The organism is Pseudomonas sp. A6 (genome assembly GCF_052367875.1).
GTDB classification, from domain to species: Bacteria; Pseudomonadota; Gammaproteobacteria; order Pseudomonadales; family Pseudomonadaceae; genus Pseudomonas; species Pseudomonas citronellolis.
The window spans coordinates 2,687,233-2,741,736 of the sequence record NZ_CP198970.1; the positions used below are offsets into that span (position 1 = coordinate 2,687,233).

The window sequence follows — 54,504 nt, forward strand, 5'->3', positions numbered from 1 at the left end:
GGGGCAGTTGGCGGCTCATCGGCGCACGCTCGCGGGTAGTTCCGCGAGCAGGTCGCGGTACAGCCGGGTGTAGGGACGGGCCGCCTCGCTCCAGTAGGGCGGGGCCTCCATGGCCTTGCAGCGCATGGCGTTGAGCAGCTCGGGGTAGCGGTAGATGTTCAGCGCGCGCTGCACCGCTTCGAAGTAGCTGTCCGCGTCGCCTTCGCGGAACAGCAGGCCGGTGACGCCGTCGACGATGGTGTCGGCCAGGCCGCCGGTGCAGCGGGCGATGGGCAGCGAGCCGAAGCGCTGGGCGTACATCTGGCTCAGCCCGCAGGGTTCGTAGCGCGAGGGCATCAGCAGGAAGTCGCTGGCGGCGTAGATGCGCCGCGCCTGGGTTTCGTCGAAGCCGATGCGCACGCCCACGCGGCCGGGGTAGCGCTCGGCCAGCCGGGCCATGGCCTGCTCCAGCGGCGGCTCGCCGCGGCCGATCGCCACCAGGCGGCCGCCGGCCTCGATCATGCGGTCGGCGATGGCCAGGGTCAGGTCGATGCCTTTCTGCTGCACCAGGCGCGAGACCACGGCGAACAGCGGGCCGCGCCCGGGCAGCAGGCCGAAGCTGCGCTCGACGTACTCGGCGTTGCGCCGCTTGCCCTGCAGGTGGCGGGCGTCGAAGCGTGCGACGAGATGCGGGTCGCTGCGCGCGTCCCAGCTGGCGTCGATGCCGTGGGTGATGCCGCTGAGGCGGCCCTCGCGGTGGCGCTGGGCGAGCACGCCCTGCAGGCCGCAGCCGAAGGTTTCGCCGGTGATCTCGCGGGCGTAGGTTTCGCTGACGGTGGTGATGTGGCTGGCATGGTTGAGGCCGGCCTTGAGGAACGACAGCCGGCCGTAGAATTCCATGCTCTCCGGCAGCCCGGCGTGCTCGGGCAGGCCCAGTTCGGCGCAGCAGCCCAGCGGGCAGGCGCCCTGGTAGCCGAGGTTGTGGATGGTCAGCAGGCTGGGCGTGGCCTGGCCGCGCCAGGCCATGTAGGCCGGGGCCAGGGCGCTGGGCCAGTCGTTGACGTGGAGCAGCTCGGGGCACCAGCCGGGGGTGGCCAGCCCTGCGGCCAGGTCGGCGGCGGCCAGGCTCAGGCGGGCGAAGCGGATGTGGTTGTCCGGCCATTCGTTGCCGGCGTCGTCGCCGTAGGGGGTGCCGTCGCGGTCGTAGAGTTCGGGGCAGATCACCACGTAGACGCGCAGGCCGTCGTCCAGCTGCAGCTCGCCGATGTCGCAGGGCGGCAGCGCGGCCAGCCCCGGCAGGTGGCCGACCACCTTGCAGGCCACCGCGCCCTTGAGCACCTGGCGGTAGCCGGGCACCAGCACGCGGATGTCGTGCTCGGCCAGCAGCGCCCGCGGCAGGGCCGCGGAAACGTCGCCCAGGCCGCCGGCCTTGACGAAGTCGGTGAGCTCCGATGTGACGAAGAGGATCCGCCTGCGGCGCCTGGGCGCGACTTCCTCCGTGAGGGAAAACGGTGGCAGCTCGGGTGGGCAGGGGTCTTCCAGGCGCGCATCGGCCAGCAGGTTTTGCATCTTCCGCTTCCTCTTTGCAGTGGGCCGGGTAGTCCTGCCGGCCGCATGGGGTGGTCGCCTTCGCGGGCGGCCTCTTCCGGGGGACCGGAACGCACGGCGCGAAGTTTCGATTTTCTGCCGGGGCAGGCCGGCGGGGCATGGGGTAGCCATTCTTTCGGTCTATCTATTGCGCAAGAGCGGAAAGCAGGCTCCGTACCAGGCGGTGCGCCTGTGCTAGGTCGTTGATTCGAAAGGATAAAGCGAGGGTTTGATGGCGTTGTGATGCGGGCGTGTTGCACGACCCAGGTGGAGGTGCCGCGCATTTTGCAGGGGGGATGGAGGGGCTTGTGGTCCGTGGGAGCCGGTTGCTTCGACCTGGGTGTTTCTGCGCCGCTCCGGGTTTGCCCGACCGTCTTGTTTCGCCCCCTCGGGCTAGTCACTTTTTTGTCAATGTTGCATGACCTCCTGAGCGCCGGTTTCGCTCGGCCTGCTGAAGGGGCGTTTCGGTGCGCTCGGCTATTTCTCTGGAAGTCCGAATCGCGGACAAGGTCCTACGGTTCCAGGAAGCACGGGCGTAGGCGGACCTTGTCCGCGATTGGACTCAACGCCCCCGCCGGACACTCCGGTGGCGCGGACGGCCCCCTCTCCCGCTTGCGGGAGAGGGCTGGGGTGAGGGTGCTCTTGATCCCCGGCACCTATCTCCGCGGCAAACACACCCGTAGGATGGGTTGAGCGAAGCGATACCCATCACCATGACCGCATGGGTTTCGCAAGCTCAACCCATCCTACGAAAAGCACCTCGGCGCGGCCTGCAAGACATCTGGCGTATCTGCGCTTCGCGGTCCGGGTCCATCGTCCTGTTCTCGCTTCATCGGGCGTGTAGAACCACTGACTGCGGGCACAGTCGAGTGTTCATGTGCCACGCACGAAGGGAGCGGCCGCATGATCCACGCCGAGAACCGCCGTATCGTCATTGCCACCTCGCCGCAGGCCGAACCGGCGCCCGAGGATGCCTGCAGCAATCGCGAACTGGCTCGCTGGCTGGCGGAAATCCAGGGGCTGGAGTTCTTCGACGGCCCGCCCGCGGAACGCGACCCGCAGCGCCACTACTACTGGGTGCCCAGCGAGACCCTGGTGGGCCGCGAGCAGGCCCGTCAACTGGGCGTGCAGGGGCCGCTGGACCTGTTCGGCGGCTACGTCGAGCAGGCCCACCAGGCCGGCAAGGCCATCGTCCATCCGCTGATCGAGCAGGCCGCGCTGACGCCCAAGGGCTGGGCGGCCGGTTTCGCCGAGCGGGTGGCGCCGGTGGTGCTGGACGGCCACAGCGCGTTCTGCCGCCAGGACGCCTGGCGCTGCGCCAGCGCGCGCCTGCCGCGGGGGCCGCAGCGGCTCAAGCCGGCCGGCGGGCGCGGCGGCCTGGGGCAGCGGGTGGTGGCCGATGCGGACGAGCTGGAAGCGGCGCTGGCGGGCTACGACGAGGCGGACTACCTGGCCGGCCTGGCCATCGAGGACGACCTCGGCGAGGTGCGCACCTACAGCGTCGGCCAGGCCCAGGTCAGCGGCGTGCTGCTGTCCTACCACGGCTTCCAGCAGCAGAACCGCAACGCCCGCGGCGAGCTGGTCTACGGCGGCTCCGACCTGCTGGTGGTGCGCGGCGGCTTCGACGCCCTGCTGGGGCTGGACCTGGCCGCCGAGGTGCGCCTGGCCATCCAGCAGGGCCGGGCCTTCGACCGGGCCGCCAGCCAGTGCCTGCCGCATTTCTTCGCCTCGCGGCGCAACTACGACGTCGCCCAGGACATCGATGCCGCCGGCCGCGCGCGCAGCGGCGTGCTGGAGCAGTCCTGGCGCGTCGGCGGCGCCAGCGGCGCAGAGCTGGCCGCGTTGCAGGCCTTCGTAGCCGATCCGGCGTTGCAGGCGGTGCGTGCTTCGTCCTTCGAGATATTCGAGGACAAGGCGCTGCCGGCCAATGCCCGGGTGATCTACCGCGGCCCCGACCGGCGTGGCGACTTCCTGTTGAAATACGCCATGGTGGAGGACCTATGACGCCTTATGACGAGCGCGTCGACATCGATGTCGACTCCCTGCGTCTGCAGGGCAACTTCCTCAGCCCTCGCACCCACGTGCCCGGCGTGCTCTTCGTGCACGGCTGGGGCGGCAGCCAGCAGCGCGACCTCAAGCGCGCCCGCGGCATCGCCGGCCTGGGCTGCGTGTGCCTGACCTTCGACCTGCGCGGGCACGGCGCCGAGGAGCGCCAGCGCGAGTGGATCACCCGCGAGCACAACCTGCGCGACCTGCTGGCCGCCTACGACCGCCTGGCCGCACACCCGCAGATCGACCCCGAGGCCATCGCCGTGGTCGGCACCAGCTATGGCGGCTACCTCGCCTGCATCCTCACCGAGCTGCGCCGCATCCGCTGGCTGGCCCTGCGGGTGCCGGCGCTGTACCGCGACGAGGACTGGGACCGGCCCAAGCGCGAGCTGCCCCGCGACGACCTGATGGCGTACCGCTCCAGCCGCGTGCCGGCGGCGAGCAACCGCGCCCTGCGCGCCTGCGCCGCCTTCACCGGCGACGTGCTGCTGGTGCAGTCGGAGCACGACGACTTCATCCCCCGCGCCACCATCCTCAGCTACCGGGCCGCCTTCCAGCAGACCCACTCGCTGACCCACCGGATCATCGACCAGGCCGATCACGCCCTGAGCACCGAGCTGGCCCAGGACGCCTATACCGACATCCTGGTGCGCTGGATCACCGAGATGGTGGTGGGCGAGCGCGCCAACCGCCTGGTGCTGGGCTGACGCACGCCGGGGTGCTCCTTTGGGCGGCCAGGGAGGTGCGCCCGGCGAAGCTGTGCTTTGCTGAAGCGATTCGGTGGAGGAACGCCATGTCAGGAACGATCGCCAGCAACGCGCAACTGGTGGAGGACGCCCGCTATCGGTTGCTGATGGAGGCAGTGACGGACTACGCCATCTACATGCTCGACCCCAACGGCCTGGTCGGCAGCTGGAGTTCCGGGGCGCAGCGGCTCAAGGGCTACGAGGCGCGCGAGATCATCGGCCGGCATTTCTCCTGTTTCTACCTGCCCGCCGACCGCGAGGCGGGGCTGCCCGAGCGGGCGCTGGCCACCGCGGCGCGCGAGGGCCGCTATGAAAGCGAGGGCTGGCGGCTGCATCGCGACGGCTCGACCTTCTGGGCCCACGTGGTGATGGATGCGGTGCGCGACGACAGCGGCGAGCTGCTGGGCTACGTGAAGATCACCCGCGACCGCACCGCCCAGCACGAGACCGAGCAGGCGCTGCGGCGCAGCGAGGAGCAGTTCCGCCTGCTGGTCAACGGCGTGTCCGACTACGCGCTGTACATGCTCGAACCCGACGGCCGCGTGGCCAGCTGGAACTCCGGGGCGCAGCGGATCAAGGGCTACCGTCCGGAGGAGATCGTCGGCCGGCACTTCTCCTGCTTCTACACCGTCGAGGATTGCAACGACGGCGTGCCCGAACGCAGCCTGAACATCGCCCTGGCCGAGGGGCGCTACGAGGAGGAGAGGCTGCAGGTGCGCAAGGACGGCAGCCGCTTCTGGGCCAACCTGGTGATCGACCCGGTCCACGACGAGGCCGGCACCCTGCTGGGCTTCGCCAAGATCACCCGCGACATCACCGACAAGCGCTACGCCCAGGAGGAACTGGAGCGGGCCCGCAACGAGCTGGTCCAGTCGCAGAAGATGGAGTCCCTAGGCCAGCTCACCGGCGGCGTCGCCCACGACTTCAACAACCTGCTCACGGTGATCATCGGCGGCCTGCAGTTGCTGCACCGGCACCTGCCGGCCGACGCCGAGCGCGTCCAGGACATCTGGCGCAACGCCCTGGAGGCCACCCGCCGCGGCGCCCAGCTGACCCAGCGGATGCTCGCCTTCGCGCGCAAGCAGCGGCTGTTCCCGCAGCCGATCGAGCTGCCGACGCTGCTGCAGGACATGAGCGAGCTGCTGCTCAGCTCGCTGGGGCCGACCATCACTATCGAAACGCGCTTCCCGCTGCGCCTGAACCGGGTGATGAGCGACCAGAACCAGCTGGAACTGTCGATCATCAACCTGGCGACCAACGCCCGCGACGCCATGCCCCAGGGCGGCGCCATCACCATCTCGGCGCGCAACGAGACGCTGCTGGACGGCCAGCGCACCAACCTGGCCGGCGGCGACTACGTGTGCCTGGCGGTCTCCGACACCGGCCAGGGCATGGACGCCGAGACCCTGCGCCGGGCGGCGGAGCCTTTCTACACCACCAAGGCCACCGGCAAGGGCACCGGCCTCGGGCTGTCCATCGTCCACGGCCTTGCCCAGCAGCAGGGCGGCGCACTGATATTGCACAGCGCGCCTGGGCAGGGCACCACCGTGGAAATCTGGCTGCCGGCGGTGCTCCCGGCGGCGGACGGCGAAGCGGACGACGCCGAGGACACGGCGGCCCAGGCGGCGCTGCCGGAAACGGTGGAACTGCGTGTGCTCATCGTCGACGACGACCCGCTGGTGCTGACCGGCACCGCGGCCATGCTGCTGGAGCTGGGCTGCGAAGTGCGCCGCGCCGACTCCTCGCAGCACGCCCTGGAGCTGCTGGAGAAGGAAGGCGATGCGTTCGACCTGCTGCTGACCGACTACGCCATGCCCGACCTGGACGGCATGCAGTTGATCCAGCGCGCCCGGCAGACGCACCCGGCGCTGTGCTGCGTGTTGATGAGCGGCTACTCGGCGCGTCTGGAGGGCTGCCCGGCGTCGCTGCGGCGCCTGGCCAAGCCCTTCGACCGCGAGCAGTTGCTGGCGCTGCTGGTGGAGGTGCAGGCCGAGGCCGGAAAAACCGAACCAAACTGAGGCGCCGCTTCCAAAGCAAGGGTGACAGCCACCCTTGCCCAGGAGGTACGCCATGGCCCCGTTCACCGAACTCCAGCGGCCCCAGCCCGAGCAGCCGCCGACGCTGCCCGAGCGGGAAAGCCAGGTGCCCGAGGACTTCCCCGAGGAGGTGCCCATGCAGCAGCCCCCGGAGGAGCCGCTGCCGCCTCCGGGCTCACTGCTCCAGGTATTCGCCGCTGCCGGCCATGCTCTGCCCCCAGAGTTCGAGGAAGGCGAAGGCCGTGGTCAGTAGCGCCAGGAAGCCGAAGCCGAGGATGCAGCCGGCATAGAACACCGCCTTGCGCTGGCGCAGGTGCATGAACACCGGCAGCCCGCTGAACAGCAGGAAGGCCGAGCAGGCCGTGGCCAGCGCGGCGGCGAGCAGCATCAGCCAGCGCGAGGGCACCAGCGCCACCACCCCGGCCAGCATCAGCGGCACGGCGATGGTGGTGGTGAAGGCCATGCTGCGGCCGATGTCCGGCCGGCTCTCGGTGCGGAACAGCACCCAGCGCACCAGGTAGGCCATGATCACCACCCCGCAGAGAAAGCCCAGGTAGCACCACAGCGCCAGCAGCGCGCCGCTGCTGGCGCTCAGGTACTGCGTCTGGTCGTTGCCCGGCAGTCGCCAGCCCACCTGGGTGGTGCCGATGAACAGGCAGATCGCCGGGATCAGCGGGAGGGCCAGCCACAGCGGCACGAAGGCCCGCGGGTGACGGTCGACGCTGGCGCTGAGGTCGCCCCAGGCGTGTTTCGGTTGGGTCAGCAGGGTCGTGAACGGGATCATCGATGAGCCTCCTTCCGTTGCGGCGGGCTGTCAGCGGGAATGCTTGCTCTTGCTACCGGCGTCCGGCAGTTCGCTTTCCAGCAGCGAGCCGGGGTCTTCGTTGCCCGGGTCGTTGATGCCCGGATCGCTGATGCCGCCGTTGGGCGGCGGGGTGGTTTCCTGCAGGGGGATGTCCATCGGCAGGACGGCGGTGCCGGAGACCTCCCTGAGCCGCGGCAGCAGTTCGTCGCGGAAGCGTTGCTGCTGCTCCTCGGACAGCGCGGCGAAACCGTGCTCGAGGATGTAGCGGGCGAGGATCTCCTCGCGGCTGTCCGGTTCCAGGCTGCCCTGGGCGAACAACTGCCGCAGCGCGGCGGTGAATGCGGCGTCCCGATGGTCGTTCCAACCCATGTGCCGGTCCTCCTGTAGGTCGATGGCTGGCCGCCGGCATGACCCCGGCGGTCTCTCGGAGGACTGGAGGGCGGCGGCCATGTTCAGCCACCGGGACGAACGGTACGCCGCCGCGGCGCCGGTCCAGGCGATGGAACCTTGGCCGCGCGGGCCGGCCCACCGCAGACATCGACTGTGCCGAGGAGGTGCGCCATGACCCCGTTCGTCTCCCTGATGCTGATCGCCGTGGCGGTGATCATCGTGCTGCTGGACCTGTGGGCCATCGTCAGCGTGTTCCGCAGCGACAAGGGCGTGAACGCCAAGGCCCTGTGGGCGCTGCTGATCGCCATCTTCCCGGTGGTTGGCCTGGCCATCTGGGGCATCGCCGGGCCCCGCGGCATGGCGCAGCCGCCGGGCTCGGCGGAGCACGGCGAGTGAGCGGCCCGGGCAGGGCCGGCTCAGTCGGGCAGCAGCGGGTTGCGCGTGTTCTTCAACCGCTCGACCTGTTCGGCCGGGGTGCCGATCAGCAGGTGGGCGAACAGCCAGGGCTCGACGCCCATGGCGCGGGCGTGGATGCACAGCTCGGCCCAGCCCTTGCGCAGGCGGTAGGCCTGTGCGTCTTCGTTTTCCTCGAGGCGGGACAGTTCGATCTCCCGGGCCAGGGCAGGAACGCGGCGAAGAAACTCCACCACGGCAGCCTGCCGCTGCGCGGAGTTCAATAGGATTTGCATGAGGAGGGGAAGAAAAGCCTGGTGAAGGGAAAGGCCCCGAGAACATCCAGGGAAACATGTAGCAGAAGACTTGGAAAAGTACGCCTGTAAGTGCAGTGGCTCAAGCGAAAAAGGCCATCAGTTGAAATTATGGATATGACGTTGCGCGCAAATTTCGAGCAATTCGCTGTATGCCGCGGACTCACTGGACGCGAAGAAGCGGTAGTATCATTTGGATATCAGCATGATGCGGTCATGGGCCGTCAACCGTTCATGCAATATGCGGGAATCGGCTTTATCGGTTTGATTTTTCAATGTCGATTGCGCCACCTGCCAGGCTCTGCCTGAATAGTTATTGCGAACTCCCCTTGATATGCACGCCCCAGGGACGGGGTGCTTTTTTCAAGCATCCATTCACGCCCTTGCCGATGCATTTCGGCGCATTGGTGAGGTCGGTGTCTGACTGGCCACCTCCGGGCCCGGCGCCATCCACCTGCTCAACGGGCTGTACGACGCGCGCAGGAGCTCCAGCCGGTGCTGGCCATCGTCGGCCAGCAGGCGGTGATCTCCCTGGGCAGCGATTACCAGCAGCAGGTTGAACAGGTTTCTTCGGGACCGGAGAAGCGGCTTCAGCGGAAGGTCATATGTCTGCGCAACGCCTTGAGTCTTTCCAATTCTTCGCTCGGCGTGCCGAGCAACATATGGGCGAACAACCAGGGCTCCAGCCCCGAATGCTTGGCTTGCGCGCAAAGTTCACCCCAGCCCTTCCTGAGTCGATAGGAGCCCAGGTCCTCGTCGCTTGCGAGTTGTGAAAGTTCTATCTCTCTGGCCAGGGTGGGCACCAGGCGCAGAAAGACGTTGACCGCCTCTTGTTGCTGTTGCGGGGAGAGCAATCTTTCCATCGGGCGACTTCACGATATGGGGTTGGCTTCTGCAAGACGCCGACAGGTTGCGGAAGGGAAAACTAAGGTAAGCCCCGGGCTGTTTCAAGGCGGAAAAGTGGCGTGAAGAAATTTTGAATATAACCTTGGTGAGGTTTTTTAAAGTTGCCGGTTATAAGCAGAAAAGTTGCCGATGGCAGCGCCGCGATAGCCAGTGGATATCAGGCGAATTACACGGATTACATGGCAAAATGCACGCCTTATCAGGAGCTTGTGAAGGATTTCAACAGTATTTTCAATGAATGTGGAAGCGCCCTGGGCTTGTGCCTAGAATCACTTCGGTTCCTTTGTTCAGATGCCTCGCTTCAGGGATGAAGCTTCTTTTCCCCCACTCTGATTGCACCCGGCGCAGCCGTTCGACCGCGCCGGGACGCCGTTCATTTGCGCCCCCCTTCAGGGCGAGATGGGGTCGCTGGCCGGAAAGGTTTCCTCCAAGGCGTTGTCCACGCGCTTTTCCTGGCTTTCGCGAGCCGGCCCAGGGATGACGCCAGGCGCTGCCTCGGCATGCCCGTACCCGTGGCCGAGCAGCGCCGCCTTGACCCGACAATGGCCGCTGAGGCCGCGCCTGACCATCAACGCCGAGGCGCCCACTTCCAGCCAGCCCTGCAGGCCGCCGCGACGAAAACCGTTGCGCATCCCGGCTAGGCCCAGGGCCACCGAGAACAGCCGCTCCCAGCGGCCCAGATTCTGTGCACTCATCTATTGTCCCTCTGTCTGGATGGATGGACCTCAGGCCGCCAGGGCCTGGCCGATGGCCTCGTTGAAGGCCGGCAGGTCGTTGGGGTTGCGTGAGGTGATCAGCGTCCAGCCCTGGGCCGGGCAGACCTTGACCTGCGCGTCCACCCACTCGGCCCCGGCATTGGCCAGGTCGGTGCGCACGCTGGAATAGGAGGTCAGTGTCTTGCCGGAGACCACGCCGGCATCGATCAGCAGCCAGGGGCCATGGCAGATCGCCGCGACCGTCTTGCCGGCCTCGGCGAACTCGCGGACCAGGCGCTGCGCATCGGCATCCTGGCGCAGGGTGTCGGCATTGACCGTGCCGCCGGGTATCACCAGGGCGTCGTAGTCCGCGGCGCTCAGGCCCTGGAGCCGGGCATTGGACTCCACCTTCAGGTCCTTCTCGCTGTCCTTGAGCCAGGTCTGGGCCTCGCCGCCCTTGACGCTGCCGTGGGTGACGCTGGCGCCCTGGTCCTTCAGGGCCTGCAGCGGGCGCAGCAGTTCGTCGCGCTCGATGCCGGCGTTGGCGGTGATGATCAGGACTTTCTTGCCTTGCAGGTTCGCACTCATGATCGGGCTCCTTCGCTGAAGCGCCACGCGGGCGCAGTGGCTGGCCACGCCTCGCGGCGCGGCACTCACCAGGATTTGGAAGCCGTGGCGGCGGCGAGTTCGAAAGAATTGCCCAACGGAACAGCGCGCCGCTGCTCGGTGCGTTCGAACCCATGGCTGGCTGGGCAGTCGCAACAGGCAGGGCCGGCGGAACCGCCGGCAAAGCCATCGAACAGCGCGGGAGACATGACATGAGCTACGACTGGGACCTGATAGAACAACTGCTGCTACACGCCCAGCAATGCGCCGACGAACCCTACAAGGCCCGCGAGTACGGCGAGGAGGTGGCCGAGGAACGCCTGGCCCAGGGCGAGCCGCTGGGCGGCAGTATCGACCACATCAAGCGTGTGGCCGGCGACCTGGAGGGCGTGCTGTTCGACGGCGGCTTCATCCAGGACCGGCCGCGAGACCATGGCGGCACCGGCAACAACTTTGAGCTGACCGAGCGTGGCGTGCGCCTGCTGACGCTGATCGGCCGCAGCTTCCCGGAACACCTGGTGTTCCGCCGGCTGCTCGACGAGCAGGACGAGCAGGCGCTGAGCGCGGAAACCTTCGACGCCCTGGCCGCAAGTGCCGCGCGGGACCGAATCGACGACAAGCCGATGATCTGAGGCGAGGTGCAGCGATAGACATTGATCGATATGGTTGGTCTCGGTTCCTGTTTAGCTCCTCTGTAAATTCGATATGAAGGTGTAGGGCAGTTACCTCGTTGAAGCCAAGGCCGATGGCTTCGTGATTGTCGTCGACAACGTCAGGCCTCGCTGCAAGGTGAGCGTTGGCATGCTATCTGAGTGAAGACGGCAACCAGTTACTGTCAGCGCGGGCCTGTCCTGCAGGAGGCTTGGCGAGGGGCTTGCGACAGTGGTCGCTGCGGCAGGTATGGTCTTGCCTTCGGTGAAAGGGAGCGGCACCACCCACAGGGCAGTAGCTGTCTCGAGAAGGATGGAGTGATGCGAACTATTCCGGCTCGAATTGCTGGGTGTGGGGGTTGAGGCGAAGCGCCTTGGCCCCCTCGTAGATCGGCGTGAATCCCTCCAAGTAGAGGTTGTTGAGGTACCGGTCGCGATAGGTCAGTGCCTGCCGTGCTTGTTGCTCGATGAGGCCGCTATCGATGATAGTGTTCCAACATCTCCTCGCCGGAGGACACCTCGTCGTTGGACAACCGCTCTTCAGTGAATGCCAGCAACGAGGGTGGGAGTGCCGCCAGGATCGGGTCCATGTCGGTTCCCCTGGCTCAGGCTGTCAGCGCCGAGGTGGCAGTTGGGGATGTGCATCGCCTAGCGTGGTAGGCGCGAACGCCTTCACGCCATTCGGAAGATTGCACTGGCGCCATGTCGAGGTAACTCAACGGGCATGTGTAGTAGTAACGATGTATCGACTCGTCCAAGGGCTTGTTGTCATGTCGCTGCAGCAGGTCGCAGCGGATGTAGCGCAGCGATTGCCCAAGTGCGAGATCCGAGGACACACCTTCCTCCTTGGGGGCACTTTGATGACGAACCACAGGACGTTGCCACGCAATGTGTGAGCAATGACTTTGGCACTTGCTCGTTCGGTTTCCTGCGCTTCCGCCATTTGTAGCAAATAAGCCCCTGATTCTAGGGGCTTATTTGTGGGTGATCTATTTAGTGCCCATGTTGTGTTGATGTCATTCTGTGCTGCGCGAAATTTGTAAGCGTCCGGCTAACACACCTCCCCGGTTCTTCCAGCTAGCGGCATGGTGTCCACCTGTTTTGGGTGGGCACCATTTCAAGCCCCTAGTGGAGGATCTCCCGTGCCAGGCCAACGCCGCTCCTATCCAAAATCCTTCAAGGCCCAGGTCGTCGATGAGTGTATCCAGCCTGGCGCCTCGGTTGCCGGTGTGGCCTTGAGTCATGGCCTCAACGCCAATCTCGTGCACAAGTGGATTCGCCGCCAGCAGGCGCAGTTGCCCGCTGCATCTTCAAGTTTTATTCCGATTCCTTTCGTCCCGAGCCTGCCGGCTACTCCGAATGCGGCCGACATGGCCATCCAGATCGCCATCCCCCATCGGGCCGGCAAGCTGTCGGTGCAGTGGCCGGGCAACGACCCTGAAGGCTGCGCCCGCTTCCTGCGTGAGCTGCTGAGGTGATCCGCATCGAGCGCATCTGGCTCGCCACCGAGCCGCTGGACATGCGCGCCGGCACCGAAACAGCGTTGGCCCGGGTGGTGCAGGTGTTCGGTGCGGCGCAGCCGCACTGTGCCTACCTCTTCACCAACAAGCGCGCCAACCGGGTAAAGGTGCTGGTGCACGATGGCTTCGGCATCTGGCTGGCCGCTCGGAGGCTGAATAGGGGGCGCTTCGTCTGGTCGGGGAATTGGCAGGGACAGCAGTTGGAGCTCAGCCCCGAGCAGTTGCAGGCCCTGGTGGTCGGCCTGCCTTGGCAGCGTCTTGGGTCTGATGCCGAGATCAGGCTCCTGTAGCCGGGGTGCAATTAGGCCAATGGCCTATCGCCGAGGGGGCCAGAAATCCTCACACTCGGCGCCATGGATTCTGCCGCTTTCGATCATCTGACGCCTGAGCAACTGTGCCAACTGGCCGCGCAGTTGAGTCAGCGCGTCGATCATCTGGAAACGCTCAACCAGCGCTTGAACCACGAACTCGCCGTGCTGCGACGCCACCGCTTCGCCCGTCGTAGCGAGCAGCTCAATGCCGACCAGCTCAACCTGCTGGAAGAGATGATCGATGCCGACATCGCCGCCATCGAGGCAGAGCTTGAAGCGGCACGCCCGGTCCCTGCCAAGCGCGAGCTACGGCAGCAGCCCAAGCGGGCGCCTCTGCCGGCCGAGCTGCCGCGCACACTGATACTTCACGAGCCGGACAGCACCCAATGTGCCTGCGGCTGCCAACTCAAGCGCATCGGCGAAGACGTCAGCGAGAAGCTCGACTACACCCCAGGCTCCTTCACCGTCGAGCGGCATATCCGTGGCAAGTGGGTCTGCGCCAAGTGTGAAATATTGATCCAGGCCCCAGTGCCTGCGCAGGTGATCGACAAGGGCATCCCGACTGCCGGGCTACTGGCTCAGGTCATGGTGGCCAAGTTCGCCGATCACCTGCCGCTGTACCGCCAGGAAAAGATCTTCGCCCGTGCCGGGCTGGCCATCGCGCGCTCCACGCTGGCGCAATGGGTCGGCGCTTGCGGTGTCCAGCTGCAACCCCTGGTCGATGCCCTGCGCGACTGCCTGCTTCGGCAGGACGTCATCCTCGCGGACGAAACCCCAGTGCAGATGCTTGCCCCAGGCACGAAAAAGACCCATCGGGCTTACGTCTGGGCCTATGCACCCAGCCCCTTCGCCGACCTCAAGGCCGTGGTCTATGACTTCAGGCCGAGCCGGGCCGGTGAGCACGTGCGCAGCTTCCTGGGCGACTGGCAAGGCAAGCTGGTCTGCGACGACTTCGCTGGCTACAAGGCCAGTTTCGAGCAAGGCATCACCGAAATCGGTTGCATGGCCCACGCCCGCCGCAAGTTCTTCGACCTGCATGTCGCCAACCAGAGCCAACTAGCCGAGCAAGCCCTCCAGTACATCGGCCAGTTGTACGAGGTGGAGCGCGAAGGGCGAGAGCTGCTCGCCGAACATCGACGGCAACTGCGCCAGGACAAAGCCAGGCCGATCATCGATGGCCTGCATGGCTGGATGCTTGGGCAGCGGCAGAAGGTGCCGGAAGGTAGCGCGATCGCCAAGGCACTCGACTACAGCCTCAAGCGCTGGGCAGCGTTGGTGCCTTACCTGGATGACGGCAACTTACCCATCGACAACAACTGGATCGAGAACCAGATCCATCCCTGGGCCTTAGGGCGCTCTTATGTCCGGTCGGCGATTATGTTGAGTACCCGACAAGAGGCCGCCCCGTGTATGGCGGCCTAACCCTGTCAGCTGCGGATAATCAAAGGGTCTGAAGGAACGCCAACAACGCGTCTGTCGGGCGATAGCGCGTACTCCGAACGTCGGGCGGCGCGATCGCGGCCAGGGCGTGTTCCTTCATGGCGAGATCAGCTTCGACGTAGCCGTGCGTCGTCACCGGGCTTTCGTGACCAAGCCACAAGGCGATGACTGAGAGGTCGACGCCGGCCTGCAGCAGATGCATGGCGGTCGTGTGGCGCAGCGTGTGCGGAGAGATGTGCCGTCCCACCAGGGACGGACATTGCGATGTCGCCATTCCCACCGCTCGCGTGATCCGCTCGGCGACATTGGAACGGGTCATCGGTCGCCCCCACCGGTTGGGCAGCAGGGGTTGGTCCGGCTGTAGGCTGGTGGCTGCGAGCCAGTGGCGAATCTCTGCAGCGGTTTCCCTCCATAGCGGCACAGTGCGCTGCTTTCGCCCCTTGCCGTGCAGGCGCACCGATGGCGTCACGTCGAGCGCGAGATCGCGAACGCGGATGCCGATCAGTTCGGAGACCCGGGCGCCGGTGTTGTAGAGCAGCTTGAGCAACACCCGATCGCGGCGACCGCACCAGGTAGAGGAGTCGGGGGCGGCCAGCAGCTCTCGCACCTCGTCTCGACCGAGGAAGCCGAGGAGAGGCTTGTCGAAGCGTTTCATCGGAATGGCCAGGATCTGTTGGGCGAGGAGCAGCGCCGGTGGGCATTGAACGGCTACATACCGGGCGAAGGCCCGTATCGCGGCAAGCCGTGCATTTCGGCTACGCACGGTGTTGTGACGCTCCCTTTCGAGATGCGCAAGGAAGCCGAGGATCAGCTCCGCACCGAAGTCGCACAAGGTCAGCTTGGCCGGCGGCCTGTTTGTCCTCGGCATACATCAGGAACAGGCGGAAGGCGTCCCGGTACGCGGCTACGGTTCGGGGGCTGACGGCCCGCTGCTGGAGTAGGCGTTCGGTAAAGAAGCGCTGGAGCAAGGCGGCGAACTCGGCCGGATCGTCAAGAAGCGAGGTCATGTTGGCACCCCTTGAACGTAGCGGTGAAAGCGCTCGGCGGCTAGGGCCATCAGGTCAGGAATGCCGGTGAGGTACCAATAGGTGTCGATCACCTTGGCATGGCCCACGTAGATCGACAGCGTCGGTAGGCTCGACCCGACGTCCCCGCCCTGCTCGTAGAGGCGCAGCGCGCTGCGCACAATAAAGGTGTGGCGCAGGTCGTGAAGCCGGTGGTGGGCATGGTCTCCGCGCACCTGCCAGCCGAGTTCGCCACAGAGCGCCTGAAGCGCTTTCCGCATGGCGCGCGGATCAACGGCACGGCCGTCATCGCGCAGGAAGAATCGATCGCAACACGCTTCTGGCACGAGCCGGTCCCGCAGCTGTGCATACGCCTGTAGGTGACGCGGGACGCTTGCATGCAGGGGCACGAAACGATTCTGGTGGCACTTGGTGTCCCGGATATTGAGCACGCCCACCACCAGATCCACATCGGCTCGGGTCAGCGCGAGAGCTTCGGAGATACGCAGTCCGGTGGCCGCCAGCATGCCAAAAACAGTGCGGCAGGTGGCCGGGTGCAAGCTTTCCGGCTCTCCTAGGCGATCGGTCGCTGCCAAGAGGGTTCGCAGTTCCTCATCGGTGTAGATGTGCGGCACGAGGCGCCGGTGGGCCGGTCCGAAAAGATGCCGCGGGGGCACGACCGTCTCCGGATCGGTGCGCAGGCAAAAAGCTGCAAAGCCACGCAGCACCTCGATCCGGCGCGCCCAGCTGATCGGACGGGGATGGAGTGAGGCACGTGCCCAGTCCGCCGCCAGTTCCAGCGTGAGGTGTGCGGCGCCACGCTGGTCGGCAAAGTGTGCGAACGATGCGAGCTGACCTCCCTCGATGGTCAGCGCGAAACCGAAGCTGCGACGATAGGCCAGGTACGCTTCCACGCGCACCGCCCAAGTCGTGGCGGTGTTCATGATTTGCTCCCCGGCCAAGGCAGGGCGACGTCCCGCAGGCGTTCCAGGTCGACGCGTGCATACACCCTCGCCGTGTTGAGATCACGGTGCCGAAGCACATCGGCGATCTCCTTGATCGACACACCTTTCTTCTGCAGCCGGGTGGCCATCGAGCGCCGCAGTACATGGGTGTTGCAGAACCGATCCCTCAGACCACCGCGGACGAATGCACGGTTCATCGCATTGCGGATGGCCGCCACACTGAGGGGGACACCAAAGGGCGCTCGGTGGCGCACGAACACTGCGCGGTTTTCGGTTAGCGGTCGTCCATCTCGAAGGTAACGGGCGAGCGCCTCGCCGGTCTGTGCCGGCAACGGCAGCAGCTGCGTGCGCTGGCTCTTGGTGCGGTGGAGCGTCACCATTCCGTGACGCCAATCGATAGACTCCAGCGTCAACTGGGCGGCTTCATCGCCCCGCAGTCCGAGATCGAGCAGGCAGCGGGCGATAGCATAGTCGCGCAGGCCGACCGGATCACCGAGATCGAACGCGTGCAAGAAGTGCTCGAGCTGAATGTCCGAGAGCACCTTCGGCGGGTGCCGACGCGGCCAGTTCGCGATCGGCGGCAGTGTCGCAGCGAGCCTCCGGGTGTCATCGCCCAGCATGGCGCGGAAGCGCAAATAGCTGCGCAAGCTCGTGCAGATGACCTTGCGCGAGGCAGGCCGCCAGCGGGCGGCGAGGTCGTTCAGGAAGTCGTCAATGTCGGCCGCGGCCAACAATCCGATCTCAGGAGCGCCTCGCCCGAAACGGCCGGTCAGGAAGGCCGCCACATGCCGGACTCGGTAGCTGCAGGTCGGCAGCGCCAGACCGCAGGTGTGGCGCAGATAATCGCCGAAGCGGTCGAGTTCGGCCTTAACGGGATCCATCTCTGCCGGCGCCCCGCCTGCCATCGGAAGTAGGGGCAGCAAATGATGCAGGGCAGCCCGCATCTCCCCGACTACGGAGCGACGTGGTGGAGGACAGGTGCAGCGTGGTAGATGCTGCCGGATGAAGTGCTCGATGAGCTCACGGTCGATGCTTTCTGGGGTGAGCCTCTCGCCCTTCATCCAATAGCTGAAGTGCGCCAGGCAGCGCAGGTAAGCCCGGATGGTGCTCCCTTGGTAGTGATGGATCTGCAGCGCTTCGACATACGATGCGGCGAACTTGCCCAGAGGCCCCTGCGTCAGCCAGTCACGGCGTGCGAGATGCGCCAGACATGCGTCGATGGACATGGTCGTCTCCTGGAGTGAGGTACGGAACCTCAGGAGACTGCCGCTGATTATGGAGAGTGAAAATCGGCCAGAAAGAAACGGGCCTGCGTCCTACCAGTCGGTGCCGGGCTGCGGCGGGAAAACTGGTCATAATCGCTAACTGGACATAAGAGCGCTTATGCCAAGCTTGGCATAAGCGCTCCAACTGGCTGTTTGCCGGCTCACTGCGCAGTGGCCAACGTGGCGCAGCTTTGATGACGCTGATCCAGTCAGCCCGCCTGAACGGGCACGATCCGTACGCCTACCTGAAGGACGTGCTCATGCGCCTGCCGACGCAGAAGGCCAGCGCCCTGATCGAGCTGCTGCCGCATAACTGGGTACCCGCCGGCAAGGTGTGATGCCCGTTCGCTTACGTTTGGCTGTTGCAGTGGGTACGAGGGTTCCGGTCTGCGGGGAACACGTACTCCCTGTGCCCACTGTAGGGCTTGATCGCTTCCAAGAGCGCGAGCGCCTGCTCCGTGAGCGGGACGATGTGCGTGCCGGCGTTTCTTCATGCGTTCCGCAGGTATCGTCCAGATCTTCTTCTCGATGTCGATGTCCGCCCAGCGGGTGGTCGCTGCCTCGGCTGCGGGCGCTGATTGACTTTCTCGTGGAAAAACGTGGGGCATTGGGCTGACGTGGAGAGGGTCTCCAGATGTCCGCTACTGGCTGTGGCTGTCGTTCACCTGCTAGAGGCCTTGCATCACCCTCCATCGAGGAAGTCCTGGCAGCGGCAGAACTACTGTCCCGTGGTAGCGGAAGAGGGCTCAGAGTTCCCCTTCACAATGCGTCCAAGGGATCAAGCGACAGCGCCTCACTCAGATGCGCCTGCTCGTTTACGATATGGGCTCCAATTGCTAAGGAGTGCCTTCATGCTGGACATCAGTGATGCGGACCGCGCTTACCTCAAAGAGCTGCGGGCCCTCTCAACCGACGCCCTCGGCAATGAGGTCTTCGTAGGCCTTACGCTAGAGGAGTCGATTCGATTCGCCTTGCTCTCCAAGCGTGGACTTATGAGTGGAAATCGGTCGTTTGAAGATGGCGAAGAATACCTAACTCTGCAGGGCAAGCACGAGATTGCGAGGATGCGTGTTTTGGCAGCAGAGCACATCGTACGTGCCGAGAGTCCCACCAAGCATTGAGGGCTTTGCCTGTGGGCTACGCGCGTAACCTTCGAGAGCATCATAAAGAAAGGTCCAGCCGAAAGCGGACCTTTCTTTTTTTCGTCGCTTTTATTGCAGGAAAGCGCCTTTTTGGAGGCCTCGATATTGATTGACTAGAGCTACCTCATTTAGGAGTTCTAGCAATGAACCAAGCTTGTTTCTCGTTGGCTGTGTGCATGGTACTGCTGCGCATTCTTCCTTTGATGTTGCTGACCTTGCCCTGCTACTAGGGACACAGAAAAGGCGCCGTGAGGCGCCTTCTCTTGTCGGCTGGCTTTCACCAGGTCGTCCAGGGAAACCTTGTCGGAAGCGTCCACCACCTCAGTGCGGGTAGACGTTAGGTTGAAAGTCAGGTTGTCTAAGTCTTATGCCATGGCGGTCTGGTTGATTTTTAATTTTCTTCATACCCGGTTCTGTACCCGGAATTGGCGTGGTGTCAACGCGTCTCGATGGTGGCCCGGCGCAACGGTATCAACCCCAGTCAACTGCTCCATTGGCGCAAGCTCCACCAGGATGGAGGCCTCTCGGTGGTCAGTACCGGTGAAACGGTGATACCTGCTTCCGAACTGGCCGATGCCCTCACGCAGACTCGCAAACTGCAACGGATTCTGGGCAAGAAGGCCATGGAGGCGGTCAGTGAGAATGTCGTGGGCATCACCTGGGTAGAGAAACCGCTGCACGACGAGGAAAGCGTGGTGTGCGCTGATGCCGATTATACCGGGGGCGGGAAGCGGGAAGAACATGCCTGGCGGAGGGTTATCTGGCAGATCACGGTTCGGCGCAGCGCCTCCAAGACACATTGCACGCGCAGTGTCTTGTACAAAGCAGCGCGCAATATCGAGAAAGCCAAGGTTCAGGTGTGAGCGAAGGTTGGGCATGCGGTTCGCGTGGTCAAACGATAGTTCGGTTACCAAGGAGCGCTTCCGAGGATTGGCCAAGAATTCCTCGCAAATGGTGACGCTGATTGCCCACTCGAATTTGTGGATGGCCCACCGAAGTTTACTGGCTGGCGCAGGAGGGAGCGCCTGTAGTACGGATGATGATGGTCGCGGAGTGCTCGCGGCGGCTAAAAACACCAGGATGAGCGGCTGATAGGATTGCTTTTGGTCGCTTTTAAAATCGGCAGGCGCTGAAGTTGGCCAGAAATTCATGACTAGCTCAGGCTATCCCTAGAGCTTAGTTGAGTGTTCTGGCGGTGGTGATCAAGCAAGTGTTGTAGAGTTGTCGTAGTTCTCTCTGGGGTATAGATGCGTACTGATTGATCGCCTCGTGAGTATAGCTGTCAATAATGTATAAGTTTCTATTTAAGCAATTAGTTGCGTTGAGGTTGTGTTCCGGGTGCATGTGAGTGTTTGGCAATATCTTGGGTTCGTAAGACTTAATGTTCATGAGAGGTTTGGTTGTCGTGTGTGGTGGGTTGGCCGTCCACTTCAACGCTTGTCTGTAAAGCTAGCAAGTCCGTGAGGTGGTGATTTAGCTTTCTCGCGGCGTTATTAGGCTATTCCTTGCTTTTAGTTTTTTTAAATCATCTTCTATCGCTTTGGTTGTTTTCTTTGTGGCCGCGTCTAAGGTTTCCTTGTCTCCATCGTATTCTGGGTTTTGAGAGCCCATGGATAGCTCCCATTTGGAAAGTTGTTCGGCTAAAGTTTTTATGTGTGCAATGGCTGCTTCGAGCTCTATTTTTGAGGTTTTTATGACTTGGTTGGTCCTTTCTTTTTCGTGCTTTATTGCTTCGTTTAATTTTTTCTCGACTTCGTTGTATTCGGTCGTTGTTTTTATTAAATCTTCTAGGGCGTCTATAAAAAGCTCGTTCATGCTGACTTTTTTATTTTTTGCAATCTCTTGGAAACGTCTGTTCAGATTTTTCGGAATGGAGAAGGAGTGGTGTTTTTTTTCGGGGGTTGCTGAGATATGCCGGTGTTGTCGAAGTGCACCTTTAAGACGGCCAGCAAAGGCGACGTCTCCTGACTTGTCAAGATAATTAATTGCATTCTCTACCCACTCATAGCTTGGCTCGCTGTGAGGGCCGGTTGCGAGGTTGATGTGCCGAGTCGCTCTAGGTTCCATGTTGCGGTTTAAGTATCCATACATCCATTCCCAGTTGCTTTTGTTACTAAGAAGCCATTTTTTCAGAGTGGAGGGGGTTTTCATTGCGCCTGCCTGGGGTAATAAGAATTTATATTTATCCGAAAATCATCACTCGTGACGTCAGTCGTGATTATATTTACACGTCACTCGTGATGTTAGTCGTGATGGTGGATTTTGTCACTCGTAACGTTAGTCGTGATGAATTTATCGTTTATATAGGGTATATTTTCGAATGAAAAATATGAGGTATCCCTGTGTTCGCCGATCTTCTTACCCGAAAGCTCTGTCACATTGGGCCGGAGGAAAAATTTCTCCTGCTAGCGCTAGCCTTGCATTTCCGTGGAAGGACGCCAGAGCCTGTCTCCATTGAAAGCCTAGCTGGGCAACTGATGCTTCCCTTACGTGATGTCTCGAAGGCGCTGGCAGAGTTAGTAGAGGTGTCACTGCTGACGACTCACCAGGATGCTACCCGCAGAGGGCGGCCGAAGCGGATTTTTGAGATTAATCAGGCCTGCGTAAAAAAATACGAGATAGCAGAAGGCTCTATCACTAATAGCAACCTGGAATTGGCTAAGTATGTCATCTCTGCAGAAAGCATAAAGGCTGAGATGGTAAGGTTTCCAGGCCAAAGCGCGCTTCTGGGTATTAAAAATAAACCTGATGCTGGGGATGGTATAGATACCGATCCTTTAAGCCGGGCTGGGAAGCTTAGTCTGGCGAACCGTCTGCTGCTGGCTGTCTTGTTGAGTCGATCCGATGAGTTCGGCGTTGTTAGTGATCTAGGGCGGGCTGAGTTGTGCGCACTGGTTGGGTTGCCGTTCCCGAGCCTTCCTCAACGATTGAGAAGGCTTGTCGAACTTGGCTTCATCAGAAGGCATGTGCCTGGTATCGCCAGTCCGGTTTTCTCAGAAAAGCTTAAGAGTATTTATATTCTTAACCTCAATCACCAGCAAATATCCCCGTCAAAGGACTGTACCTCTGTTTTACTGCATCAAAAGCCGGACTCCGATGATGAGTTTGGGCCTAGTCAAGGTATTTGGCTGGATGTGGATAATGTTCGGAAACATCCTGCTCTAAAATCTAAAGCTCCTTGGGAGGTTGTTGATTTGATACTGCGCTTGCCCAAGCATGCTCTGGAGCAGATTGAGTTTTTCCTATGTAAGTGTGCGAGAGATTTTTTGTCGTTGCATTGGGGTATGTTGGAAACTACCAAGGGGGCATATAAGGCCAGTCGGTTGATGAATTTGGAGAAGAGGTTTGTATCGTTTTTTCGAGAGCCGATGGTTAGTTCAAAGACTAAAGAGCCTTTAGATGGGCAGGAGATTCTGAGGTTCTTTATCCGAGTGGTGATTGAGTTTTCTATGGATTGCAGAAGGCGATTCTCAGATTTGAATGTGGTTGACCTTGCTGGGCAGCGATTTTTAATTACTCCTGCAGATCTGAATGTTGGTTATCGATACCTGGCTGTATTGGTTAAGCTTTCTGCTGAAACAGGTCAGGGATGTTATTGGTTTACAGCGGTCGAGAATGGAGATGTGTATTTGGCGGAGTTTGAGCGTGAGTCGGATATTCCTATAGACATCCGCAGGTCGGCTGGCTTACTGGCTTCGACTATGGAGGGCTAGATCTAGAGTTATTTTATACAACCTCTACCCATCCTCTGGACCAATACAGGAGCAACATCCATGTCCATGAGGATCATCAGTTTGAAAGAGGTCATGGACCTCACCAGTCTTGCTCGCTCGACTATCTATAAGTACATCGCTCTCGGCACGTTCCCGCTTCCCTTATCTGTGGGGGAACGTTGCGTTCGTTGGTTGGAGAGCGAAGTGCACGAATGGATCCTTGAGCGGATCGCTGAGCGCGATGAGAAAGTCCAGGTTGCAGGTAAGCATTAATGGCGATAGAGCTACCCGATGACCAGGGACTCCCTGGTCATCGGGTAGCTCTGCCGTCTGCTTAGGTTAGTGCTCTTTCTCAGATAACTCCCAGTTGCCTGCTCTGTGATTTTCCCCGGCTACGCTTGGTGTTCTTCGTCTGGATGCTCGATGGCGCTTGTTGTTTGGCGAGCAGGGCAGTGTGGTTTATTGATATAGCTACTAACTATCTCTAACCATCTATCTAATCCATACACCTACTCCATCTCCAATAATCTATCTCTAATCCACCCACCTCTCTCCAGTCATGGCTAGCTACCACCCGGAACCTAGCTATCCACCTCTCCGGTTTAAAAATACCCACTCCGTACTTGGTATGCCCTAAACCAACCAGGTACACACCATGACCAATAAAACAGCCAAACACCTCCCCCAATCCGACATCGCTATCCAGATCGAACGACTCGTGAACGCAGTGATCCGTCACGACTGCCCTGCATTCAGGATCAGCTACGACGCACAGGGGGATGAGGTCGTCGAGAGGACCAGGCTCTCTCGGTACTTCGATTACGTTCGGCAGATGTATCACCTAGTGAACGATGAGACGTACGCCTTGAGTGAACACCTGCTCGCATTTAAGGAAGCTTGCTACGACATTGGCATCGAGTTCGGGATGTTCGGGATGACGTGCATGGACGAGAGCGAGGGAGGGCTCCTATCAGAGGCCCAGACCTACAACTGGCTCGTGGAGAGGATCCGGGTGCACGTACAGACCAAGTGGTTCAAGCGTGGGAAGCATGACCGTACTTTCCGGGAAAAGGGGAATCGGCAGACCGTGACTGAATACGTGGAGCGGGTGATGGATAGCCGCTCTCGTACCGTGGTGGTGAGGGTGAATCTGTACTACCGGGAGGCAGCACGTAATCGCTTGACGGTAGAGGACGTCTTCGAGGATCTGGATAGGCTGATCCGGTCGAGGGAGCACGATCCGATCTTCCAACATGAGACAGGCTACATCTGCGCGGTGGAGCAGGGGGAAGACATGGGCTACCACATCCATGCGGCGTTCTTCTTCGATGGTCGGGAGGTGCGCAGTGACTATGCCAAGGCTGAGGCCATCGGTGGGCTGTGGGGAAAGATCACTGAAGGCTGGGGGTACATCCACAGTTGCAACCACGAGAAAGAAAAGTATGAGGATGACCGTGGGGTAGGGATGTTCAGCCGTAAGGACGCAGTTGGTAGGCGCAATGTGATCAAGGCCTGCCACTACCTGATCGAGGATGGCCAATCGTTGCGGGTGAAGCCAGTGGGGGCAAGGGCGTTCCGGGTTGGTCGCAGTCTGCGGAGCTGCTAATCACTAACCACAGATCCGCTAGTTGGGATGATCAGCAGAGTCGGATATGCTCTGTGGGTCATCCATTCTTATTGAGATTATCTTTATGTCGAAGCTTGCTGAGTTCCGTGCCGCAGAAAAGGCTCTTGCTGATCAACTGGCTTATCTCGAGTCTTTGAAGAACGATAATTCCCTCAAAAAGGAAATTGAGTTCGAAGAAAAGCTGAAAGCGCTGATGGGCGAGTACGGCAAGTCTCTTCGTGACATCGTGGCAATCCTCGATCCATCGGCAGTTGGCGCTGCGAGTGTCCGCGGAGGCCGTGCATCGCAATCCAAGCGCCGTGAACGTGTGGTGAAGGTCTACAAGAATCCGAACACTGGCGAAGTGGTGGAGACCAAGGGTGGAAACCACAAGGTACTGAAGGCTTGGAAAGCTGAATACGGTAACGATGTGGTCGAGTCTTGGCTTCAGGTCTGACAAGCACTCACGGCAGCAGTGCATATTTTCAAGGAGGAATTTTGGAGCTTGGCAAGCTATCTAGTCATTTTCCTCGTCAGTTACGCTCTGGCTTTTGCTATAGGCAAAGCCTTCCTAACGGCCAAGCTTGAGGAGTCGATAGAGGAGGCGAAGCGTTATATCCGTGCTACGGACATGAGCACTTACGTTATGGAAATCACCAGCGCGACTCAATCTTCGATGATCAGGTTTGTCTGGGTTTTTGGCAGCATGGTTGGGTTTATATTATCCATTGCTGTATGGGGGCTCTTCTCTAGAAGCTAGATGTTCAAGCATTCCCATTGACCCTACCGCTTTTCAGCCAGGTGTGCTTGATCAACTCGAGCGGGCGCTGATCTTCTGTATGGATGGACTTCGGTTTGGTTCGCTAGGCATGGTAACCGCTAGGGTGCACTTTGGCGACGCTGGAGGGCCAGTCTGAACCCCATCTCCTGCTAAGCATCCACAATGATGGATATTCCCTTTAAGGACCCGGCTTCGGCCGGGTTTCTTTTTGTTCCTCGTTGGCATCTGGTTTTGATGGCGTATCGCTCAGCTTGGACTCATCCATAGCGGCGATTCGCGGCCGATCAGCCGCGAACCGAGCCACGTGCTCTCCACAAAGCGCCAATAGAGACGGATGGTCATGCTTGCCTCACATGGCGGCCCGTGGGCCGCCGTGGATTGCTCAGAAACTGTAGTTGAGGGCAGTGCCTATCTGGTACTGGTTACCACCGTCGCGGCCGAGATCGCTGGAGGCGCTGAGCTGGGCGCTCAGGTTGTCGCCCAGGCTCACCGCGATGCCGCCGCCGATGACACCGTAGTTGCGCGAATCGACGTCGCGGATCTCGGTATGGATGGGCAGCAACGGTGCCTGTTGCAGGGTGCTGTCGAGGTCATGGGAGTCATCTTCGAACTCGTGTTTCCAGGCCAGGTTCAGGTAGCTGGAGAACTGCTGGGCACCCACCTTGAAGGGCGCGCGGACCTGCACTCCGGCGAGGCTGGTCAGCGACTTCTGGGTTTGCCCTCGGACGTCGAAGGCCAGCAGCGGATCGCCGCCCTCGCCGTAGCCGTCGACTTTGCTGCGCTGGTATTCAAGGCCCAGCAGGGGGCCGGCACTGAAGCCGCCCAGGTCGAATAAGTAGCCGCCGCGTAGCGCTGCGCTGAAGGTGTCGGCATCGGTGCTGCCACCCACCGGGTCGACTATGCCCGGACGGTGAAGGTCGAGGTCGTGGTGGCCGTAGCCGAGCAGGGCGTCGCCGAACCAGGACCCGTCGACGTAGGACAGGTAGGCTGCCACCTGGGTGGCTTCATCGTCGAGGTGGCCGCCTTGGTCGGGCTCGCTCCGGCTATCGCTGTAGTTCAGCGCCAGGCCGGCGAGCAGGTTGGCGGAGAGTTGTAGGTCGACGCCGAGCGTGCCGCTGCCGCCGCGGTAGTCGGAGCTGCTGGCGGCGCTGTCGTCGTCCCGGTTGCGGCCGGAGTAGGTACCGAGCGCGTAGACGCTGACCTGGCCGTCCGGCGCAGGTCGTACGCTGTGCAGACCGCGGTTGGCGTCGAGGCGGTCGAGCAACGAGTCGGTGAAGACCTCCGCCGAAGCGAGGCTGGTCTGCGACAGCAGGGCGAAGTCGTAGGGCGCGAGTACGGCGCTGGTCATATAGCGGGCCAGCACCTCGAAACCATGGCTGGTCAGGTGCACGTTGTCCGGCTGCACCACGCTTGGCAGCGCAGCCGGTCCGGAATAGGCGAAGGAGCCGAAGCCGTATGCCGCCAGGTTGTCGCGCATGCGTTCAATGATGCGCGTCTCGTCGAGCAGGAAGATGCGCGTGCCTCCCTGAGCCAGTGGCTGCAGCTGGGCTTGCAAGTTCTGGTAATAGGTTTGCCCGTAGACCGCCAGCGAATCCGGATGGGGCACGCCAGCGGCGGCCAGCATCGCCGAGATGTCACTGAACCCGGCGATCACCAGGTTACGCGCGCCGGCGGCGATGAAACCTTCGATGGTCTGGGTGGCGGTGGATGCTGCCAGCTGCGCGGCTGCGGTCGCCTCTGTGTGGCCAAACGCCGATCCATCCGGGCCGACGTTGGCCACCAGGTGGACGATGCCGCTCGGGGCCAGGGCGTCGTTGCCGCCAATCGATAGGCTGACCAGATCGTCGGCGGCGAAGCGCTTGCCGTTCCAGGCGGTGAGTTCGTAGGGCAGGCTGAAAACGGTGCCGAGGGCGCTGATCGGCTGGGTGGTCGCGCCGCCGATGGCGTAATTGGTCATCTGTGCATCGGGAATGCCCAACTGTGCCTGCAGCCAGTAGGGAAAGGCCACGTAGGCATGCCCGAGGGCGATCTCCGCGGGCGAATGGCCCTGGCTCGGGTAGCCGGCGAGGTCGCCGCTGGAAAGAGCGCTGAGGTTGTAGCCGGAGTCGGCGTAACTGTCGCCGAAGGACACCAACTGCCGGTACTGCGACTGCGCCGCTGTCTGGCCAGCCAGCAGCGCGAGCAGCACGCCCGCCAGCGCGCCCGTACCCCGGTGTCGGCGCACGGCCAGGGCGAGCGGGGAGCATGAAGTGTTCGGAATCGGGTTGTGGTACATGTCTACCGCCTGTTCGTTCTTGTTGTAGGGATGGCTCGGGCGGCGCGGGTTGCAGCGTGTTCCTGGGCCGCGCCGCCGCGAACCCGGACGATCCTACGAAGGCATGCCGGCGGGTATGCATGGCCGTGGACGCCAAGGTTCTGGCCGCAGGCGCCAACTTGCAGGGGCTGACCACTAAGGGAATAACAACAATGAAAAACACCTACCTGTTTCCCAAGGCACTGGTTCTCGATCAGGCGATCGGTAGCTGCCCGACACGGGCGGAATTGGACGCCCTGCGCGCTCGCAACCACGCCGCCGAGCTTGTCCGGGTCGACCACTCGCAGCTCAACCGCCTGCTGGACCTGAGCTTCGGCAGCTACGGCTTGGAGGCGCAGGTACGCAGTGCCGAGGAGTGGCTGTACCGGCCGCAGCAGTTCCAGCTCTGGCTGCTGTGCAGTGCGAACCTGGAGCAGGGGGTGCGCAAGTTCCACCAACTGATGGGCTGGGACAGCGGCCTGGTGTCCCTGCATTCCAGGGGGCTGGACGTGAACGTCGAGGCGGACATCCGCGGCCGCGGCGCGCTGGGCTTCTCGGTCAGCTTCATGGCGCTGTGGTTCGGTTGCGGCCTGCAGGAAAGAGAGTCACTGGTGGTCAACCTGCGCCAGGGCTTCGAGCCTCTGGGGCGCCTGCTGGAGGATCGCCTGCAGCTGCAGGTGCGTTACAACCAGCCGGCGGTGGGCCTGAGCCTGCAAGGCAAGGGTATCTGCCGGGAACCGCTGCGAACCTCGAACCCGATACTGGAGCGCATGCTCCATCCCGGCCAGGCACACCCCTCACTGCTAGAAAAAGCCGACCTGGTATCGCTGGCCGGCACCCTACTGCGTGACAATCTGGCCAACCCGGAATACTCCCTGAGCGACCTGGCTCAGGCTCTGTGCATGAGCCCACGAAGCCTGCAGCGTAAGCTGCTGGCGGAGAACCTCAGCTTCAAGGAACTGCGCGAGCGCCAGCGCGTGAGCCTGCTGAAGGAGAAGCTGGGGGCGGGCATGACGAAGGAACAGGTGAAAGACCTGCTTGGCTACAGCGACGTGGGGGCTCTCTACAAGCTACTACGCAAGATTGCGGAGCCGGGTTGAGTGTTTGGAGGGCCGGATTTATTGCGCGGTGTCTCGCCACTGCTTGCGGTAATGCCTGGGGGCCGTACCGGTGACTCGCTTAAAGGCATTGCTGAATGCGCTCTCGGAGGCGTAGCCCAGTTCGCTGGCCAGGGCGGCCATGTTGACGTCGCGGCTGCGCAGGGCCTGTTGTGCCAGAAGCATGCGCCACTCGCTCAGGTAGGCCAGTGCAGGTATTCCCGTGATCGACTTGAAATGCACCGCAAAACTGGTGCGCGACATCCCGGCGGCCTTCGCCAGTTCGCCTAGTTGCCAGGGCCGGCCCGGCTCGTTGTGCATCAACCCCAACACCGGGGCCAGGCGTTTGTCGCTCGCCGCTCGCAACCAACCGCAGGGTAGGGCGTCGGTCGATTCCAGGTAGGCCCGCATAGTCTGCACGAACAGCAGTTGAGTGAGCTGAGCTGACACCAGGCCGACGCCAGGTCTCCACTGCGTACGCTCCTCGACGATCTGGTCCAGTAGCCATTTTAGCCGCTCGGCTTGTTGCGAGCCTGCGTGCACTTGCATCACTGGCGGTAGAAGACGGAAGGCCAACTCTTCGCTGGTAGGGTCCAGGCGCACGTGTCCGCCCAGCTGAATACAGTCCTCGCCGGTACCCAGAATCGCAGTGCGCTCGTTTGTCTGCCCCGTGAAGACCTGCATGGCATCCAGCGGCGTCAGCGAAAGATCGCTGGCCAGCACGAAGGCGCGGCGCGAGCAAAGGATGAGGACATCGCTCTCTCTGACCCATAGCGGCTGGGCCTCACCCTCGATCTGTAGCCAGCAGTTGCCTTTGACCAATGCGAAGAATTTCAGATGCGCCGGCGGGGGGAAACGTAGGCTCCATTCACCGCTGGCACTGAAGCCGCCTGCCACGCTCAACTGGGCGTCGGCCACGCGCAGGAAATCGGAGAGTGGATCGGACCTGGAGGCCGGAATATCGATCATGTTGGGGCGCCTTCGGGATTTCTGCTTCTACTACTTCGCTCAGGGTCGCACCGGCGTGTGTCGCGAGCAATGGCTGACGAGGCCGGGAGTGAATTTGAACTCTCACGCAAGTAAAGCGCACTCCGGCGCATTCCCGGTTCAAAAGCCGGAGGGTAATTTTGGCCACTTGCCCAGCCATGGCCGGGCGCCGATTGCCTTCTGGCTGTAGGGGAAAAAGCATGATCGAAGAGAGGGTATTGGTCACCGGCGGGACCGGGTTCATCGCCCAGCACTGCATACTTGCCCTGCTGCGCGGTGGTTATCGGGTCCGCACCACTGTTCGCTCGTTGGTACGGGAAACCGAAGTGCGTGCCAACCTGCGCGAAGGCGGTATCGACTGCGGCGATCAACTGAGCTTTGTCACCGCTGATCTGGAGCAGGACACGGGCTGGGCCGAGGCCGTCGCCGGTTGTCGCTATGTGTTGCACGGCGCTTCCCCGACGCCGACCGGTCTGCATGCCAGTGAAGATGATTGGGTCAGACCGGCGGTCGCTGGCAATCTGCGAGTGCTGCGCGCCGCTCGTGATGCAGGAGTGACGCGTGTGGTGCTGACCTCGGCTTTTGGCGCCATCTGCGCGGGCCGCGGAGAGATGCAGCGGCCTTTTGACGAGACCGACTGGAGCGATCTGAGCGCCAGCAACGTCTGGCTCTACCAGAAGTCCAAGACTCTCTCCGAGCGTGCAGCCTGGGACTTCATCGTGCGAGAAGGCAACGGACTGGAGTTGTCGGCCGTCAACCCTACGGCCGTGCTTGGCCCGGTGCTCGGCCCGGACTATTCGCATTCCGTTCGTTCAATCACAAACATGCTGGACGGCCAACGTGGCTGTCCGAAGATCAATTGCGGCTTTGTCGATGTGCGGGACGTAGCTGATCTCCATGTTCTCGCCATGACGCATCCCGCCGCCAAGGGCGAGCGTTTCTTGGCCATCGCGGGCGAAAGCTTGTGGATGATCGACGTGGCGAAGGTGCTGCGCCGTCGCATGGGCGCGTCCGCCCGCAAGGTGCCGACATGGGAATTGCCGAACTGGCTGGTGCGCCTGGCCGCACTCAGAAATCCCGGCTTGAAAGGTATCGCCACATTGCTCGGCCGGAACATGAACGCCACCAGCGAGAAGGCTATCCGTCTGCTCGGTTGGACACCACGCTCAAGCGAAGAAGCCATTGTCGCGTCGGCCGAAAGCCTGATTCGGCTGGGCCTGCTCCGAGATTCGCAATCACAGTGAACGCAAGGAACAGCAACGATGAATACCTCTCAACATCCTATTCCTTCCGGTTTCAGCGCCGCGACCACTGCTGATGAAGTGATCCGCGGCATCGACCTCACCGGCCGCACGGCCATTGTCACCGGCGGCTATTCCGGCCTTGGGCGTGAGACGGCACGGGTCTTCAAGCAGGCCGGTGCGCGTGTGATCGTGCCCGCACGCGACGTAGATCGCGCCCGAGCGGCGTTGGCCGGCACAGTCGAAGTGGAAGTCTGGCCGATGGATCTACTCGATCCGGCATCGGTCGGCGCCTTCGCGGATCGTTTTCTGGCCGAATCACCAAAGCTCGACCTGCTGGTCAACAGTGCAGGCATCATGGCGGTGCCGCTTCAGCGCGACGCGCGCGGCGTAGAGTCGCATTTCGCTACCAATCACCTCGGTCATTTCCAACTGACCACGCGCCTGCTGCCGGCCTTGCGTGCGGCCGGCGGTGCGCGCGTCGTGAACCTGTCGTCTTTCGGCCACCGCTATTCGCCCGTGGTGTTCGATGACATCAATTTCGAGCACCGTGAATACAACTCGTGGCTCGGTTACGGCCAATCGAAGACCGCGAACGTCCTGTTCACCGTCGCGCTCGATGCGCGCGAGGCGAAGAACGGTATCCGCGCCTTCGCCGTCCATCCGGGCGCGATTGTTGGCACCGGACTGGAGAAACATATCCTGCAGCAGGCGCTGATCGACGCTGGCGTGCTCGATGCCGAGGGCAAGCCCATCATCGACCCGTCACGCAATCTGAAAACCGTGGCGCAAGGTGCGGCCACCAGCGTCTGGTGCGCCGTCAGCCCGCAGCTCGACGGTATGGGCGGTGTCTATTGCGAGAACGTCGATGTAGCTTCCCTCTCGACCTTTGAGGGGGGCGCGATGGACATGGCGGATTCGACGCGGCAAGGCGGTGTCATGCCCTATGCCATCGACGCCGAGGCCGCCGATCGGTTGTGGCGGGTGAGTGAAGTGCTACTCCAAAAATGATTTGGGCTCCCAGGAGCCAACTCCAAACTACTTAGGAGAATGTCCCTCGACCTCTATGTCACCCTTGGTCGATCCGGCCTGCGCCTTAGTCCCATGTGTCTAGGGGCGATGACCTTCGGCGAGGATCTTGGCTGGGGCTCCAGCGTTGAGGAGTCCCAGCAGATCATGGATAGCTTCTTGGAGCTGGGTGGCAACTTTATCGACACCGCCAGTTTCTACACCAAGAACCATGCTGAGAAGATCCTCGGTGATCATGTCGGACACGACAAGGCGAGACCGTCTGGTCACTGCCATTAAGTTCAGCGGCAACCTCTACCCAGGCGACCCCAATGGAGGTGGATCGAATCGCAGATCGATCACCTTGGCTTGCGGGAATTCGCTGTGCCGCCTGCAGACCGAATGTATCGACCTCTACTGGCTCCATTACCGGGACAAGCGCACGTCGATCGAGGAAACGATGTCGGCGCTGGGGCATCTGGTGCAGGCGGGCAAGGTTCGCTATATCGGTGTCTCGGATACGCCGGCCTGGAAGATCGCGGAGGCCAATATGCTTGCGTGTTTCCGTGGATGGTCGGCTTTCATCGCCATGCAGATCGAATACTCGCTGCTTGAGCGCACCGTCGAGAAGGAACTGATTCCGATGGCTCGGGAGTTCGGGTTGGCGTCACGCCTCGGTCGCCGCTCAAGGGCGGCGCGCTGAGGGGAAATACAACCGACGCACCGCAGACCTGATCAAGTGCCGATTGCTGCACCTTCATCGAAGGCTTCCTGAACGAGACGACCTACACCATCGTCGATGAGCTAGAGGCGATTGCGACGGAGCAGGAGAGCACTCCCGCCTGATCGCGCTCGTATGGGGGCAGGCGAAACTCGGCGTCACCTCTGTCCTGATCGGCGCGCGTCGCCTCGATCAAATCGCCTTGATCGCCTGACTGCACCGAAGCTGGGGCAGAGCATGGAGCCTTGGTTCCCCTCCGTCCACAATGGCGGAACCACCGTGAACGGGGTTACTGCCGATCTGCCTCCCTTCTCGTTGGCAGCAAGTAATAAGCCCGACTGAGTGCTCACAAGCGGAATGGCCTTCGGCGCGATAGCCGGTGGCTAAATGACTTTGTGCAGTGCGTCCCGCTGCTCGGCCCATTTGAGGAGCGCATCCAAAGCGGGGCACAGAGCTTGCCCCCAATCGGTCAACCGATATTCCACCTTGGGCGGAACCTGGGGATAGAGCTTTCGAGCCACGATGCCATCTGCTTCCAGTTGGCGTAACTGCTGGGCCAGCATCTTCTGCGAAATTCCGGGGATCAGTTTTTCCAGATCGGAAAAACGCTGCACCTTGCCATCGAACAGATGGAACAGGATCACCAGTTTCCAGCGCCCCGCCAGTAACTGGAGCACTTCTTCGACGCCGACAGCGGCCGTTGCAGGGGTATAGACCTTTCCCATAAGTAGGTAGCTTACTTTTCCGTGCGTTCTTGTTGATATGTGAGTTTATGGCGAAAATTCCTATATCGCACAGTTTGCCACTGAAGGCTCCAGATCATGAGCATTTCACTACCGGATTCAGTTGTCATGTTCTTCGACGTGAGCAACGGAGCCTCGCCTTCCGCACTGCGGCACGTCTTCTCCGCGCAGGCCATCGTCCATGACGAAGGCCAGACCTACCACAGGCATGAGGCGATCGAAGCCTGGCTGGCGGAGGCACAGCGCAAATATGTCTACCGCATCGAACCGTTGACGGCGGTGACGGACGCTACCGGCATCACCGTCGTGGCCCGGTACGTCGGCAATTTCCTGGGCAGCCCAACTGACCTTACCCATGTCTTCCGGCTCACCGGCGACAAGATCGAATTTCTGGAGATCCACTGATGACCATGAATCTCGACCTCGCGGGCAAGCGCGTGCTAGTCACGGCCGGCACCAAGGGTGTTGGCAAGGCCGTCGTCGAACTGCTGGGCGAACTTGGCGCCCGCATTCTGACCACGGCGCGCGCCAAGCCGGACTTCATTTCCGAAGCCCAATTCGTCGAAGCCGACCTGACCACGCCCGAAGGCTGTGTGACGGTGGCGAAGGCTGTCGAGGATCACCTGGGCGGTGTGGATGCGATCGTTCACGTCCTGGGTGGATCGTCGGCTCCAGCGGGCGGCTTTGCCGCGCTTGATGAAACGGAGTGGCAAAAGGAGCTGAACCTCAATCTATTTCCCGCCGTGAGGCTTGATCGGGCCTTGCTGCCGAAGATGATCGAGCAAGGTGCAGGCGTCATCATCCACGTCACGTCGATCCAGAACCGGCTGCCGCTACCGGATTCGACCACGGCCTATGCCGCGGCGAAGGCCGCGCTGTCCACGTACAGCAAGAGCCTGTCGAAAGAAGTGACTCCCAAGGGCGTGCGTGTCGTGCGTGTGTCGCCGGGTTGGGTGGAAACCGAAGCAGCGGTTGCGCTGGCCGAACGGCTTGCCAGCCAGGCCGGGACGGATTACGAAGGCGGCAAAAAGATCATCATGGATGCACTGGGCGGCATTCCGCTCGGGCGGCCGTCGAAGCCGGTCGAAGTGGCTAACCTGATCGCCTTCCTGATCTCGCCGTTCGCCGCAGCCATCAGTGGGGCGGAATACGTGGTCGACGGCGGCACGGTTCCCACGGCATAACGTCTGACCTCACTTTTCCTTTGCCATCGCATGCCGTCTGCCATCGCATGCCGTCTGCCAGGATCTATGCCCATGTTGCGCTTGAATGCGATGCTGAACGCCGTATCGGACAGATAGCCGATACGCTGCAAGGTCGGTCAATGGTTTACTGGTATCTTGCAACGCGGCGTGAGCAAGAGTCATGCGCCAGTGTTGCAGGTAATCGAGAGGCTGCACGACCACATCAACCAGGCGCCGACGCGCTACGAGCTGTACCGGGTCTGGACGATAGTTGGCACTCTCAAGTCGGGAACTCGGCTCATCTACTCCAAGCGGCACTTCTTCATCGACGAGGGTAGCTGGACCATCGCCAACGTTGGCCAGTGCGACAACTGCGGGTATGGGAGGAGCGCACCTACTTCCCCTAGACGTACAGGTGCCGCTGACGGCGCTGGAGGTCTTCCACGACCTGCAGAACATCATCGAAGCCTTGCACTACCTGATCGAGGACGGTCAGACGCTGCGGGTGAAGCTTACAGAGGTAAGGGCCTTTCGCACTGGTCGTACTGCCCGGAGCTACTGCGAGTATCCACATCCCCTTGAATGACAGCCGGGCAACGGAAGAAGATAATGGCCGCACGTTCAATATTGCCGGGCTGTTGTCCAACTCCTGATTCCCTGCATGTCTTCGCCTCCTGCCTTGCCTGAATCGCCCCCCACGGCTGAATTTTCATTCAGGCGAATCGCTGTGCCGGCCTTCGGCCCCTCGTTGCTTTTCGGCCTGGGCGAAGGCGCCATTCTCCCGATCATTCCGCTGATGGCGCGTGATCTGGGGGGCTCCGTGCCGATGGCCGCGCTGGTTGTCGCGCTGATCAGCATCGGCTCGCTGCTCAACAACATTCCGGCGTCGTTGATCACGATGCGCTGGGGTGAGCGCTGGGCTATCGTCGCGGCAGGTATCTGGAGCGGGCTCGGCATGGCCCTTTGCGTGCTGACAGCGCATCTTGGCCTGTTCGCGGCCGGCTGCTTCATGGTGGGCATGTCGCAGGCGGTCTACAACCTGGCACGCCAGAGCTACATGACCGAGGCCGTTCCGCTCGCCTATCGGGCGAGGGCGCTATCGACGCTGGGCGGGGTGATGCGTATTGGCATGTTCATCGGTCCCTTTCTGGGCGCGGCGGCCGTCCATGCGTTCGGCCTGTCGGCAGCCTACGCTGTCGGGATTGCCGGAGTGCTGGGGGCTGCGGCGATCGGTGCACGAGTCCCGGACCTGGAGCCGCTGCCGGTTCCATTGGGCCAGGCGCCTGCCGCCACGACGATCGTTTCGACGCTCAGGGACCACCGCCATGTGTTCCTCACCCTGGGTATCGGCGTCGTCTTGGTCAGTGCCGTGCGAGCCTCGCGCCAGGTCGTCATCCCCCTGTGGGCCGATCACCTCATGTTGGCACCTGCCTTGGCCTCCTTGATCTACGGCCTGGCGGGCGGCATCGACATGCTGGTGTTCTACCCAGCTGGCAAGGTAATGGACCACAAGGGCAGGGGGTGGGTCGCGGTGCCCTCAATGCTCATCATGGGCATGGCGATGCTACTGATGCCTTTTACCTCGGGCTTCTCCACGCTGTTGCTAGTTTCGTTGGCCATCGGCTTCGGCAATGGCATTGGCTCCGGAATGATCATGACCCTTGGCGCGGACCATTCCCCGCGGCATGGGCGCGCGCACTTTCTCGGAGTGTGGCGCCTGATGTCCGATATCGGCTCCTCGTGCGGGCCGGCACTTCTATCGTTTCTGGCGGGCAGCCTGTCGCTGGCGGCAGGAATCGTCGCGACCGGGATCATTGCCTTTGCAGCGGCGGGATCGTTGGCGTATTGGATTCCCAAAGTGCAGCGCTCCGAACGGAGCAGCAATCCCTGAGGATACAGTCCATCCTGAATACAGCCCGGGACTATTCTTAGTCTTGGCGAGTCTGTGTCGATAGTGGCCGATAGGTTCAGTAGAGCGATATTGGGGCGATAGCGAGTGCCGGAAGCTAGCTCAGGGCATTCTGGCTGAATGCCATCCTTTGCTCTATACAGGGAAGGCATGCTTGCCCGGCATCCTCCAGGGTTAGCAATGCTCAAGGACCCGGATGAGGGGATGGCGATGCGAGGGAATAATGAAGTACCCGGAGAGGACATGTTCCAGTTCTCTCCCGAAGAACCATCGGCGGCCCCGATCGACGTGGCCCCCCTGCTGGTGCTCAGCGTCGATGACAACCCTGGTTTCCAGCGGTCGTTACGGGCAGCGCTGCAGGGGTACCGTTACCAGGACCAGCCGCTACACCTGCTGACGGCCCGATCTGCCGAGGAGGCGGCCACGTTGATGGTGGCTACTCCAGAATTGGCGGTGGTGCTGCTCGACGTCGTGATGGAAACCGACGATGCCGGTTTGCGCCTGGTGCGCAATGTGCGCGAGGTGCAGGGTAATGCCGATGTGCGAATCGTTCTCTTAACGGGTCAGCCGGGCATGGCGCCTATGCAGGCGTCGTTGGACCAGTTGGATATTAGCGACTACTGGCTGAAGACCGAGCTAAGCCAGGAGCGTTTGCACAGCATCCTCACCGGCAACCTGCGCACCTGGCAGCAAATCCGTGCGCTGAGCCGAGCCAAGCGTGGACTACAGGCGATCGTCGAGGCGAGTAATAGCCTAACCCTTGCCAGGGGGCTGGAGGACTTCTCGGCGCGAATGATCTGTGAATTGTCGAGCTTGCTCGGGGTGGCTCCGGATGGCCTGGTCTGCGTTCAGGCGGAGCATGCCAATGAGACGCCGTTGCGCGCCTGCATTAGCGCTGCAGCTGGACGCTTCTCCGGACATTTGGCCAGGCCATTGGCATCTCTGGACGATATCCAGATCCGTAGCCTGCTGAGCCGGGCGATGGAAGAGCAGACGGCCATTGCCACCGCGGATAGTCAGGTGCTCTTTTTCCCTGGTACGGCGGGCGTACCCCACGCAGCAGCCTACCTGGCCACCGACCGGCACCTTGACGAGACCGAGCATGAGCTTTTGCGGGTGTTCTCCACCCAAGTCAATTCCGGATTGATCAACGTGGCCCTCAGCAGCCGCCTTGACCGTATCGCCTACGAGGATGCCTTGCTGTCGATCCCGAATGGCAACGCCTTGCTCCGCGAACTGGAAAGTGTCCTAGCCCTGCCTCCACCTTGCGGTCGCACGTTGCTGCTGGTGGATCTGGATCAATACGCCGAGAGCAGTTTGTCGTTGGGTGTCGAACAAGGTGACTTGATGCTACAGGGGATGGCTCGGCGCCTGCGTGCAAGTTTTCCGCCGCCCTGCCTAGTTGCACGACTCCATGAGGATACCTTCGCGATTCTCGGTCCCACCCAGCGCCTCTCGGAGAAACAGGTGCGTAGCCTGGAGCTGCTCGACGAGAGCGCCCATTCCCCCTTCATCGGGATTGGTGCCGCCCGCTTGGACCTGGATGCCTACAGCGGGTCCGCACGGGGCGCCATCGCGGCAGGCCTGCTTTTGCTCAAGCGGGCTCGCAGCGAGGCAGCGCTGCTATGCGAGTACCAACCGGGTATGGAGAGGGAGACCAGTCTGCGTTTCCAACAGTCCCATGCGCTCTATCACGCGCTGCGTAACACCGAGGGTATCCGCATAGTTCTCCAGCCTCAGGTCGACTTGCTAAGTGGGCGGGTGTTGGGAGCGGAGGTGCTAGCTCGCTGGGTCGATACAAATGGCATTGAAGTACCTCCTGGTGTGTTCATCCCCATCGCGGAGGCGAATGGCCTGATAGTGCCGCTGGGCAAGCGCATCTTGGAGATGGCCTGTGCTGCGGTGCGAGAGATCGACCAAGCCGGTTTTCCCGATCTGACACTGGCGGTCAACGTGTCGCCACTGCAATTGGCTCGCCAGGAGTTTTCGGAAGAGCTTGCCGCGGTGGTTCGGCTGCATGGTATTCGCCCCGAGCGTATCGAACTGGAGGTCACCGAATCGGCGGCGATGAATGACCAGCAGGCCGGCGGCACTATCCTACGCAGTCTGAAGGAGGCTGGATTCTCTATCGCCATCGACGATTTCGGCACTGGCTATTCGTCGTTGAGTTACCTGCATTCGATCTGCGCCTCGACGCTCAAGGTCGACCAGCGCTTCGTTCGCGAAATCGGTCTGGTCGACGATGACCAAAGCATCGCCGACATGATCATCGCTCTCGGTCGCCGCATGCAGATGCACGTGCTGGCCGAAGGAGTGGAAACCGCCGCGCAGGCCAACTGGTTACGCGAGCACGGCTGTCAGCGAGCCCAGGGGTATCTGTTCGGTCGCCCCGAGCCGTTGGACACCTTTATCGAGCATTTGCGTGAACGGGGCCACTGAGGAGTCGGGACTGCTGCAAACCGCCGGCTCGGACGGTTTGCAGCTCGATGGCCACTGGTGGCGGCAGCGGTGGCGCCATCTGCTGATACTGTCCGTCCCCTGGTTGTTGCTGTTGTTGCTGGGCATCCCGTTGCTGTGGAGCGAGCTGGAGCGAGCGGTGCGGGAGCCGGCGCTGCGTGCTCGCGACAGTGTCCGAGAAGAAGCTGTACAGGTACTGACGCGGGCGCTGGACCTACTACGACACGACGTGGTTTTCCTCGCCGACCTGCCGCCGGAGTTGATCAGTGCTGATACCCGCGCGGACTCCGTGGCCGCGCGCCTTTTCCTCAGCTTCTCACGCAGCTCCGGTTACTACGATCAGGTTCGCTGGATCGACGAGAAAGGCGATGAGCGCTTACGCGTCAACAACCGTGATGGTCGTGTCGCACTGGTGCCGCCGGAGCAACTACAGAACAAGGCCGATCGTCCGTATTTCAGCGAGGCCGTGGGTCTTCCTGCCGGCAGCATCTACTTCTCCCAGCTGGACCTTAACGTCGAGCGTGGAGCCATCGAGCATCCACTGCAGCCAACGTTACGGGTCGTCAGCCCGGTGCTGGATCAAGGGCGAAATCATGGAGTGGTAGTACTCAACTATCGTGCCCAACGGTTGCTTGATCGCTTACGTCAGTTGGGTGCACGCCAAGGCGTGAAGCTCTATCTGGTGAACCACGAGGGATACTGGCTGCTCGGGCCGAGCGCAGAGGAAGAGTGGAACTGGCAACTGGGCAATGGCGAGCGTCGGCTAGCCGCGAGCTTGCCAGGACTCTGGCAGCAGATGCAGAACCGAGGCAGCGGCGATTGGAGGGGAGAGGGTGGTGATTGGTCGTGGATCGACCTGGACCGAGCCGAAGTGCTGCATAGCCGCGAAGGGATACAAGTTGACGCCCATCGTTTCGGGTTGCGTGTGCTAGTGGAACTGCCGGACGGTGCCGTCGGCACGCTGGGCTGGCGCTGGAAAGTGGTAGTTGCCGTACTGGCGTTATTCATCTTGGGCCTGGCTACTTTCCTGATCCTGCGGCTGATGCGCAGCATGGTCGCCGAGACGAACCGGAGGCACGAGCTGGAGCAGGCCAATCTCGCTTTGATAGACGCCGGTCGAGACATGCAAGCGATGCAGGCAGAACTGGCGCGGGTCGAGCGCTTGTCTTCGCTGGGGCTGATGATCGCGGGTGTTGCCCACGAGATGAATACGCCATTGGGTGGCACCGGCCTGGCGCTCTCTACCGTGCAGAGCTGTCTCGATGAGCTTCTCCGTCGCCTCGATACCGGGTTGCGTCGTTCTGACCTGGAGCGTTTCCTCGTGGATAGCCGGGAAGCGCTGGCCATTGCCCAGGCCGAGACTGGCCGCGCGGTGGGGGTGGTGCAGCGTTTCAAACAGGTAGCCATGGATCGAACCAGCTTGCAGCGGCGTCGCTTCGACCTCGCGGAGGCAATCCTCGATGCTGATGTGCGCCTGCGCCACTGGGATCCTCAACAGCCGGTGCAATTGGAGCTGGATTTGCCGCCAGGGTTATGGATGGACAGCTACCCGGGACCGTTGGGGCAGGTGATTTCCAACTTACTGAACAATGCCTTGGAGCATGCCTTCCCCGACGGCGGAGCGGGGCGAATTAGTATTGCCATCGCCGCCGACGGGCCGGAGTGGGTTGTGCTGAAGTTCAGTGACAATGGCAAGGGTATTCCCCATGCCGAACTGCCGCGCATCCTCGAACCCTTCTTCACTACTGGCCGCCATCGCGGTAATACCGGACTGGGATTGCACATCCTGCACCAGATAGTCAGCGAGGTGCTGGGTGGGCGGCTACAGGTAGAAAGTGTGGCGATCGACAAGGTGCGAGGTACCGGGCAGGGCACGCGTTTCATCCTGTTTCTACCGCGTAGGGGGCCGGATACCTTGCCTGGCGTTTGAAGTCGTGTGGTCGACTTTCTGCAGGAGGCCGCGTTCTCCTAAAGATGCGACGGTGATTGGCTGAGATACCTGATATCAGTTTGGGTTGTACTGATTGTGTCAGTTTGACATTATCGGACTGCCATCATTGCGGCTGACCAGTCTGAACCCCATCTCCTGCTGAGCATCCACAATGATGGATATTCCCTTTAAGGACCCGGCTTCGGCCGGGTTTTTTTTTACATGGGGCTGTTTGGTAATCAGCCAAAGGTAGTGGCCAGCAAATACTCGGAGCACCTGGCTGAGGAAGACCAGATCGGCACTCGGTGCCGAGTGGTTTCATGGAACGCCTCCTGTCCGACGCGGAGTGAGTGGCGGTGGTCGAGCCGGGTCAGTAGACGTTCAGGAAAATGGCCCACGTTTGAGTGCGTTTCAACCGGACGCCAGCGCTCGGGCCTCCGCTGTCGCCTCGCGCAGCGGCGGCTCCGGCAGGTTGTCGGGCGCAACCTCCAAGAGGCGCAAGGCGCCGCTCATCACGCGGCTGAACACCGGCGCGGCGACCTTGCCGCCAAAGTAGCCGCCGCGGCTGGGCTCATCGATTACCACCGAGATGGCGATGCGCGGATCGCTGACTGGGCCGAAGCCGACGAACATCGAGCGGTAAGCGTTTTTTCTGTAGCCGCGCGCGCCGGTCGCGGCTTTGCGCGCGGTGCCGCTTTTGCCGGCTACGTGATAGCCGGGAACCCGGGCGCGATGGATGCCGCGAGGCGATTCGACCACCTGCTTGAGCATGCTCGTCACGCTGCGCGCGACCGTTTCCGGGATAACCTGCTCGGCGCCCGGCACGCGCTCGCGGTGCACCAGCGACAGGGGCAGCATCCGCCCGCCGTTGGCCAGGGTGGCGTAGGCGTGGGCCAGTTGTACGGCGGTTATCGATAGGCCATAGCCGTATGACAGCGTAGCGGTTTCCGCCCGCCGCCACCGCGGGTAGCCCGGCAGGTTGCCAACGCGCTCGCCGGGGAAGCCCAGGCCGGTGTACTGGCCCAGGCCCATCCGCTGCATCACGTCGTGGATGGCCTGGCCGCCGATGTCGAACGCCACCTTGCTCATGCCGACGTTGCTGGAATTGATGAGAATACCGGTGAGGTCGAGTATGCGGCCCTCGCTACGGGTCACGTCACGAATCGTGTAGTGGCCGATGCGCAGGCTGCCCGGCCATACTTCGACCTGATCGGACGGCTGCCAGCGGCCGCTTTCCAGCGCGGCGCACATGGAGATCGGCTTGACGGTGGAGCCCGGCTCGAACACGTCGGTCAGCGCGCGGTTGCGGATGGCTGCGGGGTCCAGGCCCTGGCGGTTGTTCGGATTAAAGGTTGGCTGGTTGGCCATGGCCAGCACTTCACCGGTATGCACGTCGATCATCACCAGGCTGCCGGCCTTGGCGCCGAACTGGTCAAGCGCCCGCTTCAGTTCGCGGCTGGCAAGGTATTGCAGGCGCAGGTCCAGCGATAACGCCAGCTCCTTGCCGGGCTTGGCGTTACGAACGACGTGTAGATTCTTCGCCACCCGTCCGTACAGATCCTTGAGCACCAGGCGCCGGCCGGGCACGCCAGACAGCCAGCTGTCGAAGGCGTATTCCACGCCTTCCTGGCCGTGGCCGTCGATATCGGTGAAGCCGACCACCTGGGAAGTGGTATCGCTGGCCGGGTAGAAGCGCCGGTACTCTTCCCGCGCATAGACGCCCGGCACCTTGCGCGCCAGGATGGCCTGCCCGACCACTGGCGGCAGGCCTCGCTCCAGGTAGAAAAACTCGCGTTCACGGTTGGCCTGTAGGCGCGCCGCGAACGCCGAGGGCGTCTGGCCCAGGGCGTTGGCGAGCTCCGCCCAGCGCTCCGGGGCCGTGGCCAGCTCCTTGCCGTTGGCCCAGAGCGTGAGCATCGGCGTGCTCACCGCCAGGGGCGCCCCCCGGCGGTCGGTGATCTCGCCGCGATGGGCGGGGATCTTCAGGTAGCGCAGGCTGCGCGCGTCGCCATGGGCTTGCAGGAACGGCCGCTGATGTATCTGCAGTTCGAGCAGGCGCCCGCAGAGCACCGCCGAAAGGAGGCCGAAGAGCAGGATGACCAGACGCAGTCGCCAGGGATGATGGAGGCTTGGCGGTATGTTCATGGGGGGACGCTGTCCGGGCTTTTCACTGGGCTGTCCATGGGCCTGGATGACTAATGGCGAGGCGCAATGTACCACGTCGTCCAGGCTGCTCCGGTTCGGGAGCCTGTGAGGCCGAGGAGGGTTCCGTGTATGGCGGAACAGCGGCGGGCCGATTCCGAATGGCAGCTTGGGTGGTCAGCCGAAATCCTGAACCCCTCTGTCAGCAGTCGGTCGACCGGGTTGTCGTCGTATCCAGCACGATTAAGCCGGGCGGTTCGGCGATTCCTTCAATCACGACAACGAAGCGAGGATCGACCATGCAGACTCAAGACTACGAGGCCTGTTTGCAGGCGTGCACCGACTGCGCCATTGCTTGCGAGCGATGTGCCAGCGCATGCCTGAGCGAAGAACATGTTCATTCGATGGCTCGATGTATCGAGTTGGATCGCGATTGTGCTGATACCTGTCGTCTCGCCGCACTGCTCATGGCCAGAGGCAGCCAACTGGCAAAAGACACCTGCCAACTCTGTGCGCGGATTTGCAAGGCATGTGGTGACGAGTGTGGCAAGCACGATCAGGAGCATTGCCGTCAATGCGCGGCGGCTTGCCGACTTTGCGCCGAGGCTTGCGAGCGGATGGCGGCCTGAGGCCCTGGTTCCGACTCGCAGTGTATGGGCATCGGCAACTGGCGTTGCCGATGCCCCTGGGGCTCAGGCCTCGCGTTCGATGCAGGCGATCAGTCGCGAGTCAGCCAGAGCGGCAGTGCGATGCACCGTTGCAGCACGATATTCGGTATCGGCCAGCATGCTCAGGAACGCCTCCTTGGAGGGATAGCGCACCAGCAGGATTTCGTCCCAGCGCTCATCTTCCGGAGCGATGAGCGCTACATGGGCATCTGCCAGCAGCCGAACCGCGCCGCCAACTGCGCTGACTTTCGACCGGGCGACGCGGGCATAGCGAGCATAGGCCTCGCGACCGGTGCAGGGTGATGCTTGCGCATCCGGCGGATAATCGGCTTCGGCCCGATAACGGAGCAGGTTGAGCATCAGTATCGGCTCGCCTGCCGGCATTGTCTCGGTGAAGCGGGCAAGTTGTTCGCGGCTTGGATTCAGGCTGGACATGGCGTTGCTCCGGACGGCGTGGGATGACGATGCTGTCGGGCGAGTGGCGTGGTCAAGGCCGATGCATGGGCTGAATGGCGCCGCATGGCCCTGAGTCGCATCGCTTACCTTCCTCGCGCAGGGTTCCGAGCGTTGCCCTGACGCATGACGAAGACACCCCAGGCTAGCCCCAGCACCGCGGCGAAGGTGGAGCCGATCAACACGCCGAGCTTCGCGGGACCGAGCAGGTTGGGCTCGGAGAAACCCAGCATGGCGATGAAGATCGACATGGTGAAGCCGATACCTGCCAGCAACCCGATCAGAATGACGCCTCGCCAGGTGACCCCGCTCGGCAGCGCGCACCATCCCAGGCGCACCATCAGCCAGGTGATGCTGATGATGCCGAGTGGCTTCCCGACGATGAGCGCGGTGGCGACTCCCAGCAGGACCCAATGTGGCGCTTCGGCAGCCAAATCGATGCCGTGGAAGCTGACGCCCGCGTTGGCAAGGGCGAACAGGGGCATGATGCCGTAGGCCACCCAGGGGTGCAGGGCCTGCTGTACGCGTACCACGGGCGGGACCAATTCGCGTTGTGCATGCCGCAGGCTCTTCAGGGGGGGCATCAGGTCGCTCGAGTCGCGTTCCGGCGATTGGGCCCGGCCGATCAGTTCATCGGTGATGCGGGAAACACGCTCCAGGGGGCGTTCGCGCATCGGCATGGTGTACACCGGCGTCATCAGGCCGAGCACCACGCCGGCCAGCGTGGGGTGCGCCCCGGTCATGAGCAGGCCGGCCCAGGTTACCGCCCCCGGAAGTACGTAGGCGTAGGCGGTTCCGACGCCGATCTTCTGCAGGCCGAGCACGAGCAGGATGCCCACTGCCGCGATGGCGAAGCCACTGTAATCGAGGCCTCCGGAGTAGAAGAAGGCGATGATCAGAACCGCAATGATGTCGTCGATGATCGCCAGCGCCAGCAGGAACACCCTGACATTGGCGGGGATGGATTTGCCCAGCAGCGCGAGCACACCCACCGCGAAGGCGATGTCGGTCGCCGTGGGTACGGCCCAGCCCGAATGCGTATCGGGGGTGTGGTTGATCGCCAGGTAGATCATCGCCGGCGCCAGGACTCCGCCAACGGCCGCTATCATGGGGAGTGCCGCCTGGCGCAGATTGGACAGGGCACCCTCGTGGATTTCCCGGCGGATTTCCATGCCGACGACCAGGAAGAATACGGTCATCAACCCGTCGTTTATCCAGAAGTGGAGCGAGCGGGAGAAGGTGAAGGAGCCGATGCCGATGGACAGCGGTGCGTGCCAGAGGGCGTCATAGGCATCGACGGCCGGGGAATTCGCCCAGATCAGGGCAACAATGGCCGCGACCAGCAGAACAGCACCGCTGACGGCTTCGATATGCAGGAAGCGTTCAAGATTGGCAAAGGCGCTTTCGGCCAGTCGTTGGGCCCGGGGCAGGGGATTCTGTTGCATGCGCGCAAGCTCTCCGCGCGGCGGCCCGACCTGCGCATTGACCTGTCTCGCCGCCCCTGCAGCAGACACCCGGAGCGCGAGTCTACAGGACGCCTTCGCGGCAAGTGAAGTACCAGTGCCTTTGGCTGGCAGCGTAGTGCAGGTGCCGCCGCGGTGATTGGAAGGCCCTGGGAGCACGTCGGTGAAAAACGCCCATTTCCCTATTTGCGGTAGGGGTGGGAGGCCATGCTTGGTACCCTTGACAGGCTTTCCGCTGTGCTTCGGCACACAGCTTCAGAGGAGAAACCCCGCAATGAATGCCCCATCCAAGCCAAGGAGCACACTTAATCCTCCCGTTTTCTACTGCAGTGCAGTGCTCATTCTGGTCTTAGTGCTGTATGCCTCAGTCTTCCAGGAGCAGGCACAAGGGCTGTTCAACGACGTGCAGCAATGGATCATCACCAACGCCAGTTGGTTCTACATCCTGGCGGTGGCGCTGATCCTGATCAGCGTGGTGTTCCTCGCGGTCAGCCGCTACGGCGACATCAAGCTTGGCCCCGATCACAGCGAGCCGGAATACCGCAGCAGCAGCTGGTTCGCCATGCTGTTCTCCGCCGGCATGGGGATCGGCCTGATGTTCTTCGGCGTCGCCGAGCCGGTGATGCATTTCACCACTCCGCCCGTGGGTGAGGCGGGCACAGTGGCCGCCGCGCGCGAAGCGATGAAGATCACCTTCTTCCATTGGGGCCTGCACGCCTGGGCGATCTATGCGATGGTCGGGCTGATCCTGGCCTACTTCAGCTTCCGTAAGGGCCTCCCGTTGACGCTGCGCTCGGCGCTCTACCCACTGATCGGCGAGCGCATCCATGGGCCCATCGGCCATGCCGTGGATATCTTCGCCATCCTCGGCACCGTGTTCGGTGTCGCCACTTCTCTGGGCTATGGCGTACTGCAGATCAACAGCGGTTTCCACCATCTATTCGGTTTGCCGGTGAGCCCCACCGTGCAGATAGTCCTGATCGCCATTACCTGTGGCCTGGCCACCCTTTCGGTGGCCAGCGGACTGGACAAGGGCATCCGCATCCTTTCGGAGCTGAATCTCGCGCTGGCGGTGATCCTGATGCTGTTCGTGCTGTTGCTCGGGCCCACTGTGTTCCTGCTGCAGGCCTATGTACAGAACACCGGCGCCTACCTGTCCGACATCGTCTACAAGACCTTCAACCTCTATGCCTACCAGCCTACCGACTGGATCGGCGGCTGGACCCTGCTGTACTGGGGCTGGTGGTTGTCCTGGTCGCCTTTCGTGGGCTTGTTCATCGCGCGCATTTCGCGTGGCCGGACGATTCGCGAGTTCGTCTGTGGCGTGCTCTTCGTGCCGGCCGGCTTCACCCTGCTGTGGATGACGGTGTTCGGCGATTCGGCGATCCACATGATCCTCACCGATGGCGTGAGGGACCTGGCGGCGATCGTCGACCAGGATAGCTCGCTGGCGCTGTTCGCCTTCCTCGAGCATTTCCCGCTGTCGAGCGTGGTGTCCATGGTCGCGGTGCTGATGGTGGTGGTGTTCTTCGTCACCTCCGCCGATTCCGGCGCCCTGGTGGTGGACATGCTCGCCTCGTCCGGACATGACCACTCGCCGCTGTGGCAGCGGATCTTCTGGTCGGTGAGCATCGGCGTGGTGGCGATCGCGCTGCTGCTGGCCAATGGGTTGAAGGCGCTGCAGACCGCGACCATCGCCAGCGCGCTGCCGTTCTCGCTCATCCTGCTGGCTTCGATCTGGGGATTGTTCCGTGCATTGCACCTGGACGCGACCCGTCGCGGCCTGCGCAACCAGGCATTGCCGTCGCCGCGCCAGGCGCCCCATGCCCACGGCGGCTGGCAACGTCGTCTGCGCAATATCGCCATGTTGCCCCGTCGAGCCCATGTGACGCGCTTCATCGCCGAAGTGGTAACGCCGGCGTGCGAGGAGGTCGCCGCAGAATTGCGCAAGCAGGGGTACGAGGTAACGGTGAGCGAGCGCGAGGACGGCCGCGTGAGCCTGGAGCTGGACCATGCCGGCGAAGGTCGCTTCCTCTATGAAGTGCGACCGCGCGCGTTCACCACGCCCAGTTTCGTCATGCGTGACACCGAGGAGAGCAGCGATGCGCGCAAGTACTTCCGTGCCGAGGTGCATTTGCGCGAGGGCGGGCAGGACTACGACATCATGGGCTGGAGCCGCGATGACGTGATCAGCGACATTCTCGATCAGTACGAACGGCACCTGCACTACCTGCACGTCGTCGGCTGAACGAGCGCGATTCGCTGCGCTAGCTAGCGGGGCCGGGGCGTTTCGGTGGTCGCCTCGCAGGCCCAGAAATCCACCGCCGGGGTCGCCGTCGTCGGCGGCCCCAGCCAGTGCGCCAGCGCCTGGCAGCCGTGTTCGGTGCACAACTGGTAGTCCCCGGCCTCGGGCGTGCGCCCGGCGTGCAGCGGTTGCAATGGCGGAAGATGGCGCCGGTAGTGCCAGGCGCCATCGCGCAGGACCGCGTCGTCCGGGATTTCCATGCCGGCGCCGTTGCCGCGTACCCGCGCTTCGCCCAGCAGCAGGCCGGCGGGCGTCACCTGGTAATCCTCCTCCCAGCGGATCTTCTCGATACTGTGCTGCCAGGCGAGGGTGAAGTGCTGCAGCGGCAGGCTGGCCCAGACCACCCCGGCCAACCCCAGGCACAGGCCGATCATGCCGGCTGCCCGGACGCGCCGCGGTGGCGCCACAGGTGCCAGCCGAGCACTGCGGCGCCGAGGGCGAAGCCGGCCTCGTCGCTGATCGGCAGCGCGAGGATCAGCAGCAGGCCGGCGGCGAACGCCAGGCCGCGTTCCCACCAGGGCATGGGGGCGCTTAGGTGGCCAATGGAGACCATGCCCCAGAGCACCACCGCGAAGATCGCCTTGACCAGCATGTAGAGCGTGGCCGCCCAGCTGTCGCCCTGCATCATCAGCGCCGGGTCGTACACCGCCATGAAGGGCACGACGAAGCCGGCCAGGGCGATGCGCACCGCCCAGAAGCTGATCTTCAACCCCTTCTCCTGGGCGATGGGCGCGGCGGCGAAGCAGGCCAGGGCCACCGGCGGGGTGAGGTCGGCGAGGATGCCGAAGTAGAACACGAACATGTGCGAGACGATCAGCGGCACGCCCAGCTCCAGCAGGGCTGGCGCCGCGATGGAGCTGGTGATGATGTAGTTGGGGATGGTCGGGATGCCCATGCCCAGCACCAGGCAGGTGAGCATGGTCAGCACCAGCGAGAGGAACAGGTTGTCGCGGCCCAGGTCGAGGATGTAGCCGGCGAAGGTGGTGGCGATGCCGGTCAGCGAGATGACGCCGATGATCACCCCGACCAGGGTGCAGGCGATGCCCACCGGCACCGCGTGGCGGGCGCCCTCGGCCAGGGCCAGCACGCAGGCGCGCAGGGTGGCGCGGCCGCCGCGGATGAAGAAGCAGGCCAGTGCCAGGGCGGCGATGACCAGCAGGATGACGCCGATGCCCAGGCGGAAGAACCCCGAGCAAAGCACGCCCAGCGCCACCCAGAAGGCGAGGCGCAGCCAGGTGTTGCCGGCGCGCAGGATGATCGCCGAGCCGAGGATGACGATGGCGGTCAGGGCCAGGCCGACCATGCCCGAATACAGCGGGGTACGCCCGGAGAACAGCAGGGCGATCAGCACCAGCAGCGGGATCAGCAGGAACCAGCGTTGGCGCAGCGCGCCCCAGGCGCTGGGGCACTGTTCCGGCGGCAGGCCGTGCAGGTGGCTGCGCCGGGCCTCCAGGTGGACCATCCAGTACACCGAGCCGAAGTACAGCAGCGCCGGGATCAGCGCCGCCTTGGCCACCTCGGCGTAGGGCACGTTGATGGTCTCGGCCATGATGAAGGCCACCGCGCCCATCACCGGCGGCATGATCTGGCTGCCCATGCTGGCGGTGGCCTCGACGCCGCCGGCGAAGGCCGGCGCGTAGCCGAAGCGCTTCATCAGGGGGATGGTGAATTGCCCGGTGGTGACCACGTTGGCCACCCCGGAGCCGGTGATGGTGCCCATCAGCGCCGAGGAGAACACCGAGACCTTGGCCGGCCCGCCGCTGCGGTGACCGAACAGGCCCATGGCGAAGTCGGTGAACAGGCGGATCATCCCGGCCTGTTCGAGGAAGGCGCCGAACAGGATGAACAGGTAGATGTAGGTGGCCGACACGTAGGTGGGCGTGCCGTACAGGCCCTCGGTGCCGAAGGACAGCTGGTTGACGATCTGGTCGAAACCGTAGCCGCGGTGCGCCAGCTCCCCCGGCAGGTACTGGCCGAGCAGCCCGTAGGCGAGGAACAGGGCGCAGATGATCGGCAGGGCGATGCCCATGACGCGCCGGGCGGCCTCGAACACCAGCACGATCAGCACCAGGCCGATGAGCATGTCGCCGTGGGTCAGCTCGCCGGAGCGCTGGATCAGGTCGGCCTCGAAGAACCACTGGTAGGCCGCCGTGGCCATGCCCGCCAGGCCCAGCAGCCAGGCCAGCGGTTGCCAGGGGCGGCCGTAGCCGCGGGCCGGGTAGCACAGGTAGACCACCAGCAGCAGGAAGCCCACGTGCACCGCGCGCAGGACCTGGGTGGAGATCAGTGGGAAGGCCGCGGTGGCGACCTGGAAGATCGAGAAGGCCAGGGCGACGGCGAACAGGCTGGCGGGCCAGCGCTCGGTGTCGGCATGCAGGCCGTGGGCGGTATCGCTCATGCGGGGTCTCCTGCGGTGGCCGGCCCCGGCGTGGGGCCGGCCCGGGGCTCAGGGAAGCAGACCTTTTTCCTTGTAGAAGCGCTCGGCGCCGGGGTGCAGCGGAATCGGCAGGTTCTTCGCCGCCTTGTCCAGGCTGATGTCCTTGGCCGCCGCATGGGCGGTGACCAGGCGCGGCAGGTTTTCGAACAATTGCCTGGTCATCTGGTAGGCCAACTCGTCGCTGACGCCCTCGCGGGTCACCAGGATGTTGACGATGGCCGCGGTGGGCACGTCGGCGTCCTGGCCGTCGTAGGTCTTGGCGGGGATGGTCGCCGACAGGTAGGCGTTGTTGCCGATCTTCGCCACCACCTCGGCGGGGATCGCCACGAAGCTCACCGGCATGGTCGAGGCGAGGTCGCGGATCGATGCCTGGCCCAGGCCCGAGGACTGCAGGGTGGCGTCGAGCTGGCGGTTCTTGATCAGCTCCACCGATTCGGCGAAGGGCAGGTACTCGACCTTGCCCATGTCCTCGTAGCTCAGCCCGGCGGCCTTGAAGATGGCGCGGGCGTTCAGCTCGGTGCCGGACTTGGGCGCGCCGACGGAGATGCGCTTGCCCTTGAGGTCGGCCAGGGACTTGATCCCCGATTCCTGGCTCGCGACGATCTGGATGTAGTTGGGGTAGGTGCCGGCGATGGCCCGCAGCTTCTTCAGCGGCGTCTTGAAGCCAGCATCGGCCTCGCCCTTCCAGGCATCGGCCACCGAATCGCCAAGGGCGAAGGCCAGTTCGCCGCGGCCGGCCTGCAGCAGGTTGAGGTTTTCCACCGAGGCCTTGGTGGCCTGCACCGAGGTCTTGCTGCCCTCGATGCCGTGGCTGTAGATCTGCGACAGGCCGACGCCCACGGGGTAGTACACCCCGCTGGTGCCGCCGGTGAGGATGTTGATGAAGGTGGGAGCGGCCTGGGCGGTGGCGCAGACGGCGAGGAAGGCGGCGCCGGCCAGCGCCAGGCGGGTGCGTCGGATCATGGCTGGGTCTCCAGGTTCTTGTTCTTGTGCCTGAATGACTAACCCTAGAACGCTTGGCGGTGGCCTGCCCGTTTTTAGCCGAAAGTCTAAGAGTAGACGACAGCTTTAAGCTCAGGGCTTATTCGGCGCCAGCTTGTCCAGCACCTGCCGGGCCAGGGCGTGGTACAGCGAGACCGGGGCGATCCAGCCGGAGATGGTGGCGGCCATGACCGTGGCCGCCAGCATGGGGATGAGCAGGTCGGGGCTGTGGGAGAGTTCCAGGACGATCACCGAGGCGGTCAGCGGCGAGCGGGTCACGCCGGCGAGGTAGGCGCCCATGCCCAGCAGCGCGCAGGTCTGCGGGTTGACGTCGGGCAGCAGCGACAGCAGTGGGGCAAAGGCTGCACCTATGCTCAGCGAGGGCGAGAACAGGCCGCCGGGGATGCCGGAGAGGTAGGAGACCACGTTGGCCAGGAACTTCCACAGCACGAAGCCCTGGCCGGTCATCGGGTGGCCCTCCAGCAGGGCACGGGTTTCCTCGTAGCCGGTGCCGAACACGTGGTTGCCCGAAGCCAGCCCCAGCAGCGCCAGCAGCAGGCCGCAGGCGGCGGCGAAGCGTACCGGGAAGCGTTCGCGCAGGCGGCACATGCGGCCCAGCCAGCCGGCCTGGGTGGGCAGCACCAGCTTGACGTAGAGCCCGCCCAGCAGGCCGCCGAGCAGGGCGCAGGCCGGCACCTCGCTCCAGCCCCAGCCGGCCGGCAGGCTGCCGCCGATCTCGCCGAAATAGGAGTAGTGGCCCATCAGGCCGAGGGTGACGGCGCCGCCGATCAGAACCGCGGTCAGCACCAGGCCGCTGAAGCGCTGCTCGAAGGTGCGGCTGAGCTCCTCGATGGCGAACACGATGCCCGCCAGCGGGGTATTGAAGGCCGCGGCGATGCCGGCCGCGCCGCCGGCGAGGATCAGCCCGGCGATGGTGCGCCGGCCGTGCAGGCCCAGGCGCCGGCCGAAGGCGTAGATGACCGCGGCGCCGACGTGCACCGTGGGCCCTTCGCGGCCCACCGAGCCGCCCACCAGCAGCGCGCCCAGGGTGAAAAGCATGCGCACGGCGGCCACCGGCAGCGCCAGCACCCGGGCGCGGAAGAGCCGCGAGGGCGACTCCAGCGCGGCGATCACCTGGGGAATACCGCTGCCCTTGGCCTCGCCGAACCAGCGCTGGGTGATCCAGGCCAGCAGGGCGAAACCCGCCGGAGTGATCAGCAACGGCAGCCACGGGGCGATGCCGAGCATGCGCTTGAACAGGGCGAAGGATTGGTCCGCCAGCCAGGCGAAGGCCAGCGCCACCAGGCCCACCAGCAGCGCGCCGACCCAGAACGCCAGGCGCTGTCGCCACTCCAGCCAGCGTGGCCGTCGGAAGCGCCGGAGGCGGGCGGTGGGGGCGGGTTCTGCGTTGGCGGGGCTGGACTGTTCGGACATCGACGCGATCATAATCATGGAGCGAGGGGCGATTATCGCCATCTTTATCTAATCCGCCGAGCGAAATCGTCCGGCTCGCTCAACGAACAGCGGCTTGGTGTCAACTCCAAGCCTCTCCGGGGTAGGCAAGCACATGGAGCCTTGAACGACGACGATGCACAAGATCCAAGCTGGCCCGGCTGGTTCTTCCATCTTTTCGTAGCGGGGCGATGTACAGGTCGTCAGCCTCGACGATTGTTCCCAATTCGACATCCGCCCGGCCAGGCGTTCTTATTCCTTCAGAACCTCGATTCTTGCCTTCAGCGAACCGCTTTGTCGCAGCAGATTGAAGTCGGCATCCAGGCGACCGAGCAGGACCAGTCCGGCGGCGCGCGAGAAGGGCCGATGGAAGATGGCCAGATTGCCCCAGGGCGCGTAATAGGTGATGTCGCCCGCCGAAGGCTCGTATGCCTTCGGCTCTCCCGTGGTCGTCAGCTTGCGGGGGAGGTCGCTGACCTTCTCCGTGGCGGCGTAGTCCTCCAGCACCAGGTCCAGTGGCAGCAGCGCCGCGAAATCCCTGGCGGCCGGACCGTCGAACAGCGTCGCCGTATAGCTGGTCTGGGCCAGACGAATGAGTATCTTCATGTCGAAACCTTTGAGTGGAGCAGACCAGGGCCCTGTGACGGAGCCCTGGTTCCAGGCCGCAGGATCAGTAGTCCTGGCTCGTGGGGCGGAAGAGGATTTCGTTGATGTCGACATCTTCCGGTTGGCTCATCGCGAAGGCGACGGTGCGCGCGAAGGAGTCGGCCGGAATGGCTTTCTCGTAGACTTTGCTCATTCCCTTGGCCACGTCCGGGTCGGTGATGGTATGCGTCAACTCGGTGGCGACCGCGCCGGGGGAAATGATGGTTGTCCGGATGTTGTGCGGCTTGACCTCCTGCCGCAGCCCTTCGGATATCGCGCGAACCGCATGCTTGGTGGCGGCATACACGGTGCCGCCCGGTCCGACCTTGTGGCCGGCGACCGACGAGACATTGATGATGTGTCCGCTCTTCTGCCGGATCATGTGCGGCAACGCGGCGGCGATCCCGTAGAGCACGCCCTTGATGTTCACGTCGATCATGCTGTCCCATTCGTCGATGTGCAGGCGTTCGAGCAGCGAGCTGGGCATCAGCCCTGCATTGTTGAGCATGACGTCGATTCGACCGTGCAGCTTCACCGCATGGTCCACCAGTTGCTTGACCTCTTCGCGCCGGACCACGTCGGTGCGGACGACGGCGTCATCGCCCAGCCCAAGTTCATGGGCAAGAGCCAGCAGGCGCTCTTCGCGCCGGGCGCCAAGCACCAGTTTCGCTCCCAGCCGGGACAGTAGCCTGGCGGTGGCTTCGCCGAGGCCGCTGCTGGCTCCGGTAATCACGACGACTTTGCCGCGGATGTTCTGTTCCATGGTGACTCCTGGATCTATCGCAGAGAAGGGGGCAGCCGCCAGCGGAGCGTAGCTCTTGAAGGCGGCCGTCGAAGGTGGTGGACATGCGTTCATTTAAGTATGGCGATCGGTCGTGGAAAAAGAGGGATAATCCGCATGCAGTCATGTGTTGCATTCATGAAAGCCAATTGCAATGGGGCATGCCGGCATGCGTGAATGCCTGCCACCGCTTGCGTGGCGATTCGATGACATCGATGGAGGGGCTGCATGGCTCGGGACAATTTCGGCAGCCTGCTCGGTTTCATCGCAGTGGTGCGCGAGGGCAATTTCACCCGTGCGGCGGCGCAACTGGGCCTCTCGCAGTCGGCGCTGAGCCATAGCGTCAAAGCTCTCGAGGAGAAGCTCGGCGTACGCCTGCTGACGCGTACCACACGCAACGTATCGCCGACAGAGGCTGGGCAGCGGTTGTTCGACCGCATCACGCCAGAATTCGAAGAAATCGATACGCAATTGCTGGCGTTGACCGAACTGCGCGACAAGCCGAAGGGCTCTGTCCGCGTGACAGCCTCCGACTACGCCATACGCAGCGTAATCTGGCCACGCCTGGCGCCTTTCCTGCGGCAGTACCCGGATATCCGGGTCGAGCTCATCTCCGATTACCGTCTGGCCGACATCGCCGAGCAACGCTTCGATGCGGGCGTGCGATTTGGAGAACAACTGGCCCAGGACATGATCGCGGTGCG

Annotated in this window: 51 protein-coding genes and 8 pseudogenes (2 of these 59 cut by a window edge); 32 read left to right on the top strand and 27 right to left on the bottom strand. The window is 62.9% G+C overall.

The features are described 5' to 3' along the window. A protein-coding gene (gene treZ / locus ACTWJ5_RS12125; protein WP_444438732.1) for a malto-oligosyltrehalose trehalohydrolase crosses the window boundary here: on the bottom strand, nucleotides 1–19 show its 5' portion. It extends 1,715 nt beyond the left edge of the window; 19 of the gene's 1,734 nt are visible here — the first part of the coding sequence; its start codon is at nucleotides 17–19; the stop codon falls past the left edge of the window. Next, a complete protein-coding gene (gene glgA, locus ACTWJ5_RS12130; protein ID WP_444438734.1) occupies nucleotides 16–1,548 on the bottom strand; it encodes a glycogen synthase GlgA in 1,533 nt (510 codons plus the stop codon). Before glgA ends, treZ begins: the two co-directional genes overlap by 4 nt. A gap of 921 nt (nucleotides 1,549–2,469) precedes the next feature. Between glgA and ACTWJ5_RS12135 the strand changes: the two genes are divergently transcribed. From ACTWJ5_RS12135 to ACTWJ5_RS12145, 3 genes are all read left to right on the top strand, one after another. Further along, nucleotides 2,470–3,570, top strand: a complete 1,101-nt coding sequence (locus ACTWJ5_RS12135) for a DUF3182 family protein (RefSeq protein ID WP_444438736.1) — start codon at nucleotides 2,470–2,472, stop codon at nucleotides 3,568–3,570. After that, nucleotides 3,567–4,322: an alpha/beta hydrolase family protein gene (locus ACTWJ5_RS12140; RefSeq protein WP_043317116.1), complete on the top strand. Its 756-nt coding sequence runs from the start codon at nucleotides 3,567–3,569 to the stop codon at nucleotides 4,320–4,322. Before ACTWJ5_RS12135 ends, ACTWJ5_RS12140 begins: the two co-directional genes overlap by 4 nt. Nucleotides 4,323–4,408: 86 nt before the next feature. Further along, nucleotides 4,409–6,379: a PAS domain S-box protein gene (locus ACTWJ5_RS12145; protein WP_444438738.1), complete on the top strand. Its 1,971-nt coding sequence runs from the start codon at nucleotides 4,409–4,411 to the stop codon at nucleotides 6,377–6,379. Between the two features lie 193 nt (nucleotides 6,380–6,572). On the opposite strand, the gene ACTWJ5_RS12150 is transcribed toward ACTWJ5_RS12145, so the two are convergent. Both ACTWJ5_RS12150 and ACTWJ5_RS12155 read right to left on the bottom strand, forming a co-directional pair. After that, a complete protein-coding gene (locus ACTWJ5_RS12150) occupies nucleotides 6,573–7,181 on the bottom strand; it encodes a Yip1 family protein (protein ID WP_009619841.1) in 609 nt (202 codons plus the stop codon). Between the two features lie 30 nt (nucleotides 7,182–7,211). Then, the gene (locus ACTWJ5_RS12155) at nucleotides 7,212–7,571 is read right to left on the bottom strand and encodes a hypothetical protein (RefSeq protein ID WP_444438741.1); all 360 of its coding nucleotides are present in this window, start codon (nucleotides 7,569–7,571) and stop codon (nucleotides 7,212–7,214) included. A 192-nt stretch (nucleotides 7,572–7,763) separates the two neighbouring features. On the opposite strand from ACTWJ5_RS12155, the gene ACTWJ5_RS12160 reads away from it, so the two are divergent. Beyond that, nucleotides 7,764–7,988 (top strand): PLD nuclease N-terminal domain-containing protein, encoded by a 225-nt coding sequence (locus tag ACTWJ5_RS12160; RefSeq protein ID WP_009619843.1) that lies wholly within the window; start codon nucleotides 7,764–7,766, stop codon nucleotides 7,986–7,988. Nucleotides 7,989–8,008: 20 nt separating this feature from the next. On the opposite strand, the gene ACTWJ5_RS12165 is transcribed toward ACTWJ5_RS12160, so the two are convergent. Next, nucleotides 8,009–8,239, bottom strand: coding sequence for a hypothetical protein (locus ACTWJ5_RS12165; RefSeq protein WP_444438743.1), 231 nt, complete (start codon nucleotides 8,237–8,239; stop codon nucleotides 8,009–8,011). A 132-nt stretch (nucleotides 8,240–8,371) separates the two neighbouring features. Between ACTWJ5_RS12165 and ACTWJ5_RS12170 the strand changes: the two genes are divergently transcribed. Both ACTWJ5_RS12170 and ACTWJ5_RS12175 read left to right on the top strand, forming a co-directional pair. After that, nucleotides 8,372–8,608: a hypothetical protein gene (locus ACTWJ5_RS12170; RefSeq protein WP_444438744.1), complete on the top strand. Its 237-nt coding sequence runs from the start codon at nucleotides 8,372–8,374 to the stop codon at nucleotides 8,606–8,608. A gap of 52 nt (nucleotides 8,609–8,660) precedes the next feature. Continuing rightward, nucleotides 8,661–8,860: pseudogene (locus tag ACTWJ5_RS12175) on the top strand (thiamine pyrophosphate-binding protein); the annotation flags it as partial. Between the two features lie 29 nt (nucleotides 8,861–8,889). Here ACTWJ5_RS12175 and ACTWJ5_RS12180 read toward each other — a convergent pair. From ACTWJ5_RS12180 to ACTWJ5_RS12190, 3 genes are all read right to left on the bottom strand, one after another. Then, entirely contained in the window at nucleotides 8,890–9,162 is a 273-nt protein-coding gene (locus ACTWJ5_RS12180) for a hypothetical protein (protein WP_444439718.1), read from the bottom strand. Nucleotides 9,163–9,594: 432 nt separating this feature from the next. Continuing rightward, nucleotides 9,595–9,900 (bottom strand): hypothetical protein, encoded by a 306-nt coding sequence (locus ACTWJ5_RS12185; RefSeq protein WP_444438746.1) that lies wholly within the window; start codon nucleotides 9,898–9,900, stop codon nucleotides 9,595–9,597. A gap of 30 nt (nucleotides 9,901–9,930) precedes the next feature. Continuing rightward, nucleotides 9,931–10,488: a type 1 glutamine amidotransferase domain-containing protein gene (locus ACTWJ5_RS12190; RefSeq protein ID WP_444438748.1), complete on the bottom strand. Its 558-nt coding sequence runs from the start codon at nucleotides 10,486–10,488 to the stop codon at nucleotides 9,931–9,933. Between the two features lie 230 nt (nucleotides 10,489–10,718). On the opposite strand from ACTWJ5_RS12190, the gene ACTWJ5_RS12195 reads away from it, so the two are divergent. After that, nucleotides 10,719–11,138, top strand: coding sequence for a transcriptional regulator (locus ACTWJ5_RS12195; protein ID WP_444438750.1), 420 nt, complete (start codon nucleotides 10,719–10,721; stop codon nucleotides 11,136–11,138). Between the two features lie 346 nt (nucleotides 11,139–11,484). On the opposite strand, the pseudogene ACTWJ5_RS12200 reads toward ACTWJ5_RS12195, so the two are convergent. Together ACTWJ5_RS12200 and ACTWJ5_RS12205 are read right to left on the bottom strand one after the other, a co-directional pair. Then, nucleotides 11,485–11,746, bottom strand: a pseudogene (locus ACTWJ5_RS12200) (hypothetical protein). 15 nt (nucleotides 11,747–11,761) lie between these two features. Continuing rightward, nucleotides 11,762–12,099 (bottom strand): annotated as a pseudogene (locus ACTWJ5_RS12205) (hypothetical protein). A gap of 199 nt (nucleotides 12,100–12,298) precedes the next feature. On the opposite strand from ACTWJ5_RS12205, the gene tnpA reads away from it, so the two are divergent. From tnpA to tnpC, 3 genes and pseudogenes are all read left to right on the top strand, one after another. Further along, nucleotides 12,299–12,634, top strand: a complete 336-nt coding sequence (tnpA, locus tag ACTWJ5_RS12210) for an IS66-like element accessory protein TnpA (RefSeq protein WP_444438752.1) — start codon at nucleotides 12,299–12,301, stop codon at nucleotides 12,632–12,634. Continuing rightward, complete coding sequence (tnpB, locus tag ACTWJ5_RS12215; protein ID WP_042158353.1) at nucleotides 12,631–12,966, top strand: IS66 family insertion sequence element accessory protein TnpB; 336 nt, start codon at nucleotides 12,631–12,633, stop codon at nucleotides 12,964–12,966. Before tnpA ends, tnpB begins: the two co-directional genes overlap by 4 nt. A gap of 63 nt (nucleotides 12,967–13,029) precedes the next feature. Continuing rightward, nucleotides 13,030–14,403, top strand: a pseudogene (tnpC, locus tag ACTWJ5_RS12220) (IS66 family transposase); the annotation flags it as partial. 25 nt (nucleotides 14,404–14,428) lie between these two features. On the opposite strand, the gene ACTWJ5_RS12225 reads toward tnpC, so the two are convergent. The 3 genes from ACTWJ5_RS12225 to ACTWJ5_RS12235 form a co-directional block, all read right to left on the bottom strand. Further along, on the bottom strand, nucleotides 14,429–15,259 hold the full coding sequence (locus ACTWJ5_RS12225; RefSeq protein WP_444438753.1) for a tyrosine-type recombinase/integrase: 831 nt from the start codon (nucleotides 15,257–15,259) through the stop codon (nucleotides 14,429–14,431). Nucleotides 15,260–15,430: 171 nt separating this feature from the next. Then, nucleotides 15,431–16,375: a tyrosine-type recombinase/integrase gene (locus tag ACTWJ5_RS12230; protein WP_444438755.1), complete on the bottom strand. Its 945-nt coding sequence runs from the start codon at nucleotides 16,373–16,375 to the stop codon at nucleotides 15,431–15,433. Beyond that, nucleotides 16,372–17,622, bottom strand: a complete 1,251-nt coding sequence (locus tag ACTWJ5_RS12235; protein ID WP_444438757.1) for a tyrosine-type recombinase/integrase — start codon at nucleotides 17,620–17,622, stop codon at nucleotides 16,372–16,374. Before ACTWJ5_RS12235 ends, ACTWJ5_RS12230 begins: the two co-directional genes overlap by 4 nt. 176 nt (nucleotides 17,623–17,798) lie before the next feature. Between ACTWJ5_RS12235 and ACTWJ5_RS12240 the strand changes: the two are divergent. Continuing rightward, nucleotides 17,799–17,999 (top strand): annotated as a pseudogene (locus ACTWJ5_RS12240) (transposase domain-containing protein); the annotation flags it as partial. A 14-nt stretch (nucleotides 18,000–18,013) separates the two neighbouring features. On the opposite strand, the pseudogene ACTWJ5_RS12245 reads toward ACTWJ5_RS12240, so the two are convergent. Further along, nucleotides 18,014–18,227 (bottom strand): annotated as a pseudogene (locus ACTWJ5_RS12245) (tyrosine-type recombinase/integrase); the annotation flags it as partial. 285 nt (nucleotides 18,228–18,512) lie between these two features. Between ACTWJ5_RS12245 and ACTWJ5_RS12250 the strand changes: the two are divergent. The 3 genes and pseudogenes from ACTWJ5_RS12250 to ACTWJ5_RS12260 all read left to right on the top strand — a co-directional run. After that, nucleotides 18,513–18,782 carry a hypothetical protein gene (locus tag ACTWJ5_RS12250; protein WP_444438759.1) on the top strand — a complete coding sequence of 90 codons (270 nt, stop codon included), beginning with the start codon at nucleotides 18,513–18,515 and terminating at the stop codon, nucleotides 18,780–18,782. Between the two features lie 464 nt (nucleotides 18,783–19,246). Next, nucleotides 19,247–19,432, top strand: a pseudogene (locus ACTWJ5_RS12255) (transposase); the annotation flags it as partial. Nucleotides 19,433–19,444: 12 nt separating this feature from the next. Beyond that, nucleotides 19,445–19,820: pseudogene (locus ACTWJ5_RS12260) on the top strand (IS5/IS1182 family transposase); the annotation flags it as partial. Between the two features lie 456 nt (nucleotides 19,821–20,276). Here ACTWJ5_RS12260 and ACTWJ5_RS12265 read toward each other — a convergent pair. After that, nucleotides 20,277–20,954, bottom strand: a complete 678-nt coding sequence (locus ACTWJ5_RS12265; protein WP_444438761.1) for a hypothetical protein — start codon at nucleotides 20,952–20,954, stop codon at nucleotides 20,277–20,279. A gap of 191 nt (nucleotides 20,955–21,145) precedes the next feature. Between ACTWJ5_RS12265 and ACTWJ5_RS12270 the strand changes: the two genes are divergently transcribed. The 4 genes from ACTWJ5_RS12270 to ACTWJ5_RS12285 all read left to right on the top strand — a co-directional run bounded on the left by ACTWJ5_RS12270 (nucleotide 21,146) and on the right by ACTWJ5_RS12285 (nucleotide 24,579). Then, nucleotides 21,146–22,516, top strand: a complete 1,371-nt coding sequence (locus ACTWJ5_RS12270) for a hypothetical protein (RefSeq protein WP_444438763.1) — start codon at nucleotides 21,146–21,148, stop codon at nucleotides 22,514–22,516. A 66-nt stretch (nucleotides 22,517–22,582) separates the two neighbouring features. Next, nucleotides 22,583–22,789 (top strand): helix-turn-helix transcriptional regulator, encoded by a 207-nt coding sequence (locus tag ACTWJ5_RS12275; RefSeq protein ID WP_031285706.1) that lies wholly within the window; start codon nucleotides 22,583–22,585, stop codon nucleotides 22,787–22,789. A 382-nt stretch (nucleotides 22,790–23,171) separates the two neighbouring features. Next, complete coding sequence (locus ACTWJ5_RS12280) at nucleotides 23,172–24,122, top strand: YagK/YfjJ domain-containing protein (RefSeq protein WP_444438765.1); 951 nt, start codon at nucleotides 23,172–23,174, stop codon at nucleotides 24,120–24,122. A gap of 85 nt (nucleotides 24,123–24,207) precedes the next feature. After that, nucleotides 24,208–24,579, top strand: a complete 372-nt coding sequence (locus ACTWJ5_RS12285) for a histone-like nucleoid-structuring protein, MvaT/MvaU family (RefSeq protein WP_444438767.1) — start codon at nucleotides 24,208–24,210, stop codon at nucleotides 24,577–24,579. 706 nt (nucleotides 24,580–25,285) lie between these two features. Here ACTWJ5_RS12285 and ACTWJ5_RS12290 read toward each other — a convergent pair. Then, nucleotides 25,286–27,091: an autotransporter outer membrane beta-barrel domain-containing protein gene (locus ACTWJ5_RS12290; protein WP_444438769.1), complete on the bottom strand. Its 1,806-nt coding sequence runs from the start codon at nucleotides 27,089–27,091 to the stop codon at nucleotides 25,286–25,288. A gap of 206 nt (nucleotides 27,092–27,297) precedes the next feature. On the opposite strand from ACTWJ5_RS12290, the gene ACTWJ5_RS12295 reads away from it, so the two are divergent. After that, nucleotides 27,298–28,296: a helix-turn-helix domain-containing protein gene (locus ACTWJ5_RS12295; protein ID WP_444438771.1), complete on the top strand. Its 999-nt coding sequence runs from the start codon at nucleotides 27,298–27,300 to the stop codon at nucleotides 28,294–28,296. An 18-nt stretch (nucleotides 28,297–28,314) separates the two neighbouring features. Here ACTWJ5_RS12295 and ACTWJ5_RS12300 read toward each other — a convergent pair whose 3' ends face one another. After that, nucleotides 28,315–29,262: an AraC family transcriptional regulator gene (locus ACTWJ5_RS12300; protein ID WP_444438773.1), complete on the bottom strand. Its 948-nt coding sequence runs from the start codon at nucleotides 29,260–29,262 to the stop codon at nucleotides 28,315–28,317. Between the two features lie 218 nt (nucleotides 29,263–29,480). On the opposite strand from ACTWJ5_RS12300, the gene ACTWJ5_RS12305 reads away from it, so the two are divergent. The 4 genes from ACTWJ5_RS12305 to ACTWJ5_RS12320 all read left to right on the top strand — a co-directional run bounded on the left by ACTWJ5_RS12305 (nucleotide 29,481) and on the right by ACTWJ5_RS12320 (nucleotide 32,232). After that, complete coding sequence (locus ACTWJ5_RS12305; protein WP_444438775.1) at nucleotides 29,481–30,524, top strand: SDR family oxidoreductase; 1,044 nt, start codon at nucleotides 29,481–29,483, stop codon at nucleotides 30,522–30,524. 18 nt (nucleotides 30,525–30,542) lie between these two features. After that, on the top strand, nucleotides 30,543–31,532 hold the full coding sequence (locus tag ACTWJ5_RS12310) for an oxidoreductase (RefSeq protein ID WP_444438777.1): 990 nt from the start codon (nucleotides 30,543–30,545) through the stop codon (nucleotides 31,530–31,532). Between the two features lie 108 nt (nucleotides 31,533–31,640). Continuing rightward, the gene (locus ACTWJ5_RS12315) at nucleotides 31,641–31,829 is read left to right on the top strand and encodes an aldo/keto reductase (RefSeq protein ID WP_444439581.1); all 189 of its coding nucleotides are present in this window, start codon (nucleotides 31,641–31,643) and stop codon (nucleotides 31,827–31,829) included. Next, nucleotides 31,786–32,232: an aldo/keto reductase gene (locus tag ACTWJ5_RS12320; protein WP_444439583.1), complete on the top strand. Its 447-nt coding sequence runs from the start codon at nucleotides 31,786–31,788 to the stop codon at nucleotides 32,230–32,232. Before ACTWJ5_RS12315 ends, ACTWJ5_RS12320 begins: the two co-directional genes overlap by 44 nt. Nucleotides 32,233–32,633: 401 nt before the next feature. On the opposite strand, the gene ACTWJ5_RS12325 is transcribed toward ACTWJ5_RS12320, so the two are convergent. Continuing rightward, on the bottom strand, nucleotides 32,634–32,975 hold the full coding sequence (locus ACTWJ5_RS12325; protein ID WP_444438779.1) for a winged helix-turn-helix transcriptional regulator: 342 nt from the start codon (nucleotides 32,973–32,975) through the stop codon (nucleotides 32,634–32,636). 126 nt (nucleotides 32,976–33,101) lie between these two features. On the opposite strand from ACTWJ5_RS12325, the gene ACTWJ5_RS12330 reads away from it, so the two are divergent. The 6 genes from ACTWJ5_RS12330 (at nucleotide 33,102) to ACTWJ5_RS12355 (ending at nucleotide 40,473) form a co-directional block, all read left to right on the top strand. Then, nucleotides 33,102–33,398, top strand: coding sequence for a nuclear transport factor 2 family protein (locus ACTWJ5_RS12330; protein WP_444438780.1), 297 nt, complete (start codon nucleotides 33,102–33,104; stop codon nucleotides 33,396–33,398). Next, complete coding sequence (locus ACTWJ5_RS12335) at nucleotides 33,398–34,177, top strand: SDR family oxidoreductase (RefSeq protein WP_444438782.1); 780 nt, start codon at nucleotides 33,398–33,400, stop codon at nucleotides 34,175–34,177. The genes ACTWJ5_RS12330 and ACTWJ5_RS12335 overlap by 1 nt, the downstream gene beginning before the upstream one ends. A gap of 189 nt (nucleotides 34,178–34,366) precedes the next feature. After that, the gene (locus tag ACTWJ5_RS12340) at nucleotides 34,367–34,759 is read left to right on the top strand and encodes a DUF1329 domain-containing protein (RefSeq protein ID WP_444438783.1); all 393 of its coding nucleotides are present in this window, start codon (nucleotides 34,367–34,369) and stop codon (nucleotides 34,757–34,759) included. A 145-nt stretch (nucleotides 34,760–34,904) separates the two neighbouring features. Continuing rightward, nucleotides 34,905–36,068 carry an MFS transporter gene (locus ACTWJ5_RS12345; protein ID WP_444438786.1) on the top strand — a complete coding sequence of 388 codons (1,164 nt, stop codon included), beginning with the start codon at nucleotides 34,905–34,907 and terminating at the stop codon, nucleotides 36,066–36,068. Nucleotides 36,069–36,329: 261 nt separating this feature from the next. Continuing rightward, on the top strand, nucleotides 36,330–38,525 hold the full coding sequence (locus ACTWJ5_RS12350; protein WP_444438788.1) for an EAL domain-containing protein: 2,196 nt from the start codon (nucleotides 36,330–36,332) through the stop codon (nucleotides 38,523–38,525). After that, on the top strand, nucleotides 38,509–40,473 hold the full coding sequence (locus ACTWJ5_RS12355) for a sensor histidine kinase (protein WP_444438790.1): 1,965 nt from the start codon (nucleotides 38,509–38,511) through the stop codon (nucleotides 40,471–40,473). The genes ACTWJ5_RS12350 and ACTWJ5_RS12355 overlap by 17 nt, the downstream gene beginning before the upstream one ends. Before the next feature lie 411 nt (nucleotides 40,474–40,884). Here the strand turns inward: ACTWJ5_RS12355 and ACTWJ5_RS12360 are convergent, their stop codons facing one another. Beyond that, the gene (locus ACTWJ5_RS12360) at nucleotides 40,885–42,618 is read right to left on the bottom strand and encodes a peptidoglycan D,D-transpeptidase FtsI family protein (protein ID WP_444438792.1); all 1,734 of its coding nucleotides are present in this window, start codon (nucleotides 42,616–42,618) and stop codon (nucleotides 40,885–40,887) included. A 296-nt stretch (nucleotides 42,619–42,914) separates the two neighbouring features. Between ACTWJ5_RS12360 and ACTWJ5_RS12365 the strand changes: the two genes are divergently transcribed. Then, complete coding sequence (locus ACTWJ5_RS12365) at nucleotides 42,915–43,244, top strand: four-helix bundle copper-binding protein (RefSeq protein ID WP_444438794.1); 330 nt, start codon at nucleotides 42,915–42,917, stop codon at nucleotides 43,242–43,244. Nucleotides 43,245–43,307: 63 nt separating this feature from the next. On the opposite strand, the gene ACTWJ5_RS12370 is transcribed toward ACTWJ5_RS12365, so the two are convergent. Beyond that, on the bottom strand, nucleotides 43,308–43,718 hold the full coding sequence (locus tag ACTWJ5_RS12370; protein WP_444438795.1) for a DUF1330 domain-containing protein: 411 nt from the start codon (nucleotides 43,716–43,718) through the stop codon (nucleotides 43,308–43,310). Between the two features lie 104 nt (nucleotides 43,719–43,822). Then, nucleotides 43,823–45,181, bottom strand: a complete 1,359-nt coding sequence (gene nhaA, locus ACTWJ5_RS12375; protein ID WP_444438796.1) for a Na+/H+ antiporter NhaA — start codon at nucleotides 45,179–45,181, stop codon at nucleotides 43,823–43,825. 292 nt (nucleotides 45,182–45,473) lie between these two features. Here nhaA and ACTWJ5_RS12380 point away from each other — a divergent pair, with 292 nt between their 5' ends. Continuing rightward, nucleotides 45,474–47,447, top strand: a complete 1,974-nt coding sequence (locus tag ACTWJ5_RS12380; RefSeq protein WP_444438798.1) for a BCCT family transporter — start codon at nucleotides 45,474–45,476, stop codon at nucleotides 47,445–47,447. 23 nt (nucleotides 47,448–47,470) lie between these two features. Here the strand turns inward: ACTWJ5_RS12380 and ACTWJ5_RS12385 are convergent, their stop codons facing one another. From ACTWJ5_RS12385 to ACTWJ5_RS12410, 6 genes are all read right to left on the bottom strand, one after another. Next, nucleotides 47,471–47,878, bottom strand: a complete 408-nt coding sequence (locus tag ACTWJ5_RS12385; protein ID WP_444438799.1) for a DUF1850 domain-containing protein — start codon at nucleotides 47,876–47,878, stop codon at nucleotides 47,471–47,473. Next, entirely contained in the window at nucleotides 47,875–49,902 is a 2,028-nt protein-coding gene (locus tag ACTWJ5_RS12390) for a TRAP transporter permease (RefSeq protein WP_444438801.1), read from the bottom strand. The genes ACTWJ5_RS12385 and ACTWJ5_RS12390 overlap by 4 nt, the downstream gene beginning before the upstream one ends. 48 nt (nucleotides 49,903–49,950) lie before the next feature. Continuing rightward, nucleotides 49,951–50,904, bottom strand: coding sequence for a TAXI family TRAP transporter solute-binding subunit (locus tag ACTWJ5_RS12395; RefSeq protein ID WP_444438802.1), 954 nt, complete (start codon nucleotides 50,902–50,904; stop codon nucleotides 49,951–49,953). Nucleotides 50,905–51,015: 111 nt separating this feature from the next. Then, nucleotides 51,016–52,356 carry a chloride channel protein gene (locus ACTWJ5_RS12400; RefSeq protein WP_444438804.1) on the bottom strand — a complete coding sequence of 447 codons (1,341 nt, stop codon included), beginning with the start codon at nucleotides 52,354–52,356 and terminating at the stop codon, nucleotides 51,016–51,018. A gap of 270 nt (nucleotides 52,357–52,626) precedes the next feature. After that, nucleotides 52,627–52,980, bottom strand: a complete 354-nt coding sequence (locus tag ACTWJ5_RS12405) for a cyclophilin-like fold protein (RefSeq protein WP_444438806.1) — start codon at nucleotides 52,978–52,980, stop codon at nucleotides 52,627–52,629. 64 nt (nucleotides 52,981–53,044) lie between these two features. Next, the gene (locus ACTWJ5_RS12410; protein ID WP_444438808.1) at nucleotides 53,045–53,782 is read right to left on the bottom strand and encodes an SDR family oxidoreductase; all 738 of its coding nucleotides are present in this window, start codon (nucleotides 53,780–53,782) and stop codon (nucleotides 53,045–53,047) included. Nucleotides 53,783–54,028: 246 nt separating this feature from the next. Between ACTWJ5_RS12410 and ACTWJ5_RS12415 the strand changes: the two genes are divergently transcribed. Beyond that, a protein-coding gene (locus tag ACTWJ5_RS12415; RefSeq protein WP_444438810.1) for a LysR family transcriptional regulator crosses the window boundary here: on the top strand, nucleotides 54,029–54,504 show its 5' portion. The gene runs 418 nt beyond the window's last position; the window shows 476 of its 894 coding nt (coding positions 1–476); it begins with the start codon at nucleotides 54,029–54,031; its stop codon lies off the right edge, out of view.

Excerpts from the sequence above, each read along its gene's own strand:
- ACTWJ5_RS12135 (WP_444438736.1), top strand. The coding sequence starts at position 2,470 with ATGATCCACGCCGAGAACCGCCGTATCGTCATTGCCACCTCGCCGCAG.
- ACTWJ5_RS12315 (WP_444439581.1), top strand. The coding sequence starts at position 31,641 with ATGACCTTCGGCGAGGATCTTGGCTGGGGCTCCAGCGTTGAGGAGTCC.
- ACTWJ5_RS12410 (WP_444438808.1), bottom strand. The coding sequence starts at position 53,782 with ATGGAACAGAACATCCGCGGCAAAGTCGTCGTGATTACCGGAGCCAGC.
- ACTWJ5_RS12405 (WP_444438806.1), bottom strand. The coding sequence starts at position 52,980 with ATGAAGATACTCATTCGTCTGGCCCAGACCAGCTATACGGCGACGCTG.
- ACTWJ5_RS12360 (WP_444438792.1), bottom strand. The coding sequence starts at position 42,618 with ATGAACATACCGCCAAGCCTCCATCATCCCTGGCGACTGCGTCTGGTC.
- ACTWJ5_RS12305 (WP_444438775.1), top strand. The coding sequence starts at position 29,481 with ATGATCGAAGAGAGGGTATTGGTCACCGGCGGGACCGGGTTCATCGCC.
- ACTWJ5_RS12155 (WP_444438741.1), bottom strand. The coding sequence starts at position 7,571 with ATGGGTTGGAACGACCATCGGGACGCCGCATTCACCGCCGCGCTGCGG.
- ACTWJ5_RS12180 (WP_444439718.1), bottom strand. The coding sequence starts at position 9,162 with ATGGAAAGATTGCTCTCCCCGCAACAGCAACAAGAGGCGGTCAACGTC.
- ACTWJ5_RS12285 (WP_444438767.1), top strand. The coding sequence starts at position 24,208 with ATGTCGAAGCTTGCTGAGTTCCGTGCCGCAGAAAAGGCTCTTGCTGAT.
- ACTWJ5_RS12310 (WP_444438777.1), top strand. The coding sequence starts at position 30,543 with ATGAATACCTCTCAACATCCTATTCCTTCCGGTTTCAGCGCCGCGACC.
- ACTWJ5_RS12335 (WP_444438782.1), top strand. The coding sequence starts at position 33,398 with ATGACCATGAATCTCGACCTCGCGGGCAAGCGCGTGCTAGTCACGGCC.
- ACTWJ5_RS12230 (WP_444438755.1), bottom strand. The coding sequence starts at position 16,375 with ATGAACACCGCCACGACTTGGGCGGTGCGCGTGGAAGCGTACCTGGCC.
- nhaA (WP_444438796.1), bottom strand. The coding sequence starts at position 45,181 with ATGCAACAGAATCCCCTGCCCCGGGCCCAACGACTGGCCGAAAGCGCC.
- ACTWJ5_RS12145 (WP_444438738.1), top strand. The coding sequence starts at position 4,409 with ATGTCAGGAACGATCGCCAGCAACGCGCAACTGGTGGAGGACGCCCGC.
- ACTWJ5_RS12320 (WP_444439583.1), top strand. The coding sequence starts at position 31,786 with ATGTCGGACACGACAAGGCGAGACCGTCTGGTCACTGCCATTAAGTTC.
- ACTWJ5_RS12265 (WP_444438761.1), bottom strand. The coding sequence starts at position 20,954 with ATGAAAACCCCCTCCACTCTGAAAAAATGGCTTCTTAGTAACAAAAGC.
- ACTWJ5_RS12300 (WP_444438773.1), bottom strand. The coding sequence starts at position 29,262 with ATGATCGATATTCCGGCCTCCAGGTCCGATCCACTCTCCGATTTCCTG.
- ACTWJ5_RS12235 (WP_444438757.1), bottom strand. The coding sequence starts at position 17,622 with ATGTCCATCGACGCATGTCTGGCGCATCTCGCACGCCGTGACTGGCTG.
- glgA (WP_444438734.1), bottom strand. The coding sequence starts at position 1,548 with ATGCAAAACCTGCTGGCCGATGCGCGCCTGGAAGACCCCTGCCCACCC.
- ACTWJ5_RS12280 (WP_444438765.1), top strand. The coding sequence starts at position 23,172 with ATGACCAATAAAACAGCCAAACACCTCCCCCAATCCGACATCGCTATC.
- ACTWJ5_RS12185 (WP_444438746.1), bottom strand. The coding sequence starts at position 9,900 with ATGAGTGCACAGAATCTGGGCCGCTGGGAGCGGCTGTTCTCGGTGGCC.
- ACTWJ5_RS12140 (WP_043317116.1), top strand. The coding sequence starts at position 3,567 with ATGACGCCTTATGACGAGCGCGTCGACATCGATGTCGACTCCCTGCGT.
- ACTWJ5_RS12395 (WP_444438802.1), bottom strand. The coding sequence starts at position 50,904 with ATGATCCGACGCACCCGCCTGGCGCTGGCCGGCGCCGCCTTCCTCGCC.
- ACTWJ5_RS12250 (WP_444438759.1), top strand. The coding sequence starts at position 18,513 with ATGCTGGACATCAGTGATGCGGACCGCGCTTACCTCAAAGAGCTGCGG.
- ACTWJ5_RS12385 (WP_444438799.1), bottom strand. The coding sequence starts at position 47,878 with ATGATCGGCCTGTGCCTGGGGTTGGCCGGGGTGGTCTGGGCCAGCCTG.
- ACTWJ5_RS12400 (WP_444438804.1), bottom strand. The coding sequence starts at position 52,356 with ATGTCCGAACAGTCCAGCCCCGCCAACGCAGAACCCGCCCCCACCGCC.
- ACTWJ5_RS12380 (WP_444438798.1), top strand. The coding sequence starts at position 45,474 with ATGAATGCCCCATCCAAGCCAAGGAGCACACTTAATCCTCCCGTTTTC.
- ACTWJ5_RS12275 (WP_031285706.1), top strand. The coding sequence starts at position 22,583 with ATGAGGATCATCAGTTTGAAAGAGGTCATGGACCTCACCAGTCTTGCT.
- ACTWJ5_RS12195 (WP_444438750.1), top strand. The coding sequence starts at position 10,719 with ATGAGCTACGACTGGGACCTGATAGAACAACTGCTGCTACACGCCCAG.
- ACTWJ5_RS12295 (WP_444438771.1), top strand. The coding sequence starts at position 27,298 with ATGGCCGTGGACGCCAAGGTTCTGGCCGCAGGCGCCAACTTGCAGGGG.
- ACTWJ5_RS12325 (WP_444438779.1), bottom strand. The coding sequence starts at position 32,975 with ATGGGAAAGGTCTATACCCCTGCAACGGCCGCTGTCGGCGTCGAAGAA.
- ACTWJ5_RS12365 (WP_444438794.1), top strand. The coding sequence starts at position 42,915 with ATGCAGACTCAAGACTACGAGGCCTGTTTGCAGGCGTGCACCGACTGC.
- ACTWJ5_RS12370 (WP_444438795.1), bottom strand. The coding sequence starts at position 43,718 with ATGTCCAGCCTGAATCCAAGCCGCGAACAACTTGCCCGCTTCACCGAG.
- ACTWJ5_RS12160 (WP_009619843.1), top strand. The coding sequence starts at position 7,764 with ATGACCCCGTTCGTCTCCCTGATGCTGATCGCCGTGGCGGTGATCATC.
- ACTWJ5_RS12190 (WP_444438748.1), bottom strand. The coding sequence starts at position 10,488 with ATGAGTGCGAACCTGCAAGGCAAGAAAGTCCTGATCATCACCGCCAAC.
- ACTWJ5_RS12350 (WP_444438788.1), top strand. The coding sequence starts at position 36,330 with ATGTTCCAGTTCTCTCCCGAAGAACCATCGGCGGCCCCGATCGACGTG.
- ACTWJ5_RS12390 (WP_444438801.1), bottom strand. The coding sequence starts at position 49,902 with ATGAGCGATACCGCCCACGGCCTGCATGCCGACACCGAGCGCTGGCCC.
- ACTWJ5_RS12330 (WP_444438780.1), top strand. The coding sequence starts at position 33,102 with ATGTTCTTCGACGTGAGCAACGGAGCCTCGCCTTCCGCACTGCGGCAC.
- ACTWJ5_RS12150 (WP_009619841.1), bottom strand. The coding sequence starts at position 7,181 with ATGATCCCGTTCACGACCCTGCTGACCCAACCGAAACACGCCTGGGGC.